45 protein-coding genes are annotated in these 57,671 nt (G+C 63.3%); 15 read left to right on the top strand and 30 right to left on the bottom strand.

What is annotated here, in order from left to right:
- Positions 1-480 precede the first annotated feature (480 nt).
- From nifJ to ldhH, 8 genes are all read left to right on the top strand, one after another.
- Positions 481-4,122, top strand: a complete 3,642-nt coding sequence (gene nifJ / locus NY78_RS17305; protein WP_043638709.1) for a pyruvate:ferredoxin (flavodoxin) oxidoreductase — start codon at positions 481-483, stop codon at positions 4,120-4,122.
- Between the two features lie 21 nt (positions 4,123-4,143).
- Positions 4,144-5,523 (top strand): FAD-binding oxidoreductase, encoded by a 1,380-nt coding sequence (locus tag NY78_RS17310; RefSeq protein ID WP_043638711.1) that lies wholly within the window; start codon positions 4,144-4,146, stop codon positions 5,521-5,523.
- Between the two features lies 1 nt (position 5,524).
- Positions 5,525-6,829: a (Fe-S)-binding protein gene (locus NY78_RS17315; RefSeq protein ID WP_043638715.1), complete on the top strand. Its 1,305-nt coding sequence runs from the start codon at positions 5,525-5,527 to the stop codon at positions 6,827-6,829.
- Positions 6,830-6,865: 36 nt separating this feature from the next.
- A complete protein-coding gene (locus NY78_RS17320) occupies positions 6,866-8,971 on the top strand; it encodes an acetate--CoA ligase family protein (RefSeq protein ID WP_043638718.1) in 2,106 nt (701 codons plus the stop codon).
- A 24-nt stretch (positions 8,972-8,995) separates the two neighbouring features.
- Positions 8,996-10,060, top strand: a complete 1,065-nt coding sequence (locus NY78_RS17325; protein WP_043638722.1) for a phosphotransacetylase family protein — start codon at positions 8,996-8,998, stop codon at positions 10,058-10,060.
- Between the two features lie 144 nt (positions 10,061-10,204).
- The gene (locus NY78_RS17330; RefSeq protein ID WP_043638725.1) at positions 10,205-11,839 is read left to right on the top strand and encodes an L-lactate permease; all 1,635 of its coding nucleotides are present in this window, start codon (positions 10,205-10,207) and stop codon (positions 11,837-11,839) included.
- 90 nt (positions 11,840-11,929) lie between these two features.
- Positions 11,930-12,553, top strand: a complete 624-nt coding sequence (locus NY78_RS17335) for a LutC/YkgG family protein (RefSeq protein ID WP_043638729.1) — start codon at positions 11,930-11,932, stop codon at positions 12,551-12,553.
- Positions 12,554-14,713: an L-lactate dehydrogenase (quinone) large subunit LdhH gene (gene ldhH, locus NY78_RS17340; protein WP_043638732.1), complete on the top strand. Its 2,160-nt coding sequence runs from the start codon at positions 12,554-12,556 to the stop codon at positions 14,711-14,713.
- 231 nt (positions 14,714-14,944) lie between these two features.
- Here the strand turns inward: ldhH and moaC are convergent, their stop codons facing one another.
- From moaC to NY78_RS17410, 14 genes are all read right to left on the bottom strand, one after another.
- Positions 14,945-15,457, bottom strand: a complete 513-nt coding sequence (gene moaC / locus NY78_RS17345) for a cyclic pyranopterin monophosphate synthase MoaC (protein WP_043638735.1) — start codon at positions 15,455-15,457, stop codon at positions 14,945-14,947.
- Positions 15,458-15,463: 6 nt separating this feature from the next.
- Entirely contained in the window at positions 15,464-15,877 is a 414-nt protein-coding gene (locus NY78_RS17350; protein WP_043638738.1) for a tetratricopeptide repeat protein, read from the bottom strand.
- 1 nt (position 15,878) lies between these two features.
- Complete coding sequence (dnaJ, locus tag NY78_RS17355; RefSeq protein WP_043638741.1) at positions 15,879-16,988, bottom strand: molecular chaperone DnaJ; 1,110 nt, start codon at positions 16,986-16,988, stop codon at positions 15,879-15,881.
- A gap of 8 nt (positions 16,989-16,996) precedes the next feature.
- On the bottom strand, positions 16,997-17,221 hold the full coding sequence (gene rpoZ, locus NY78_RS17360; RefSeq protein WP_043638743.1) for a DNA-directed RNA polymerase subunit omega: 225 nt from the start codon (positions 17,219-17,221) through the stop codon (positions 16,997-16,999).
- 203 nt (positions 17,222-17,424) lie between these two features.
- The gene (locus tag NY78_RS17365) at positions 17,425-19,383 is read right to left on the bottom strand and encodes a peptide transporter (RefSeq protein ID WP_043638745.1); all 1,959 of its coding nucleotides are present in this window, start codon (positions 19,381-19,383) and stop codon (positions 17,425-17,427) included.
- A gap of 9 nt (positions 19,384-19,392) precedes the next feature.
- Positions 19,393-21,372: a DUF6785 family protein gene (locus NY78_RS17370; protein WP_043638747.1), complete on the bottom strand. Its 1,980-nt coding sequence runs from the start codon at positions 21,370-21,372 to the stop codon at positions 19,393-19,395.
- Positions 21,369-26,309, bottom strand: a complete 4,941-nt coding sequence (locus NY78_RS17375; RefSeq protein WP_047960263.1) for an FtsX-like permease family protein — start codon at positions 26,307-26,309, stop codon at positions 21,369-21,371. Before NY78_RS17375 ends, NY78_RS17370 begins: the two co-directional genes overlap by 4 nt.
- Before the next feature lie 58 nt (positions 26,310-26,367).
- Positions 26,368-27,108 carry an ABC transporter ATP-binding protein gene (locus tag NY78_RS17380; RefSeq protein ID WP_043638751.1) on the bottom strand — a complete coding sequence of 247 codons (741 nt, stop codon included), beginning with the start codon at positions 27,106-27,108 and terminating at the stop codon, positions 26,368-26,370.
- Between the two features lie 34 nt (positions 27,109-27,142).
- The gene (locus NY78_RS17385; RefSeq protein WP_043638753.1) at positions 27,143-27,874 is read right to left on the bottom strand and encodes an ABC transporter permease; all 732 of its coding nucleotides are present in this window, start codon (positions 27,872-27,874) and stop codon (positions 27,143-27,145) included.
- A 260-nt stretch (positions 27,875-28,134) separates the two neighbouring features.
- The gene (locus NY78_RS17390; protein ID WP_043638754.1) at positions 28,135-29,499 is read right to left on the bottom strand and encodes a sigma-54-dependent transcriptional regulator; all 1,365 of its coding nucleotides are present in this window, start codon (positions 29,497-29,499) and stop codon (positions 28,135-28,137) included.
- A 36-nt stretch (positions 29,500-29,535) separates the two neighbouring features.
- Positions 29,536-30,150, bottom strand: coding sequence for a hypothetical protein (locus NY78_RS17395; protein WP_043638756.1), 615 nt, complete (start codon positions 30,148-30,150; stop codon positions 29,536-29,538).
- 1 nt (position 30,151) lies between these two features.
- On the bottom strand, positions 30,152-31,606 hold the full coding sequence (locus NY78_RS17400; protein WP_043638759.1) for a HAMP domain-containing sensor histidine kinase: 1,455 nt from the start codon (positions 31,604-31,606) through the stop codon (positions 30,152-30,154).
- Positions 31,607-31,674: 68 nt separating this feature from the next.
- Positions 31,675-32,178: a PH domain-containing protein gene (locus NY78_RS17405; protein WP_043638761.1), complete on the bottom strand. Its 504-nt coding sequence runs from the start codon at positions 32,176-32,178 to the stop codon at positions 31,675-31,677.
- A gap of 347 nt (positions 32,179-32,525) precedes the next feature.
- Complete coding sequence (locus tag NY78_RS17410; protein WP_043638764.1) at positions 32,526-33,512, bottom strand: rhomboid family intramembrane serine protease; 987 nt, start codon at positions 33,510-33,512, stop codon at positions 32,526-32,528.
- Between the two features lie 144 nt (positions 33,513-33,656).
- Here NY78_RS17410 and NY78_RS17415 point away from each other — a divergent pair, with 144 nt between their 5' ends.
- On the top strand, positions 33,657-34,781 hold the full coding sequence (locus tag NY78_RS17415; protein WP_047960264.1) for an AI-2E family transporter: 1,125 nt from the start codon (positions 33,657-33,659) through the stop codon (positions 34,779-34,781).
- A gap of 185 nt (positions 34,782-34,966) precedes the next feature.
- Here the strand turns inward: NY78_RS17415 and NY78_RS17420 are convergent, their stop codons facing one another.
- The 15 genes from NY78_RS17420 to NY78_RS17490 all read right to left on the bottom strand — a co-directional run bounded on the left by NY78_RS17420 (position 34,967) and on the right by NY78_RS17490 (position 49,234).
- On the bottom strand, positions 34,967-35,182 hold the full coding sequence (locus NY78_RS17420) for a rubredoxin (protein ID WP_043638767.1): 216 nt from the start codon (positions 35,180-35,182) through the stop codon (positions 34,967-34,969).
- 42 nt (positions 35,183-35,224) lie between these two features.
- The gene (locus tag NY78_RS17425; RefSeq protein WP_043638769.1) at positions 35,225-35,719 is read right to left on the bottom strand and encodes a rubrerythrin family protein; all 495 of its coding nucleotides are present in this window, start codon (positions 35,717-35,719) and stop codon (positions 35,225-35,227) included.
- A 21-nt stretch (positions 35,720-35,740) separates the two neighbouring features.
- Complete coding sequence (locus NY78_RS17430) at positions 35,741-36,175, bottom strand: Fur family transcriptional regulator (protein ID WP_043638772.1); 435 nt, start codon at positions 36,173-36,175, stop codon at positions 35,741-35,743.
- Positions 36,176-36,259: 84 nt separating this feature from the next.
- Positions 36,260-36,985: a 3'-5' exonuclease gene (locus NY78_RS17435; protein WP_043638775.1), complete on the bottom strand. Its 726-nt coding sequence runs from the start codon at positions 36,983-36,985 to the stop codon at positions 36,260-36,262.
- Complete coding sequence (locus NY78_RS17440) at positions 36,982-38,847, bottom strand: CBS domain-containing protein (protein WP_043638777.1); 1,866 nt, start codon at positions 38,845-38,847, stop codon at positions 36,982-36,984. The genes NY78_RS17435 and NY78_RS17440 overlap by 4 nt, the downstream gene beginning before the upstream one ends.
- A 10-nt stretch (positions 38,848-38,857) precedes the next feature.
- Positions 38,858-39,901, bottom strand: coding sequence for a DUF294 nucleotidyltransferase-like domain-containing protein (locus NY78_RS17445; RefSeq protein WP_043638780.1), 1,044 nt, complete (start codon positions 39,899-39,901; stop codon positions 38,858-38,860).
- A gap of 72 nt (positions 39,902-39,973) precedes the next feature.
- Complete coding sequence (locus NY78_RS17450; RefSeq protein ID WP_043638782.1) at positions 39,974-41,521, bottom strand: sodium:solute symporter family transporter; 1,548 nt, start codon at positions 41,519-41,521, stop codon at positions 39,974-39,976.
- Positions 41,518-41,841, bottom strand: a complete 324-nt coding sequence (locus tag NY78_RS17455; protein WP_043638785.1) for a DUF485 domain-containing protein — start codon at positions 41,839-41,841, stop codon at positions 41,518-41,520. Before NY78_RS17455 ends, NY78_RS17450 begins: the two co-directional genes overlap by 4 nt.
- 246 nt (positions 41,842-42,087) lie before the next feature.
- Positions 42,088-42,441, bottom strand: a complete 354-nt coding sequence (locus tag NY78_RS17460) for a hypothetical protein (protein WP_043638787.1) — start codon at positions 42,439-42,441, stop codon at positions 42,088-42,090.
- A 101-nt stretch (positions 42,442-42,542) separates the two neighbouring features.
- Positions 42,543-43,979 carry a HupE/UreJ family protein gene (locus tag NY78_RS17465; RefSeq protein WP_231584031.1) on the bottom strand — a complete coding sequence of 479 codons (1,437 nt, stop codon included), beginning with the start codon at positions 43,977-43,979 and terminating at the stop codon, positions 42,543-42,545.
- 2 nt (positions 43,980-43,981) lie between these two features.
- A complete protein-coding gene (locus tag NY78_RS17470; RefSeq protein ID WP_043638790.1) occupies positions 43,982-44,992 on the bottom strand; it encodes a HupE/UreJ family protein in 1,011 nt (336 codons plus the stop codon).
- Complete coding sequence (locus NY78_RS17475; protein ID WP_047960265.1) at positions 44,989-45,873, bottom strand: peptidyl-prolyl cis-trans isomerase; 885 nt, start codon at positions 45,871-45,873, stop codon at positions 44,989-44,991. The genes NY78_RS17470 and NY78_RS17475 overlap by 4 nt, the downstream gene beginning before the upstream one ends.
- Positions 45,874-45,945: 72 nt before the next feature.
- A complete protein-coding gene (locus tag NY78_RS17480) occupies positions 45,946-46,761 on the bottom strand; it encodes a potassium channel family protein (protein ID WP_043638793.1) in 816 nt (271 codons plus the stop codon).
- A gap of 234 nt (positions 46,762-46,995) precedes the next feature.
- A complete protein-coding gene (locus NY78_RS17485) occupies positions 46,996-48,648 on the bottom strand; it encodes an AMP-binding protein (protein ID WP_043638795.1) in 1,653 nt (550 codons plus the stop codon).
- A 25-nt stretch (positions 48,649-48,673) separates the two neighbouring features.
- The gene (locus NY78_RS17490; RefSeq protein WP_043638798.1) at positions 48,674-49,234 is read right to left on the bottom strand and encodes a helix-turn-helix domain-containing protein; all 561 of its coding nucleotides are present in this window, start codon (positions 49,232-49,234) and stop codon (positions 48,674-48,676) included.
- A 207-nt stretch (positions 49,235-49,441) separates the two neighbouring features.
- On the opposite strand from NY78_RS17490, the gene NY78_RS17495 reads away from it, so the two are divergent.
- The 4 genes from NY78_RS17495 (at position 49,442) to NY78_RS17510 (ending at position 54,062) form a co-directional block, all read left to right on the top strand.
- On the top strand, positions 49,442-50,020 hold the full coding sequence (locus NY78_RS17495; protein WP_043638802.1) for a helix-turn-helix domain-containing protein: 579 nt from the start codon (positions 49,442-49,444) through the stop codon (positions 50,018-50,020).
- Between the two features lie 14 nt (positions 50,021-50,034).
- Positions 50,035-51,690, top strand: a complete 1,656-nt coding sequence (locus tag NY78_RS17500; protein ID WP_043638806.1) for an AMP-binding protein — start codon at positions 50,035-50,037, stop codon at positions 51,688-51,690.
- 390 nt (positions 51,691-52,080) lie between these two features.
- The gene (locus tag NY78_RS17505) at positions 52,081-53,190 is read left to right on the top strand and encodes a DUF459 domain-containing protein (protein WP_043638809.1); all 1,110 of its coding nucleotides are present in this window, start codon (positions 52,081-52,083) and stop codon (positions 53,188-53,190) included.
- Positions 53,191-53,204: 14 nt separating this feature from the next.
- Positions 53,205-54,062 carry a Rossmann-like domain-containing protein gene (locus NY78_RS17510; RefSeq protein WP_082140082.1) on the top strand — a complete coding sequence of 286 codons (858 nt, stop codon included), beginning with the start codon at positions 53,205-53,207 and terminating at the stop codon, positions 54,060-54,062.
- Here the strand turns inward: NY78_RS17510 and nhaA are convergent.
- On the bottom strand, positions 54,040-55,389 hold the full coding sequence (gene nhaA, locus NY78_RS17515; RefSeq protein WP_043638812.1) for a Na+/H+ antiporter NhaA: 1,350 nt from the start codon (positions 55,387-55,389) through the stop codon (positions 54,040-54,042). The genes NY78_RS17510 and nhaA overlap by 23 nt on opposite strands.
- Positions 55,390-55,758: 369 nt before the next feature.
- Here nhaA and NY78_RS17520 point away from each other — a divergent pair, with 369 nt between their 5' ends.
- Both NY78_RS17520 and ispH read left to right on the top strand, forming a co-directional pair.
- On the top strand, positions 55,759-56,754 hold the full coding sequence (locus NY78_RS17520) for a tRNA dihydrouridine synthase (RefSeq protein ID WP_043638814.1): 996 nt from the start codon (positions 55,759-55,761) through the stop codon (positions 56,752-56,754).
- A complete protein-coding gene (ispH, locus tag NY78_RS17525; RefSeq protein WP_043638817.1) occupies positions 56,751-57,608 on the top strand; it encodes a 4-hydroxy-3-methylbut-2-enyl diphosphate reductase in 858 nt (285 codons plus the stop codon). The genes NY78_RS17520 and ispH overlap by 4 nt, the downstream gene beginning before the upstream one ends.
- Positions 57,609-57,671 lie beyond the last annotated feature (63 nt).

Consider the following 57,671-nt stretch of genomic DNA (forward strand, 5'->3'; position numbering starts at 1 on the left):
CAGTTTCGATTGCGCTCGTTGTGTACTGAGGGCGACGAGGAAACGACTATGCGGCAAAATTGCAACAAGGCAAACCGGCATTTGTGATTTTTTAAACAAAACCGGTTTCTCAGCATTTTCACGTGCCAAGCCTTGTCACTTGTGGCAATAAAAGTCAGGTAATCCCTGTTCGGTCCCGAATCCGGCAAGAGAGAAATCCCTGTCTGATATTTCGGACAACTCACCCTTGTCTGAAAATTCAGACCGCCCCGTCTTCCGGGAAGCGCTTTACGAAGCCATAGATTTCAGGCTATTAGCTGTGAAAGGGCATCCTAAAAACCGGATGCCCAATTCCTGCCTGAACCCGGAGCGGTTTCCTTGCCTCGCCAACTCAGCGGATTTATTCGTATTAACCTTTGCTGGCACAAGGCTTGCCAATGAGAGCGTGTCGACCCGGCCTTTCCCCTTCGGTCGAACGACAACTTTTAAGGAGATTGCAGCATGGCCAAGAAGATGAAAAGCATGGACGGCAACACCGCCACCACGCATATCGCCTACGCATTAAGCGATACGGCGGCCATTTATCCCATTACCCCCTCGTCCACCATGGGCGAAATCGCTGACGAGTGGGCAGCCAAGGGCCTTAAAAACATCTTCGGCCAGACTGTGACCATCCGTGAAATGCAGTCCGAGGCCGGAGCAGCCGGCGCGGTCCACGGCTCCCTGGCCGCCGGCGCGCTGACCACCACGTTCACCGCCTCCCAGGGCCTGTTGCTCATGATCCCCAACATGTTCAAGATCGCCGGCGAACTGCTGCCGGCCGTCTTTCATGTGACGGCCCGGGCCATTGCCACCCATGCCCTGTCGATCTTCGGCGACCATTCCGACGTCATGAGCGCCCGCTCCACCGGCTTTGCCTTCCTGGCTTCGGCCTCGGTGCAGGAGTGCATGGACCTGGCCCTGGTCACCCATCTGGCCGCCATCGAATCGAGTGTGCCGTTCCTGCATTTCTTCGACGGGTTCCGCACCTCGCACGAAATCCAGAAGATTGAAGTCATCGATTACGAAGACATCAAAGCCTTGGTCCCCCACGAGAAGATCGCCGCCTTCCGCGCCCGCTCCATGAACCCCGAGCACCCCGATCTGCGCGGCACCGCCCAGAACCCGGACATCTTCTTCCAGGGCCGCGAGCGCTCCAATCCCTACTATCAGGTCCTGCCCGGCATCGTGTCGGCCATGATGGACAAGGTGGCCGCCGTGACCGGCCGCCCCTACAAGCTTTTTGACTACGTGGGCGCGCCCGACGCCGAACGCGTCATCATCTCCATGGGCTCCTCGTGTGAAACCATCGAGGAAGTGGTCAACTACCTCGTCGCCAAGGGCGAGAAGGTCGGTCTGGTCAAGGTCCGCCTGTTTAGGCCCTTTGCCCCGGACTATCTCTTCAAGGTCCTGCCGGCCTCGGCCAAGGTGGTCACGGTCCTTGACCGCTGCAAGGAGCCGGGAAGCCTCGGCGATCCGCTCTACGAAGACATCTGCTCGGCCTACGTCGAACGCGGCGGCCCGATTCCCAAGCTCATGACCGGCCGGTACGGCCTGGGATCCAAGGAATTTCGCCCCGGCATGGTCCAGGCCATCTTCGACAACATGGCCGCTGCCGCGCCCAAGCGTCACTTCGTGGTCGGCATCCTCGACGACGTTTCCGGCCAGTCCCTGCCCTCGGCCGGCGTGCTGCCCACGGTTCCCGAAGGCACTGTGCAGTGCAAGTTCTGGGGCTTTGGCTCCGACGGAACCGTCGGCGCCAACAAGTCCGCCATCAAAATTATCGGCGACAACACCGATCTCTATGCCCAGGGCTACTTTGCCTACGACTCCAAAAAGTCCGGCGGCATCACCGTCTCCCACCTGCGTTTCGGCAAGAAGCCCATCCAGTCCACCTACCTGGTTGACGCGGCCGACTACATTGCCTGTCACAAGCCGAGCTATGTCAATACCTACGAGATCCTGGAAGGCATCAAGGACGGCGGCACCTTCGTCCTGAACTCCTCCTGGAACACGGCCGAAGAGCTGGAGAAAAACCTGCCCGGCCATATGCTGCGCACCATCGCCGACAAGAAGATCAAGGTCTACAACATTGATGCCGTGGCCATCGGGGCCAAGGTCGGCCTTGGCGCACGCATCAACATGATCATGCAGACGGCGTTTTTCAAGCTGGCCGGCGTGCTGCCCATCGAGGAAGCCATCAGCCTGCTGAAGGACTCCATCAAAAAGACCTACGGCAACAAGGGCGAGAAAATCGTCAAGATGAACATCGACGCCGTGGACATGGCCATGGAAGGCCTGGTTGAAATCACCGTGCCGGCTGCCTGGGCCAGCGCGGCCGATGCCCCGGCCGCGGCCGTCAACGAGCCGGAGTACTTCAACAAGGTCATCCGCCCCATCCTGGCCCAGAAGGGGGACGAGGTGCCGGTCTCGGCCTTTGCCGAAAACGGCTCCTTCCCGACGGCTACCGCCCAGTACGAGAAGCGCGGCGTGGCCATAAACATCCCCCACTGGCTCAAAGAGAACTGCATCCAGTGCAACCAGTGCTCGTTTGTGTGCCCCCACGCCACCATCCGCCCCTTCCTGGCCGACGAGGCCGAGATGGCCAAGGCTCCGGCCTCTTTTGACACCCTGCCGGCCACTGGCAAGGAACTCAAAGGCATGGCCTACCGGATGCAGGTCTTCCCCATGGACTGCATGGGCTGCGGCTCTTGCGCCGACGTCTGTCCGGCCAAGCAGAAGGCCCTGGTCATGAAGCCTCTAGAGACCGAGGCGGCCGATCAGATCGCCAACCACGCCTTTGCCATGACCGTGGCCAACAAAGGCAAGCTGGTCAAACGCGAAAACCTCAAGGGCAGCCAGTTCTACCAGCCGCTGCTTGAGTTCTCGGGCGCGTGCGCCGGTTGCGGCGAAACCCCCTACGTCAAGCTCATCACCCAGCTCTTTGGCGAACGCATGATGGTGGCCAACGCCACGGGTTGCTCCTCCATTTGGGGCGGCTCGGCTCCCACGGCCCCCTATGCCTTAAACGCCGACGGCCACGGCCCGGCCTGGAACAACTCCCTGTTCGAGGACGCCGCCGAGTTCGGCTTCGGCTACTCCATGGCGCTGACCCAGCGTCGGGCCAAGCTGGCCGACAAGGTGACCGCCGCCCTGGCCGGCGACGTTGCCGACGACGTGCGTGCCGCCCTGGCCGGTTGGTTGCAAAACAAGGACGATGCCGCTGGTTCGCGCCTCTACGGCGATCAGCTAAAGTCCCTGCTTGCCGCGTCCGATCCGGTTCAGGCCGGCATCCTGGCCGACGCCGATCTCTACACCAAGAAATCCGTCTGGGTCTTCGGCGGCGACGGCTGGGCTTATGACATCGGCTACGGCGGCCTCGACCACGTCATCGCCTCGGGCGAAGACATCAATATCCTGGTCATGGACACCGAGGTGTACTCCAACACCGGCGGTCAGGCCTCCAAGGCCACGCCGCTCGGGGCCATCGCCAAGTTTGCCTCGGCCGGCAAGGTCACGGGTAAAAAGGATCTGGCCCGCATGGCCATGACATACGGCTACGTCTACGTGGCCTCGGTGGCCATGGGCGCGGACAAGAACCAGACGCTCAAGGCCTTCCTGGAAGCCGAAGCCCACAAGGGACCCTCCATCGTCATCGCCTACGCCCCCTGCATCAACCAGGGCATCCGCAAAGGCATGGGCAAATCCATGGAAGAGGCCAAACTGGCGGTCGAGACCGGCTACTGGCCGCTGTTCCGCTTCAACCCCGATGCCAAGGCCGAAGGCAAGAACCCGTTGACCATCGACTCCAAGGCCCCGGCCGGCGACTTCCAGGCCTTCCTGTCCGGCGAGGTCCGCTACGCCGCTCTGGAAAAGCTTGCCCCCGAGCATTCCAAGAAATACCGCGCCACCATGGAAGAGGCCTACAAGGAACGCTACCAGCAGTTGCAGTACCTGGCCGCCATGCCGGTCTTTGGCGAAGCGGCCCCGGCCGCTGACGCCAAGGGCGAAGAAGATCCGGCCTTTTGCGCCGCACCGGCCACTGCCGAACACGCCCGTCCCGATAACGGCGACCCCTGTGACGAAGGCCGTTCGGGCAAATAACGCACCAAGCGAGAACAAACGATGAGTAACCACCTGTCCCAGAAGTTCGAGGAAATCGTCGGCAAAGGCAATGTCCTGGCCAGCGAGGTGGACCGCCACAGCTATTCGTACGATGCGGCGGTCCTTCCCCCCAAACTCCCGGCCCTGGCTGTGCGACCGGAGACGCCCGAGGCTCTGGGACGGGTGGTGAAAACCTGCAATGAGCTCGGGTTGCCGCTGACCGTGCGCGGCTCGGGCACGAATTTAAGCGGCGGCACCATCCCCTCCGTGGGAGGCGTGGTGGCCCTGACCGGCGCCCTCAACAAGATCATCGAGATCAACGAAGCCGACATGTACGCCGTGGTCCAGACCGGCGTGGTGACGGCCAAGTTCGCCACCGAGGTGGCCAAGCGGGGTCTGTTCTACCCGCCTGACCCCGGCAGCCAGGCCGTGTCCACCCTTGGCGGCAACGTGGCGGAAAACGCCGGCGGCCTTCGCGGCCTCAAATACGGCGTGACCAAAGACTATGTTATGGGCATGAGCTTTTATGACGTGGACGGCGAACTGGTCAAAACCGGTTCGCGCACCGTCAAATGCGTCACCGGCATGAACCTGCACGGCCTCATGGTCGGCTCCGAAGGCACCTTGGGCGTTTTTAACGAGATCATTTTGAAGCTCGTGCCGCCGCCCAAGGCCAGCAAGGCCATGATGGCCATCTTCGACGATCTGGGCAAAGCCTCCGAGACCGTCGCCGCCATCATCGCTGCCAAGATTGTGCCGGCTACGCTTGAATACATGGACGACTTCACCATCCGCACCGTCGAGGACTTCGCCCACGCCGGGCTCCCCACCGACGCCAAGGCGCTTTTGCTCATCGAAGTGGACGGCCACCCGGCCCAGGTCGAGGACGAGGCGGCCGAGGTCGAGGCCATCTGCAAACGCATCGGCGCGACCCGTATTCAAGTGGCCAAGGACGCGGCCGAGCGCAACAAGGTCTGGGAAGCCCGCCGGGCAGCCCTGTCGGCCCTGGCCCGGGTGCGCCCGACCACGGTGCTTGAAGACGCTACTGTGCCGCGCTCCAAGATCCCGGCCATGATCGGGGCCCTTGAAGCCATTGCGGCCAAGTACAAACTGACCATCGGCACCTTCGGCCATGCCGGCGACGGCAATCTGCACCCCACCATCCTCACCGACAAGCGCGACCATGTCGAATACGCCCGGGTGGAAGCGGCCATTGACGAAATCTTCGACGTGGCCCTGTCCCTTGGCGGCACGCTTTCCGGCGAGCACGGCATCGGCACGGCCAAGTCCAAGTACATGGTCAAGGAAGTGGGCCTGGGGTCCATCCAGTACGCCAAGCGCTTAAAGGCCGCCCTCGATCCCAAGGGTATCCTCAATCCCGGCAAGATCACGGGGGAATGACATGAGCGAGATGCGTCAGCTCGTCGGCCTCTTGAAGCAGATCGACGACCAGCTCGTGGCCTGCATGCGCTGCGGCATGTGCCAGGCCGTGTGTCCCATCTACACCGAGACCGGGCTTGAAGGGCATGTGGCCCGGGGCAAGATCGCCCTGCTCGAATGTCTGGCCGATGAAGTCATCAAAGACCCGGCCGGCGTCAAGGATCGCCTGGACGCCTGCCTCCTTTGCGGCTCATGCCAGGCCAACTGTCCCAGCGGCGTCAAGGCGCTGGACATTTTCCTCAAGGCCCGGGCTTTCCTCACCGGCTACTACGGCCTGCCGCCGGTCAAGCGGGCCATCTTCCGGGGGCTTCTTAAAAATCCCCGGTTCTTCGACTCGGTGCTCGGCATTGCCTCAAAGTTCCAGGGGCTTTTCACCAAGCCGGTCAACGACATGCTCGGCTCGTCCTGCGCCCGGGTCTTTTCCGACCTGATCGGCGGGCGGCATTTCGCTCCCCTGGCCGGCACGGCTTTGCACGAAGCAGCGGCCGAACGCGACGCCCCGCGCAGGTTTTCCGGCCTCAAGGCGGCGTTTTTCTACGGCTGCGTGGTAGACAAGATGTTCCCGCGCATCGGCGAGGCTGTCTTAAAAGTCTGCGACCACCACGGCGTGGGCGTCTTCATGCCTCATGCCCAGGCCTGCTGCGGCATTCCGGCCCTGTCTTCCGGCGACCGGGAGACCTTCGAGGCCCTAGTGGCCCACAATATGACGCTCTTTGGCGACGCCGACTTCGACGTGCTGGTGACGCCCTGCGCCACCTGCACCTCCACCATCAAGAAGCTTTGGCCGCTGATGGCCGAAGGCCTGCCCGAAACCACCAAGTTCAAGATTCGGGAAATGGCCGCCAAGGTCAAAGACATAAGCGCCTTCCTGATCCAGGATGTGGGCGTGGTTCCGGCTGACCTTCCGGTTGCCGGGGAGCCGGTCGCCGTCACCTACCATGACCCCTGCCACCTGAAAAAATCCCTGGGGATTTCCGCCGAACCCAGGGCGCTTATTGCCGCCAACCCGCGTTACAAACTGGTTGAAATGGATGGCGCGGATTCCTGCTGTGGCTCCGGCGGGAGCTTCACCCTGCAGCATTACGACCTGTCCAAGCGCATCGGCAAACATAAGCGGGACAACATCGTGGCCACCGGCGCAACAGTCGCAGCCACCAGTTGTCCGGCCTGCATGCTCCAGATAGGCGACATGCTGTCCCAGGCCGGCGATATGTTGGCGATCAAGCATCCAGTAGAGATTTACGCGGAGACCCTGGCCGGTCGCTGATCCGGCCCACAATCAACTGGCGAGCGAGGTAGCCGAATGAGTTTGAAAGACAACATTCACGCACTGTTTGCGCCTAAAACCGTAGCCGTTATCGGGGCTTCCGCAGCCCCGGGCAAAGTCGGCTATACGGTCGTGGCCAACATGCAGGAGGCCGGGTACCCGGGTACGCTCATTCCTGTAAACCCCAAGGCGGACGAGATCCTCGGCCTGCCGGTGACGAAGAACATCAAGGACCTGCCGGAAGGCCTTGACCTGGCCGTCATCGTCGTGCCCGTGGCCGCCGTGCTGCCGGCCATGGACGCCCTGATCGAACGCAAGGTCCGGGCCGTCATCATTATCACGGCGGGTTTCAAGGAAGTGGGCAAGGAAGGCTATGCCCTGGAGCAACGCTTGATCGAGCTTTGCACCGAGCATGAAATCGCCATGGTCGGTCCCAACTGTCTGGGGCTTATCAGCACCCAGGACCATAACAACGCCTCCTTTGCCGCCGGTTATCCGGCTGAAGGCTCCATCGCCTTTTTCTCCCAGTCCGGGGCGCTTTGCACGGCCATCCTCGACTGGGCCTTGGGCGAAAACATTGGTTTCTCCAAGTTCGTTTCGCTTGGCAACAAAGCTGTCATCAACGAAGCCAACATGCTTGAGTATCTGCGCACCGACCCCAATACGTCGGTTATCCTCGGCTACATTGAAAACGTCGAGCACGGCGCGGACTTCATCGAACAGGCCGCCAAGGTGACCCGGGAAAAGCCGGTCATCATGATCAAGTCCGGCACCACCACGGCCGGGGCCAAGGCCGCCTCCTCCCACACCGGGGCCATTGCCGGTTCGGATCAGGCCTACACCGCCGCCTTCCGCAAGACCGGCGTCATCCGGGCCAACGACATGGCCACCCTATTCGATCTGGCCCAGGCCTTTTCCACCCAGCCCCTGCCCGAAGGCCCGGGCCTGTGCATCGTGACCAACTCCGGCGGTCCCGGCATCCTGGCCGCCGACGCCACGGAAAAGTCCAGCCTCAACATGGCCCGGCTGTCCAACAGCACCATCGACCGCATGAAGGAATTCCTGCCGCCCTATGCGTCGCTGTATAACCCCGTCGATCTCATCGGCGACGCCCCGGCCGAACGCTATCGCAAAACCCTGGAAGTGGTGGTCGAGGACCCGCAGGTCCATTCCATTCTGGTGCTTTTGACCCCCACGGCCTCAGCCGAGATCATGGAAACGGCCCAGGCCATCATCGACGTGGCCAAGACCACCAAAAAGCCCATCTTCGTGAACTACATGGGCGGCATGCGCACCCGTCCCGGCCAGAAGCTGCTTACCGATTCCGGCATTCCCTGCTCCATCTACCCGGAGCCGCTCATTGCCAGCATCGAGACCATGTACAACTACTTCCTGTGGCGGCAGACCCCGGCCCAGGAATTCCCGACCATCAAACGCAACCGCCAAAAGGCCCGCCTCGTCATCAATGAGGCCCGGTCCAAAGGCGCTACCGAAGTGGTGGAATTCCAGGCCCAGGAAGTGCTCCGGGCCTACAACCTGCCCACACCCAATACCGCCCTGGCCCGGTCGTCCGACGAGGCCGTGGCCGCTGCCGAGAAGATTGGCTATCCTGTGGTCTTGAAGATCGCCTCGCCGCAAATCTCGCACAAATCCGATGTGGGCGGCGTCAAAGTGAACCTGGCCGATGCCGAAGCCGTCAAAAACGCCTTCTTCGACATCACGGCCCGGGCCCAGCGGATGCGCCCCGAGGCCTATATCGCCGGCTGTCTGGTCCAGGAGATGGCTCCCAAGGGCTGCAAGGAAATCATCATCGGCTTCAAGCGCGATGATCAGTTCGGGCCGCTTCTGATGTTCGGCCTGGGCGGCATCTACGTGGAAGTGCTCAAGGACATTGCCTTCCGGCTGGCTCCTCTTGGCCGCGACGACGCCAAGGGCATCATCCGCGAAATCAAGTCCTACATGTTGCTCAAGGGTGTGCGCGGCGAGCAGCCGGTCAACTTCCAGGCCATTGAGGACATCCTGCTCACCATGTCCGAACTGGCCTTGGATTTCCCGGAAATCCTCGAGGCCGAGTTCAACCCGGTGTTGGTCAATGCCGAGAAGGCCGTCGTGGCCGACGTGCGCATCACCCTTTCCGCCTAAAACGAACCCAGGAGGAACAATCCTATGATCGGTCTCTACATTGGGTCCACCCAGGGATATTCAGGAAAAAACCTCGTTACCCTGGCCCTGGGACAGCATTTCCAGCGCGAAGGGCAGCGTATCGGCTACATGAAGCCCATCGGCGCCGTGCCCCACAAGATCGGCAACCAGATTGGCGACGAGGACGCTTACTTCATGCAGCAGGCCCTGGGTCTGTCCGAAGACCCGTCCCTGGTGACGCCCGTGGTCATTACCCGCGATTTCCGGATGCGGGCCTTCCTTGAAGATTGCGCCAACCTGCTGCCGGGGATCGTCGACAGCTATAAAAAACTCTCGGCTGACAAGGATATGATGCTGGTCGGGGGCTCGGGCAGCTTCCTCTACTCCGGCAAATACTGCGGGGTGGACGGCGTGTCCGTGAGCCAGGCCATGGGCGCCAAGGTCGTCCTGGTCGACCGGTATCTCCAGGAATACAACTATGACTATCTGGCCGCCGCCAAGGAAGCCCTGGGCGACGATCTGGTCGGCGTCATCTTAAACGACGTGCCCGAGCACTTCCGCGAGGAAGCCGAAACGCTCATCACCCCGTTCCTCAAACGCCGGGGCGTGGATGTCCTTGGCATCGTCCCCCACGATCCCATCATGTTCGCCGTGCGCGCCTCTGATCTGGCTGCCGGCCTCGGCGGCCGCCTCGTGACCGGAGCCCCCAAAAACGACAAGCTGGTGGTCAATTTCCTGATTGGCACCATGCAGATCGAAAACTTCGTGACCTTCTTCAAGCGCCAGAAAGACGTGGCCATCCTGTGCGGCGGCGACCGGTCCGATCTGCAGCTCGTGGCCCTGGAAGGCAACTGCTCGGCCTTGATCCTGACCGGCAATCTCTATCCCAACGACATGATCCTGGCCAAAGCCGAAGACAAGGGCGTGCCCGTCATCGTGGTGCGCGACGACACCTTCTCCGTGGCCAAAAAAATGGAACTCATGCTGACCCGGGAGAAGTTGCGCGACCGCTCCCGCATCGAGCACGGCACCAAGATCGTGCAGCAGGCGGTCAACATGCCCCTGCTTAAAAAGAACCTCGGCCTGTAGCCGACACGGCCTTCCCGGAGCGCGCTCACGGTCCCGCTCCGGGAGGCCCTGTCCGATAAAGCGGTTTGGCTCGCACCTCGATCCCTCGCGGCGACGGGAACAGGAGCGGCTGGTCTAATTTCCAACCAAAAGGAGCGTGAGACAATGTCGTGGGTCCAACAGTACCAACCGCTGGGGAGCGTGGCCATGTCCGCCTTGGTCGCGGGCATCCCTCTGTACATCCTGTTCTTCATGCTGGCCGTCAAACGCATGGCCGGTCACAAAGCCGCCTTCGCGGCCACGGCCGTGGCTGTGCTGTTGTCGATCTTCGCCTGGGGCATGCCGGCCAACCTTGCCATCGGCGCTACCCTCTACGGCGCAGCCTTTGGCATCTTCCCCATTGTCTGGATCGTCATCACCGCCATCTGGGTCTACAACATGACGGTCGAGTCCGGCGAATTCAACATCATCAAAAACTCCCTGGCCCAGATCACCGACGACCGTCGGCTCCAGGCCATTTTCATCGCTTTCGCCTTCGGCTCCTTCATTGAAGGGACGGCCGGCTTCGGCACGCCCGTGGCCATCACCGCCGCCATGCTGGTGGGCCTTGGCTTCAACCCGCTCTACGCCGCCGGCATCTGCCTGATCGCCAACACCGCGCCGGTTGCCTTTGGCGCCATCGGCATCCCCATCGTGGTCGCGGCCAAGGTCACCGACCTCGACATGATGAAAATCAGCGCCATCTGCGGCCGTCAGCTGCCCTTTCTGTCCATCATCGTGCCCCTTTGGATCTCGGTCACCATGTGCGGTTTCAAGCGCACCATGGAAATCCTGCCGGCCGTCATCATCGCCGGCGTGTGCTTTGCCGGTTCCCAGTTCCTGGTTTCCAACTTCGTCGGCCCCTACCTGCCCGACATCATCTCGGCCATCGTCACCATCATCGGCCTTGGCCTGTTCCTCAAGGTCTGGAAGCCCAAGCAGACCTGGCACTTCCCGGATGAACCGCCGGCGGCCAGCCGCGTCGTGGCCTCGGAATTCTCCGGCGGCGAGATCTTCCGCGCTTGGCTTCCCTACATCATCCTGGCCGTCATGGTCTTTTTCTGGGGCATTGATTCCTTCAAGGCCATCCTGGACAAGATCTTCTTCATGAAGTTCGAGTGGCCGGGCCTGCATAATCTGGTCATGAAGGCCGCCCCCATCGTGGCCAAGGATACCCCGTATCCGGCCGTTTTCAATCTCAACCTGCTGTCCACCCCGGGTACGGCCATCCTGTTTGCCGGCTTGATCTCCATCCTCTTCATGCCTGGGTATGGCTTCGGCAAGGGCTTTGTCTGCCTGATTCGCACCATCAAGCAGCTGCGCTGGCCCATCGCCACCATCGCCATGATCCTGGGCCTGGCCTACATCATGAACTACTCGGGCATGAGCTCGTCCATGGGTCTGGCCTTTGCCGCCTCCGGCGCGCTGTTCCCGTTCTTCTCGCCGATCCTCGGCTGGCTGGGCGTGTTCCTGACCGGTTCCGACACCTCGTCCAACGCCCTGTTTGGTTCGCTGCAAAAGACCACCGCCCAGCAGATCGGCGTCGATCCGCACCTGACCGTGGCCGCCAACTCCTCGGGCGGCGTTACCGGCAAGATGATCTCGCCCCAGTCCATCTCCGTGGCCACTGCGGCCTCGAACATGGTCGGCAAGGAAGGCGATATCTTCCGCTTCACCCTGCCCCACTCCCTGGCCATGCTGGGCTTCGTCGCCGTGCTGACGCTGCTCCAGGCCTATGCCCTGAAGTGGATGCTGCCCTAACCAGTAACCGCGCATAGACCCGTACGGCCGGCTGCGCATCCTGCGTTGCCGGCCGTGCTTTTTACGCCATCCGACGAAAGAGAGGTTCCCATGACGACCCCCAATCTGGTCGAACTGCTGACGCAAAAGGCCTCCCTGGTCTCGGCCGTGGTGCGGCCCGTCGCGTCCATGGACGAAGCCATGGCCTATGTGACCGATGTGTGCGTGGGCAAGGAGGCCTGCCAGATCCTGGCTTCGGGCTGCGACGCCCCCCTGTCCGACACGGCCGAAGCTCTGTGCGAGACCAAACAGGAAAAGATCATTTGTGCACCGCAAATGCCGGCCGAGGCCATGGAGACGCTCAGCGGCCTGTGTGCCGAGAAGGGCATCCGCCTTATCACCTCGGGAATGCGCTCGCGCCTGGGCGGCATCGACATCGGCCTGACCATGGCCGTAGCCGGCATTGCCGACACCGGTACGGTCGTTGTGCGCTCGATGAGCGAGGAAGTGCGTCTGGCCAGCATGGTGGCTGAAATCCACATCGCCGTACTGCCGGCCTCGTCCATTGTGGCCGATTCCTACGCCCTGGAACCAACACTCGTCGAATGGATGGCCCAGCCCGATTACACGGCCTTTGTCACCGGCCCCAGCCGCACCGCCGACATCGAGCGGGTATTGGCCCTTGGCGTGCATGGCCCGCTGGAACTGCACATCCTCATCCTGGAGGACAAGTAGATGCAAGACGCCACCACCCTCAAAGAGTATCGTCGCCAACTGCGCGAAGCTCTGGACAATGATTTTCAGCGTCAGGCGCTCGACAAATTTGCCGTGGCCTACCGCACCTCCCGGGCCAACGCCTTTGCCGGCATCGACGCCCCGGAACTGATCGCCGAAATCGCCGCCGCCAAGGACGTGGCCATCGATCACCTGGAAGAGCTTTTCCAGGAGTTCAAACGCCACGCCGAAGCCGCCGGCACCACGGTCCATCTGGCCGCCACCGCCCATGAGGCCAATGAGATCATCGCCCGGATCGCCAAGGAAAATAACGTCAAGACCATCGTCAAGTCCAAGTCCATGACCGCCGAGGAGACGCACTTAAACGATCACCTCGAAGCCGAGGGCCTGGAAGTCACGGAAACCGACCTTGGCGAGTGGATCATTCAGCTGCGCCACGAAGGCCCGACCCACATGGTCATGCCGGCCATCCACCTGTCCCGCTATCAGGTGGCCGACCTCTTTACCGAGGTCACCAACAAAAAGCAGGACGTGGACATCCAAAAGCTGGTCAAGGTGGCAAGACGTGAATTGCGTCCCAAATTCTGCCAGGCCGACATGGGCATCTCCGGCGCCAACTTCGCCATCGCCGCCACCGGCACCATTGGGCTCATTACCAACGAAGGCAACGGCCGGCTGACCACCACCCTGCCCCGGGTCCATGTGGCCCTGGCCGGCATCGACAAGCTCATGCCTTCGCTCCACGACGCCCTGCGCATCATCCGCTGCCTGCCCAAAAACGCCACCGGCCAGGCCATCACCTCGTATGTCACCTGGATAACCGGAGCCGTGCCCTGCGAGGTCGGCCCGGAAGGCAAGAAGGTCAAGCATGTGGTCTTTTTGGACAACGGCCGCATGGCCATGGCCAAGGATCCGGAATTCAAGCAGGTGCTGCGCTGCATCCGCTGCGGAGCCTGCGCCAACGTCTGTCCCGTTTACCGGCTGGTCGGCGGGCACAAGTACGGCCACATCTACATCGGGGCCATCGGGCTGGTGGCCACCTACTTCTTCCACGGTCGGGAGGCGGCCAAGAATCTGGTGCAGAACTGCCTCAACTGCGGGGCCTGCAAGGCCGTGTGCGCTGCCGGCATCGATTTGCCGACGCTGATCAAGGAAGTCCATGCCCGCATCCAGGACGAGGAAGGCCATCCGCTCTATTCCTCGGTGGCCGGACAGGTGCTCAAGAACCGTTCGCTCTTCCACACCATGCTCAAATCCGCCCGCCTGCTGCAAAAGCCGGTGACCGGCGGCACCCCGTATCTCCGCCATCTGCCGATGTTCCTGTTTAAGGATCAGGATTTCCGGGCGCTCCCGGCCGTGGCCGACGAGGCTTTCCGGGACCGGTGGGAAAAGATCAAGCCGCATGTGACCAACGCCAAGCTCAAGGTGGCGCTTTTCTCCGGCTGCGTGCAGGACTTCGTCTATCCCGAGCAGATGGAGGCCGCGGTGGCGGTCATCGCCACCAAAGAGGGCGTGGCCATGGAGTATCCCATGGGCCAGTCCTGCTGCGGCCTGCCGCTTATGATGATGGGCGAGAAAAAGGCCGGTCGGGAACTGGCCGCCCACAACATGAACGCCATCGACGCCCAGGATTTCGACTACATCGTGACCCTGTGCGCCTCGTGCGCCTCCTACCTCAAACACGGCTACAAGCGGCTTTTTGCCGATGATCCGGCCATGGCCTACAAGGCCGCCCAGTTTGCCCACCGGGTCATCGACTTCAGTTCGTTTGTGCGCGACGTGCTTGGCATCACCGACGAGGCCTTTGCCGGTCCGGACAAGAAAGTCACCTACCATGCCCCCTGCCACCTGTGCCGGGGCCTGGGCGTGACCGAAGCCCCCAGGGCGCTTTTGGGTGTGGCCGGACTGGAATATGTGCCGGCCGAGGAAGAAGACGTGTGTTGCGGCTTTGGCGGCACCTTCTCGGTCAAGTTCCCGGAACTGTCCAAGGAGCTGCTCACCAAGAAGATCAACAACCTCAAGGCCACCGGCGCAACCGCCATGGCCACCGATTGCCCGGGCTGCATCATGCAGATCCGCGGCGGCTTCGAACGCGACAAGACCCCCTTTGAGGTGCGCCACGTGGCCGAGTATCTGGCCGAGCGGCTCAAGCGCAAATAGGCCCAGGCCTCCCCCCTGCATCGCCCAAGGCCGCGACCTGTGTCGCGGCCTTTTTTGTAGGGCGCATCCAAAACACTCGCACCGTCGCGCCCGGCGTGAGGGGGCAACATCCAAGGCTGATGTACCAGGAGCGTCTCCTGATTAATGCGCGTCTGACTAAAAGCGAGAACGTAAAACGCCCGGGGACATGCGTCTCCCGGGCGTTTCTGAGGTCGAAATAATAAGCCAGAATCAAGCGTCGGGAAAGGGACGGCCGGCCGGCCAGTGCGGCGACACAAACGTGCCGGACTTGCCGCCGGCCTTGTAGAGCAGCCGGATCTCGCTGATGACGATGTCTTTTTGCACGGCCTTGCACATGTCGTAGATGGTCAGCGCCGCAACCGACGCGGCCGCCAGGGCTTCCATCTCCACCCCCGTCTCGGCCGTGGTCGAGGCCTCGGCTTCCACCCGGACGATGGCCGAGGCCTGATCCACGTCGAACCGCACATCGGCAAAGGCCAGAGGCAGCGGATGGCACAACGGGATCAGATCGGAGGTACGCTTGGCCGCCATGATGCCGGCAATTTTGGCCGTGGCCAGGGCATCGCCCTTGGGCAGGGCGGCGGTGGCCAACAGCTTCATGGTTTGGGCGGAAAGACGCACCTCACACCCGGCAATGGCCAGGCGGCGCGTCTTGGACTTGCCGCCCACATCCACCATGCGGGTGCGGCCTTCGGCGTCAATGTGGGTAAACCCTTCGCTCATGACAGCCTACTTGAAATCCGGAACTTTGACCTTGCGGTCGATACGCCGGGCGGCAGTGGCGTCTTCCCGGGCCTTGGCCTCGTCGCCGAGCTTCATATACAGCATGGCCCGGTTGCCGAGAGCCTCGGCCAGCTTGGCGTCGGTCTCGATGGCCTTGGTATAGTCGGCCAGGGCAAGTTGCAGATCTTCTTTGGCCTCATGGCACATGCCGCGCAGGTTATAGGCGCTGGCCAGGTTCTTGGCATCCACGGCCGGGTTGGCAATGATGCGGCCGAAAGCCGCAATGGCCGTATTCATGTCGCCCTTGGAGGCGGCGGCCATGCCTTGCACATAGTCGTCGGTCGGATTGGCCTGGGCCATGGCCGGAAAAGCCAGAAGAAGGATCAGGAGCAGCAGCGTTGTACGGATGCGACCATCCATGTCAGTTCCCCATGGCCTCTTTGGCCTTGCGAAAGAAATTTTTCACTTTTTTCATGGGCTTTTGCGCATCAAGCGATTCGAACTCGCGCAAAAGTTCTTCCTGTTTCTTGGTCAGCCCGCGCGGGGTCGCCACCGTGACATGGATGAGCAGATCACCCCGACGGCTGGATCCCGGGATGGGCAACCCCAGGCCCCGCAGGGAGAAGACTTCCCCACTCTGGGTACCCTTGGGGATTTCCATGGACTCCTCGCCCTCCAGGGTCGGCACCTCGATTTTATGGCCAAGCGCGGCCTGCACAAAGGTGATGTCCTGACGGTAGATGAGGTCCTGGCCCTGACGTTCGAAAACCTTGTCTTCCTCCACATGGAGGATGACGTAGAGGTCGCCCGGAGGACCGCCGTGCAGTCCCGGGTCACCCTCGCCACGCAGGCGCAAACGGCTGCCGTCGTCCACGCCGGCCGGCACGCGGACCTTGAGTTCCCGGGTCTGGCGGGTGATGCCCCGACCGCGACACTCCTTGCAGGGCGAGGCTATTACGCGGCCTTCGCCACGGCACACCGGGCAGGTGACCGCGATGCGGAAAAAGCCCTGGCTCTGGATAACCTGGCCGGCCCCGCCGCACTGCTGGCAGGTCTCGGCCGAGGTGCCGGGCTCGGCTCCGGAACCGTTACAGACGTGGCACTGGACATTCTTGGGTATTTTTAGCGTGACCTCGGTGCCCTTGGCCGCATCGCGGAAGGGGGCGGTCAGATCGTAGCGCAGATCGTTTCCGGCCTGGGGGCGGGGGCCGCGCGAGGAGCGCCCGCTGAAGCCGAAAAACTCCCCGAAAATATCGGAGAAGGCACTGAAGACGTCGTCGGTGCTGCCAAAGCCGCCAAAACCATTGCCGCCCATGCCTTCATGGCCGAAACGGTCATAGCGGGCCCTGTTTTCAGGGTTGCGCAACACCTCGTAGGCCTCGGCCGCTTCCTTGAACTTGGACTCGGCCTCGGGATCGTCCTGGTTGCGGTCGGGGTGGAACTTGAAGGCCTGCTGGCGGTAGGCCTTCTTGATCGTTTCATCGTCGGCGTCGCGTTCAACGCCGAGAATTTCGTAATAATCCCGGGGCATTGTTTCTTCTAGTTGTTTTCAGGAAGCACGACGCCCGCTTCCACAATGGACTCGGCCGGCAACACTTCGCCGGCAGCAATCTCCCGCAGGGCGGTGACGACTTCCTTGTTTTTGCACTCAACCAAAGGCTCATAGCCTTCACGGTACTGGTGCACCCGCTTGATGGCCATCTGCACGATGAGGAAGCGGTTGTTGATTTTTTCCAGGCAATCTTCAACGGTGATACGCGCCATGCGATTCTCCTTGCACGTTGGATGCGGTAGGACGAGTTCCCGGTGCGCGTGTGCGCTACCCTGGTAAGACGTTATTTCGCCGCGTCAAGGGGCTTTCCCCTGATCGGCCGGATTGGCCCAGCTGGTCGGACGATTGAATTCCAACGCGAAACCGACGTCTCTATCCCGTTTGACGCGAATCGTCAAGAGACCAAACCGCTGTCCTAATAGGCCAGCTTGCCCAGGGACTTTAAAATGAGCGTGGCCCCCATGGCGAACATGCCCATGAGTCCCATGCCGCAGGAAAAACCGGCCAGGAGCACCGGCGCATATTGCCGCCAGCGCTTCCCGTAATGCTTGAGAAAATAATAGCGGCCCAAAAGCGCCCCGGCCACTTCGAGAATCAGCCCATGGGGCACGCTCTGGCCCAGGCCGCGCACGATGCCGTAGACCAGGAGCACCGGCAGACCGAAAAGCATGAGCAGCATATAAATGATCAGGCCAAGGCCCAGGCCGGCGGTGACGAACCAGCCGTTTAAGGCCTGAAAAAAGAGCGAATTGCCTTCCAGGGTGGAGGTCTGCATGAGCAGGGAATTGAGCGCCTGCAAATGCCACAATTCCTGGGCATACGGGTAGCTGGCCGAGGGGATGGGGGCAAGCTGCCAGATGAACTGGGAAAAAAGGAGGCTGGCCACCATGACCACCGGAAAAACCACGATCTCAGCCTTGATGATGCCGCGCAGGCTGGTGCCGGTCAGTTCGATTTCCCGAAAATCCACGGTCGCCTTGCCATAGTTGTGGATGGGAATGGGGGCGTACCAGATTTCGATGCCCTGGTAGCCGAAAAAGCGCGCCCCGGCGATGAAACTGGCCTCGCGCACCAGCGGCAAACTGACAAACTGGCCGGCGATGCCTTCCATCCGGGCAGTGATATAGGAAATCACCGGGGTGTAGATGAAGCCGTAGAGCACGAAAAAGAGCCAGGGAAACTGCGGCACCAGAAACAGGCACATGCCGATATAAGCCAGGGTGGAAAAGACGTAGATGGCGATGGATACCCAGAAATTGATGTCGCCCCGGGCCTTGTTGGTGTCAAAGAGCGCCTTGTAGGCGGCGCCGCCCACCCCGCCCTTTCGCAGCGACCGGGCCACCTGCCACACGCCAATAACGCCGATCGCCAGGCCAAGACCGATGCCAAAGGACATGTAGAAGTCGAAGTTGTTGGCAAAAACCGTATCCACCGTGCCCATGCCCTGCCGCCAGCGGTGCAGGATGCCATGGGAAAAAAGGATGGGGTTGGCCACAATGGTGATGACCAGCCCGACCAGCCCGCCGATGACGGCCCAAAACGGCAGCACCATGCCGGTAAAAACCAGCCCCAGGTCGAACTGGATGCCAGTGGCCACGGCCGGCAGCCAGGCCTCGGTATTGCGGGTGAAATCAGCCCAGGGAATGGGGATCAGACGCACGGGTTCGGTGAAAATGAGCCCGGACACCACCGGGAAAAGGACATAGATGGCTCCGAAGGCCAGCCCGATCATGCCGCCGATGGAAAAGACCCGCCATTTCCAGCCGGTTTTGCGATCCTCGGTGGATTCGGCCAGGGCCATGGTGCCAAGGGCCCCGACCGGGGCCATGGGGAACGGCAGTTTTTCCACATCGGAGGTGATGCGATAGAGGGCATAACCCAGGCCGAAATGGTCGATGCGCTGGATAATCTGGGAGCCGACCAGGAGCAGGATGGGGACCAGCCAGTCACGGTGGAGAAAGGTGCGAGCCAGAAGCGAATCGGATTCCGGCCCCGGGGCCACCCACAGCGGAATGAGGTCGGTCAGTCCCAGCATCTTGGCCGCATCGGACTGGACCAGATACTGGTTCCACAGGAGTCCATGAAACGGCGAAGCCATGGCCGCGCCGGCCATATAATAGAGCAGGAAGATCTCCTGCTGCTTGAGTTCCGTATAGGCCCGCTTGGCGATCTCGGCAAAGAGGATAATGGTCACCCAGCGCGCCGCCGGGCCGATGCCGGTGCCGATGACCAGCTGGAGATACATGCTGCCCGGCATCATGAGAAAGCCGATGAAGACCGCGCCAACAATGGTCTTCCAGTCGAAGCCCTCTTCGAAATGGGTCGGCGTGGGGAGCAGATCCCGGTATTCGGCTAACTCTTTGTCGTCGTACATCGGGTCATCCTAATTCGGCAGCACGAGATAGCTCTGCCCGGTCCACAGTCCGATCAGCGCAAACACGCCGCCCATGAGAAAATCCCCCAGGATAAGGCCGATAAACAAGAGCCGCACCCGTTTCATAAGCACAATGCCGCCATAACGCAGGGTCAGATGGTTGCACAGCCAGCCGATAAAGAAAGAAAACCACAAAATGCGCATGGAGGAGCTGTACATGGTGAGAAAGCCCAGGGGATGAATGGGCCACCAGTAGAACTGCTGGTAGGCGACAATCAGGGCGAACATCACCACCGCCCCGGCCACGGTGAAGCCGATGACCGCCGAGTTGGACCCGGCCGGGGCTTCAATCAGGCGCTGGACGTTTTCATAGACCGTGGTGACGGTCTGCGTCTCCCAGTCCACCTGCAAATCGCGCAGGCCGTATTTGTGGCAAACGGCCAACATGGCCAGAAAAGACACGGCCACCGCCGCGGCAATGGCCAACACAATGGCCGCCAGATAGAGTTTCTTGGGTCCTTTCTTCTCACCCACCTTGGCGGCGTGAAAAAGCGAAGGCAGAAGCGATTCGCGCAGATCGACAAAGAGCATTTTCTGCATGACGGCGGCCATAAGAAGGCCCAGGCGGCTGAAGATGCCGGTGCCGAAAAAGGCCAGCAAACCGTCGGTCGGCGCGGCGGTCAGGGTGAAATAGGCAATGCCGCCCTGGCAGATGATGCGGCTGGCCACCAGCATGACCATGAAAAACGCGCCCAAAAGCAGCACGGCCTGCCCAAGGGGCATGCCAAAGGACACGCTCCAGGCCACAAGCGCCCCGCCGCCCAGAACCAACCCCCACAGCGAGGCCGGCGCGCCGACCCACTCGGCCTCATCCGGGCGGTGAAACCGAAAGCGCAGGGCATCCCTGGCCGTGTCGTACAGATGCTGGCGGGCCAGCCACAGCAGAAACAGGAAAAAGACGCCATACGCCCCGATCATCTGGGTTTCCTCGGGAGAGGTCAGGGTCGGGCCGAAGGTGACGCCCAGGGCCGCAGCCGGGATGTGCTGGCCGATGAGGTCAAAGACGCCGTAGACAAAGCCGCCGAGAATGAAAAAGAACCAGAAGCTTAAGGAAATCTGGCGGGCCGTCAGATAGGCGAACCCGATAAAAGCCGGATAGAAATAGATTTTGAGCTTGGTAAAGCCCGAGAAAAGCCCTGTTTTGGGAAAATAGGGACCAGCCAGGATCAACGTCGGGATCTGGGGCACGGAGGGATCGTAAAAGGCGATACCGTTTATGGTGTGCAGAAGCACACTGAAAAAAAGGCCGCAAAGGAGAAAACGATCGGTAAAAAAGCTCGATAACCCGCCGTCATCCACAGCACCCGTCAACGTCTCCGGCAGGCGCAGCAGCGGAAAATTCATGCGCTCATTGGATATCCACTGCCGGGAAAAGAGATTGGTCAGGCACAGGAGCACGAAATAGCACAGGCCGATAAAGACGGCCCAGGTGCTCAGCGGCCCGATCCAGACACCCCAGGGGATCGTGGCCAGCACCTGCCCCCAGGGCATGGTGTAGCCGCCAGCCAGCCCGTTATAAAGCGTCTCCACAGCCTCGGGATCGACCGGATACCAGCCGGCCGGCAACAGCGGCCCAAACACCGCGTTCCACTGGTTGCCCTCGGTGGCAAAATGCAGCGGCGCGGTCAGGCTGATAAAAAACGTGCGGGCCAGGCCGGTGTGGGCCACGCCGGAAACCACGACCATGAGCATCCAGCACACGAGCAAATCCGTGCCGGTCAGCAGGCTGCGGCCGCGAAAGAGCCGGCCAAGCCCGGCAGCCAGCACGGTGAGCCAGGCCAGCAGAAAAAACGGGGCCAGGGGAAAATGGCCGCCGCCAAGGGGGGTTGCGCCCAGATAGAGGTTGTTGAGCGGGGTCACGGCGCACACGCCAAGCCCAAGGACCAACCCCAGGGCCACGGCCCGGAAACGAATGGTCCCGGACGTCATGCGTCCCCCTCCCCGGCCGGCTCATTGCTTCGAAGCCGGGCATTGTAGCTGCTGGTGATCTTGTCCTCATAGGAGGTCCGGGTGGATTCCTCCAGGGAACGCCACACGAGTAGCTGTTTGCGCAAATCGTTTAGAAAGCCCTTGTTGAGCCGCTTCCACATGCCGGCTTCGCCGGCCACGCGCGTCAGTTCCACATCAATTTCCATATAGCCCGGGGTGTCCTTGGCCGGCGTAAAGACAATGGACATGGACTGTTTGATGCCGAAATCGAAGGGGGCCAGCCAGACCGTGCCGGTTAAGCGCATACAGGCCCGCAAATCGCAGAACTCCGGATGGAGTTCTTTGGGATGCGGCGAGGAACCGGGCAGATCCCAAGGGCACTCAAAAACGTAGTCCACGTCGGCAGTGGCGAAAAGGCCATGGGACACATCCTGGTGGGACTGGTAATAGTCGAAGAGAAACCCGCCGGCGCACTCCTGCTCGCGTACCTTGACCAGAAACGGCAGCCGGGTGGCGATAACCCCGTCCACGGCATCGGGCAGCGTCCAGGAGCGGTTGACGTCGGGAATGGCGATCTGGCCGGCAACCCTGGAGGGATAGATGACCGAGAGCAGCACCACGGCAATGACCAGCAGCATGGCGGCCACGCCGGCCGTGGAGGAATAGTTGGCGGTCATGCCGGCCCAAAGCGACGAGCCGGACAAGAGCCCGGCGGCGGTCTGGGCCAGGAGATAGCCCAGGACCACGCTGATGACGGCAAAGGCCAGGGCTTCGGCGATAAACAGGAACGATACATGGGACGGGGCCAGTCCCACGGCCGTGTAAACGCCGATTTCCCGTTTTCGCTCATAGACCGCGCCGATCATGGTATTGAGCACAATCAGCACGGAAATCACCAAGGGGATGAGGATGTTGGGTACGCCGGCATAGCCCAGGGAGTCGCCGGCGTGGTACAAAAACACCCCGTCGGCCTGGCCGGAAAAAACCGCCAGACCAAAGCGATCGGCCAAACGGCCGGCCAGAACCGAATCATTGGTCGCTGCGGCGTTGCCGCTCTCCACACCGGCGGCCGGCGGGGCCACCGCCACGGACTTGAGCTGTCCGCCAAGGCCGATCAGCGTCTCATAGGGGACAATGACGACCAGATCATCGTCGATGTGCTGATAGCGGCTTTGCAGGCTCTTGACGTCCTCGCCCGACTCGGCCGCCTCCTTTTCGACTTCGCTGACCTCTTTGGAAACCTCGGACGGGAAAACCACCGGCATGAGCGGCTCGCCATCGAGATCCGGCCGCTCTTCCAGGGCATTTTTGCGGAAAAGGCCGCTGACCGTAAATGTCCGGCCAAAAAGCGTCACGCTGTCGCCCGGGGTAACGCCCAGACGCTCGGCCATGGGCACAGGCAGGATGACGGCGGCACCGTCGCCAGGGGCAAACCAGCGGCCGGCCGTCAGCACACCGGCCATGCGCCCCAGGCGGGCTTCATCGGCCGACAGGCCCATGATGCCCTGGACGGGTTCACTGTGCCGGCCGGCCCGGATGGCGGTGATGGGGGCCACGTTTTTTTCCGGCAACTCAAGCCAGGCCAACGGGGCCACCACGTCGGCCGTGCCATAGGCATCGGCCACGACCGCCAGGGATTCGGGCGGCAGGGAATGCCAGCCGATATTTTTAAGCAGCACCCCCTGGTACGGCGCGCTCTCCGCAATCAGGATCGCGCTTTCGTCCCGGGTGGATTTGATGCTCGTAAAACTCATGATGGTGAAGGTCAGGATGACAAGCGTCAGGCAGGTCAGGGCTGTTCGGACCTTGCGGCGGCGCAGGTTGCTCACGCCAATGACGAAGGCAGCGGCAAAAGCGCGCATCCCGCCGATTTCCGTGGATTTGACATGGGAGGCCCGACGTTGCAGCGCCGTCATCTCGCGCTCAAAGCGCATGAAGATAATGGCTGCCACCATGACCGACAGGCCCAGGATGAAAAAGGCGATGATGACCACCAGCGGCGAATAGGTGAGCTTAAAGGCCGGGTGGACGGCGTAGACCACGGCAATGACGGCGGCAAGCGTCCCCAGGAAGGCCGCGATGCGTTTGTGGATGTCGGCGTAGTTAAAGACCACCCGCTCCACGCAGTAGGCAAAGGGGATAAACAGGGCAATGTAAAAGAGCACGCCTAACAGCACATCGCGCTGGGTTTTTTCCACATCGTTGTAGACCCGAACAGCCAGAGCCCAGCTGGACCGGGCCGCCGTCACCATGGCTTCGTAGTGCCTGGCCTCGCCAGCGGCCCAGGCCTGGGCATAGAGCGAACGGCCCTGGTCGGTCAGGTCGCGGATGCGCTCGCTGACAATGCCGTGGGCTTCAAGATTGGCGATGCGCGGCCCGACCAGCGCCCACATGTCGCGGGCGGCGAGCAGTTCCGTGGTCGGCAGCACGGAATAGGCCTCCACGGGATAGCCGACGCCGGTCGGATGTGCCGCGTCGGCATTTAAAAGCAGGAGCTTTCGGGCCAGCACCGTGTCGGACAGGATGCACTTAAAGGGTGTTCCCGGTTCGAGAAAAATGGAGAGCAGGGTGGAATCGAGGGTGTCTAAACGACTGAACCAGGAGCGCATGGGCGCGGCCTCACGCCGGGCATCGAGCAGTTCGATGCGGGTGAAATAGCGAAACGAGCGCGGATCAAAGGCGGAAAAGAGCGTGGTCTGGTCGCAACCGAACATGATCAGGTCGGTTTCCATGCTGTTCCGGTTCATCTTGACCCGATACGCATCCTTGCCGGTCTGCTTCTTGTCGATGGCCCAAACGGCCGAACCGGTATCGGGATCAAACCGGAAGCCCTCGATGACGGCCTTGTCCAGCACGTACTTCTTGTTGGCCAGCCCACTCACCCGAAACTGGCCCCGGGCGTCGGTGATGGCGTAAAACCGGGTCTTGCCCTGGTAGACGCACACCACGGTGTCCGGGGCCGGACGGTCGGGAAAAAGCTCGCCCTGGCGGATGAAGTTGACGCGGCCGGTGAGGGTTGAAAAGACATTTCGCGGCCGTTTCTCGCCCACCTCGAAATCGGCTCGGCTCATGGCCACCAAGACCGCCGTCACAAACCGGCTCTGGCGGGCCAGGGAAACAAAATCCACCTGATCGGGCGTGTCGCCCGGCGTGCCCCAGGCCAGTCGGGCGTCGCCAGTCGTGGCCAGGGTGAAGCCAAGGACGCCGGCGATATTGCCAAATTCGCCGCCAAGAGCCGGACGGTCGGGCAAAAGGCCCTGCCAGGGGTGCTGGCGGTCGTCGCGCATGCCGTCGCAGTAGTAGCCGGCCGGCAGCCCTGCGTCCTTGGCGGCGGCTTCGGCGGCGGCGGCCAGGGAGCGATTGATGCGGCCGTAGGCCTGGCCGGGATTAACGTCGGGCTTGACCTCAAAGGCAAACCCTTTGCAAAAACTACCCACCCCGTCGCCGTGGCTGGACAGGCGGAGCGAGGCCTGAGCCGCCAGATCGCGGTCGCCCACGAGCTTTCGCAGCTCCCGGGCGCTTTCCACACAGTCGGCCTCAGCCTCGGCTCCGGCCCGGGCACGCAGCAGACGGGCCTTGGTCGCCGGGATGAGGTCGCGGAGCGCCCGGGCTTCGACCGGGGGGAGCGCACCAAAATCCTCGCGCCACATGAGCCGACGCAGTTCGGCGCGGCGGGCGGCCAGGGCGCTGATCGTGGGTTCGTCGCGGTGCGTCCCGGCCAGACGCAGGCGCATCAGATGGGTGGTGACGCTGTCCACCTCGTCTTTGAGGCTTTCCAGCAATGTCTCGCGCAGGGACACATCGCCAAGCGAGGCCCCGGCCCCCTCGCCGTCAGAGTTCAGGGCGTCCAGCGACGCCAGCACGGCGTCGGTCTGGCGCACGCTTTCCTTGAGCTCCCGGGACTGGCCGCGCAGATCCTTGCCCTTGCCGCGAAGGGCCGCGAAAAATTCCCGCAGCCCGGCCAGGGACTGGCCGCTCCCGGACGTGGCCACCAGCAGCGTCGGCCGGGCCGGGGGATGCGCGGCCAATTGCCGGGCCAGACGCACCAAGACGGCCACCGAGGCGGCCTCGTCTGCACCAGGAGCCTGCCCCGGGGCATAGGCAGCGGTATCGTAGGGGGCGTCCACCACCACCAGTTGGCCGGCCTGGGCCGGATCGGTCCCCGGAATGAGGAGATGGACGTTTTGCCCCACCACCGGCTCCCAGGCCGCCCTGGCGGTCAGGGCGGCGGTCTGGCCGTCCGTCTCACCGCGCAGGGTCCGATAGTCGCCAAATAGCTGGGCCGCTTCTCCGGCCGTGATCCGAAAGCGGGGAAACCGGATCGGGGTCAGCTCGAACTTGTCGCGGAAAACGCTGTTATCGGCCGGTTGCCCGGCCGGGCTGTCGTCCACATAGACCAGGGCCTTGGCCCCGAGCTGGGCTGCGCCCTGCCAGTTGCGTCCGCTTTTCAGGTCCATAAGGACGATGGCGTCCTTGACGGCGCTCCCATCGAAATCCCGGTAGTTCCCCGGACCGGCATAGACCACCGGGCCGGTCAGTCCGCCCGGGGGGACCGAGCCCGGCGTAAAGGCATTGAGCGCCAGGGGGGTCAGGGTCGCCGCTGCGCCGCCAGGTACGGACAGGGCGGCCCGGCCTTGGACCATGGCCGGGGCGCGGTAGGAGAGCCGCCCGACTTCACCCAGATTCAGGCTTCTGAAAAAGGCTTCCAGGGCATCGGCCACCGCCCGGCTGCCCGGAGTGCCCAGAGAACGGTCGCCCAGGCCGGCCAGGGCGTCGATGACAGCCTTGTCCAGGTCGGCGTCGGCCGCAGTCAGCCAGGTCTCGGCCAGGGCAGCGCCCTGGGAGGAGGCAGCCTCGGCTTTCCTGGCCCGCTTGGCCGCAGCCGGGCCAGCGGTCAGCAGTCCCAGCCACGCGACAACCAGGAGGACAAGGCACACAGCGGCCGGGCCAGGCTCGGCCCGGCAGGGAGGAGAGGGGCTGGCGCGGCATCCGAACTCAGTCCTCCCGGGTTCCGATGCCGCCGACGGTGATATTGAGCTGGTCGCGCTCTTCGATCTTGTCGATGCGACCGTCCCGAATCCAGACCACCCGATCGGAGACATTGAGCATTTTATAGTCGTGGGTGGCGGAGATGACGGTGACGCCGCGATCGGAACTCAGGCGTTTTAACAGCGTGATAATCTCTTCGCCGGTGGTCAGGTCCAGGTTGCCGGTGGGTTCGTCGGCCAGGATAATGGCCGGGGTATTGGCCAGGGACCGGGCTATGGCCACCCGCTGCTGCTGGCCGCCGGAGAGTTCCTGGGGACGGTGGGCGTGGCGCTCGCGCAGGCCGACCAGACCAAGGAGTTCCAGGCCCTTTTCCGTGGCCTCGTCCTGGGAGGCGCCGGCAAAGGTCATGGGCAACGTGACGTTCTCCAGGGCGGTCATCACCTGGATAAGGTTAAATGTCTGGAAAATATAGCCTATTTTTCGGTTTCGCAGCCAGGCCAGCTCGTAGGCGTCGAGCTGGGCAATATCCACTTCGTCAATAAAGACCTTGCCGGTGGACGGCTTGTCCAGGCCGCCGATCATGTTAAACAGCGTGGATTTGCCCGACCCCGACGGTCCCATGATGGAAAGATATTCCCCGGCCTTGATGGTCAGGTCCACGCCGCGAAGGGCCTGGACCACTTGCGTGCCCATGGTAAACGTCCTGGCCACGCCGGCCACCCGGACGATATTGTGCGCCTCGGCCATAGTCCCCCGCTTCTTCCTTAGCCCGCCCGGCGGGTCATTCCTGGGCCCGCATGGCTTCCACCGGCCGCATTCTGGCGGCGACCACCGCCGGATAGACCACGCCAAGGAGGCTCAAGCCGGCCCCGACCGCAATGGACAGAGCGAGCGTCGCGCCAAGATCGATCATGGAAAGATTGGTCGCGGCGGCAAAGCCGAACCGCAAAAGCCCGACGAGCACCCCGACGAGCACCCCCAACACTCCGCCAATAAAGGACCCGGCCAAGCCCTGCATGCCGGCTTCCAGCAAAAAAAGCCGCAGAATAAAACGATCAAGCGCCCCCAGGCATTTCATGGTGCCGATTTCACGAAAGCGCTCGGTAACGGCCATCAGCTGGGCATTGACGATGCCGACGGTGCATACGAGCAACGACAGGATGACGATCCAGCGCTCCTTGGGACTGGTTTGCAGGCGGGCGGCCTCAGCGGCAACGGAGACGGCGGCCGACGGCAAGGCCGGCAGATCGTAGCCGGCATCAACCAGGGCGGTGCGGAGTTGCGGGTTGCCGGAACGCAACAAACCCACGGCCACGTCCGAGCCGGTGAGGATGAAACTCAAAAAGGCCACGGCCAATACCAGACTGGCCACGGTGATCAGGGACCGAAAAAACCGGACCTGAATACTTTTAATACTGATTTCCAGGGACTTGCGAAAGGGCAGGACCACCTGCCTGGCTACTTTGGGCGACCGGCCCGCTTTCGGTGCAATCGCGCCGTCTGGCTGCGCCATGCGTCCACCCAATTCCGGCCGCTTCGGGCCGAAGTCTGCATTGTTGCCCGGCCAGGGCATCGCAACAACCGAACCACAGGGATGCTGCCGCCGGACGTCGCCCTGATCCCTCCCGCAACAGCCGCTCTCTCATCCGGGTGACACTTCACCTCTTGAACCGAGAGAGGAAGAGGGCCAGTCACCCGGGAGGGGTTCATCTGTTGTGACAGAAACCCCCCTCCTTGCCAAGGCAGGGGCGGGTCCGGACGGTGACGGTCTGCTTATTTTTTCGGGCGGCGTTTGGGGATTTCAATGCCGTATTTCTGAATCTTGTAATTCAGTGCCCGGCGGCTGACGCCCAGAAGCGGCGCGGCTTCCTTCTGCACCCAGCCCGACTGTTCCAGGGCGCGCACGATGGCGGCCTTTTCGCTCTGATCCAGGGACATGTTGTCGGCCGAGCGATCGGGTCCCTTGCCGGCCAGGGGGAGCTGCAGATCCTGGGGGGCCAGCACGCTGTCGGTACAAAGGACCACCCCGGCCTCCAGGGCGTTTCGCAGCTGGCGGACGTTGCCGGGCCAGGGATAGGCGGTCAGATAGGCCATGGTCTCGTCCGGCACGGTCACCGGCGGCATTCCCTGGGCGGCGCAGAACTGGCGGGTGAAATGCTCGGCCAAAATGGGAATGTCCTCACGGCGCTCACGCAGAGGCGGCACGTTGATCGTCACCACCTTGAGGCGATAGAGCAGGTCTTCCCGGAAAATGCCCGCAGCCACCTGCTCGAAGATGTCGGCGTTGGTGGCGGCAATGACCCGGCAGTCGACCTGGATTTCGCGTACGTCGCCAATACGCCGGATCTTGTGGTTTTCCAGGACGCGCAGGAGACGAATCTGCATCTCCGTTGAAATATTGCCGATCTCGTCAAGGAAAAGGGTACCCAGGTTGGCCTGTTCAATCAGGCCCTTTTTGTCTTTGACCGCATGGGTGAACGAGCCCTTGACGTGGCCAAAGAGCTCGGATTCGAGCAGGCCGGCCGGGGTCGAACCGCAGTCCACGGTGACCAACGGACCGTTCTTGCGGGCACTGCGGCGGTGGATCAGGTTGGCCACCAGCTCCTTGCCGGTGCCGGATTCGCCAAGGACCAGGACATTGACGTCGCGCGGGGCCACCCGCTCGATCATGGCGGCCAGATCGCGCATGGCCGGACTGGTGCCGACCAGACCGGTCTCGCCGAGTTGCTCGGCCCGGGCGGCGTCAAGACCGGCCGCCTTGGCAAAAACCTCGGTCACCCGGGTCAACAGCTCCTGCCCGTCAAAAGGCTTGGTCAGGTAATCCACGGCCCCGTGCTTGATGGCGAACACTGCCCCGGGGATGCTGCCATGGGCGGTTAAAAAGATGATGGGCAGCTTGATGTTGCGCTTTTCCATCTCTTCAAGCATCCGCATCCCGTCCATGCCGGGCATCCGAATGTCGGAAATGACCAGGCGCACGGCCTTGCGCGACAACACGTCCAGGGCCTCCAGGCCGTCGGTGGCCGTAATGACGTCATAGCCGGCCGAGACGAGGCGCACCTCCAGGACTTCCAGGATGTGCGGGTCGTCATCGACAACGAGGACGGTCTTGCGGGTCTGCTGCGCGCCTATGCTCATGGGTGCTTCTGGGCGGCCGGCCGTGGCCGGACCGGATCAGTAATTGCTGAGACCCTTTTTCTTTTCCTGGATCTGCTGGTGGATGGACTCCAGAGCCTTGACCTGCTGTTGCAGACTTTTTCGCACCTGCTCCTCGCGCTCGACGAGTTTCTTGCCGCACTCACGTTCCAGGGCCGCCTTTTGCTCCTTAAGGACAAAGGCCGGCTTGAACGATTTGACGACGCCAAGCAGGAACCGGGCATCCTCGCCGCTGCCGCCGGGCGGGGATTTCTTGGCCCAGGCGTCGAGCATGTCCAGGGCGGCGGAAACCTCGGCATCGCTGCCGGCCTGGGAGAGCTTGACGGCAGCCATGGCAAACAGGGCTCTTTGACGGACGTCCTGGGCGGTTTCAACCGCTGCGGCCTCGCGCCACAGCGTCATTGCCCGCTTGACCTCGCCGGATTCGTAGGCGCGAAGCCCCTGGTCGTAGGCCGTCTCCCGCTCGATTTTGCAAATGATCACTTCCTTGGACGGCGCGGGCGGCGGCGCGGGCGCAACCACCGGCGCCGGGACCGGTTCGTGCCGGGCGCAACCAAGCGCCAAAACCAAGGACAGCCCGCAGCATATGCGGGCAGCGGTCGTGCCTATACGGTGCAAAACACATCGGGCCATACTACGCTCTTGCCCCATCCACTGGAATTGTAAAGTAGAAAGTACAGCCCTTGCCGGGCAGACTGGACAGCCAGATATTGCCGCCGTGGGCCTCGACGATGGTCTTGGCGATATTGAGGCCAAGGCCGATGCCGTCCGTCGTGCGCTTGGTGCGCACCCCACGGTAATACTTATTGAACACGTGGGATTGTTCCTCTTCGGGAATCCCCGGTCCCTCATCGGAAATGCTGACCAGCAGCTTTTCGCCGCCGTCGGCCATCTCCACCCCTACCCGCACCGTACGTTCAGGCGGGGAAAACTTCACGGCGTTGCCGACCAGATTGTACAGGGCCTGCCCAAGCAGTTCGCGGTCGCCCACCACCGAGACAATGTCCGGAGCCACCCGGGGCGACAGGCTAATGCCCTTGGCTTCAGCGGACGGCCCGGCTTTTTCCAGGGTTTCCCGCAGCAGCTCTTCGGGGTTAAACGTCACCGGAGCCAGATCCACAATCTGGGAGGCCATGCTCGAGACCTTGAGCAGGCTGGTCAACATGGCCGATATCCGCTGCAGTTCGTCGCTGGCAATGTCGAGAAAGCGCTTTTGCCGTTCGTTGACGTCGCCAAGCACCCGTTCGCGCATCAGGTTGACGGATTCGCGGATGGAGGTCAGCGGCGTCCGGATCTCGTGGCTGACCATGTCGATGAAATCTGCCCGCATCCGCTCTTCTTCCTTAAGGCGCACGGTCATGTCGTTAAAGGCCGCGCCGAGTTCCCCAAGTTCGTCCTTGGAGAGCACCCGGATTGGTTCCAGCCGGCCGTCGCGGGTGTAGGCCCGGATGCCTCGGCGCAGTTCCCGCAACGGACGGCTTAAGGAATAGGTGAGAAAAAGCACGCCCAGAAGGCCGACGCCAATGGAGATGGTCAGTCCCGAGACGCCCCGGTTGACGGCCACTTCGCTTATGCGGAACAGTTCGCGCATCCCGGATTCCAGGACCCGTTCGTTGTCCTGGCGGGCACTGACCACAATGCGCATCCATTGGTTGAGCCTGTCCTGGTCGATCCACGGTTCTTTGGACAGATCCCTCCCTTGGGCCAGATCGGGAAATGTCTCTCGAAACTCGGCATGGAGTTCTTCCCAGGCTGAAAATCCTTCATAACGGAACCACAAGATGCTCCAGATGGCGTTTTTATATTCGGACAACGCCGCCATGAAGTTCTTTTTGTATTCGTCAGAATGGAGGATCTCGTACTTCTTCTGATTTTCCTCCATGACAAGGAGGCTGTCCACCAGACGCTGGGAAATGGTGAGCACCTCGAAACGAACCTTGACGATGTCGCGGGAGATATTGACCGAGTCTTTTATGTAGATAAGCAGCGTGGATATGGTAAAATAGGCAAAAATCATGATGCCAATAAAGACCACCAGCAGCTTAAACAGGATGCCGTAATACTTGATGGGCTTTCGGGACAAATACATGGTCGCGTATCCACGACGCGGGGAGGTTGGCAACAGGGCTTGCGGCCCGCAGCCGCCTGCCCCGGACGCTATTTGGCAGCGAAGATTTCCTGTTCGAGCACGTGGGGACGCGATAGATTGGTGACGACCAGACGTTGACTACTTGAGGCCGTGAGAATCACCTTGCCGTAGCCTAAAAGGCCGCCGAACAGCCCTGGCTCGCACTTGACCGATTCGATCTTGCCAAGGTCCAGGGAAAAACTACCCAACAAGGCATCATCGCACAGCAAGCGCTTGTCGGTGAGCCCCACCCGCAGCGTAAAAAAAGAAAAGAGCCGCACCAGGGCCAACAGCGTCAGCAAAATGAAAAAGACATAGCGAAAAAGCCGTACGCCGACAGACAGAATCGTCGGCACAAACCGCTCCAGTTCTTCCGGGACCTTAAACTGCACGAGTTTAAGGAGCGTCGGCTCACTTGACCACACGACCAAGGCCAGGACGAAAAGGATCACTGCCTTGGCCAGCACGACCCAATGCTTGCCCGTCCGGTATCGGATGGTCTCACCTTCAAAAACAAGGCCCTTCAGGCTCATGGCATCCCACTCCCAGCAGTTGCTTCGATCCAGCCCGCATCCACGTACGCCCCCGCGTCGACCGGCGACAATTGACGATCATATCCGAAAAGAGCGGCCAAAGCAAAGCCTTCCTGCCCCCCACGTCGGCCGGTCAAAGCAACGGTGGTTCTCGTCAAGGACAAACGCCGCATGGTACGGCCCCGCCTCTTCTCCCCTCTTCTCTTGCCGAACTTCCGCCTGCCGATTTGGCAGCATACTCGGTCAAAAAAGCTCCACCCAGGAGGGGATTCCAAAGGGACTGGGTCCCTTTGGCCGCCGGAGGCTCTCATCTCTTTTCTCACACGACCCGGCCACCGGCGGCAGGCTCAGACCGCCGCCGCCCAGGCCGCAACCGCCAGGCCAAGGGCCAGCGCGCCCCAGAGCAGTTGCACCGCAGCCCCCGGACGGCGCCGGCCGGCCAGCCAGAAACCGACGCCAAGGCCAAGGACGGTTCCGGTCAAAAACCCAAACAGATGGCCGGCCAGATCCACCGGCCCGCCCTCCTCGCTCCCGGCCCCGAGCATGGCCAGCAGCATGAGGGCTGCTGCGGCCGGAGCCGAGCGGCGAAAGGTCAGCGGCGGCCAGCGGCTGGCCAGTCGCACCCCGCCCAAAGCGCCCAGCGCCCCGAAAACGGCAGTGGACGCCCCGAGAAAATGCAATCCTGGTCCCTGGATAAGGACTTTGAGTACATTGCCCCCGGCCCCGGCGGCCAGCGTCAGGGCAAACCCCAGGCCCACCCCGGTTTCGCGGCACAAGAGCGACAGAAAAAGCGCCCCGCTGACGGCATTGCCGAGCAGATGGGCCGGATCGGCGTGCAGATTGAGGGCTGTCACCGCCCGGTACCATTGCCCGGCCAGCATGGCGGTCGAATCCCCGGCCCCAAGGGCTTTCCAGGCCACGCGACGACCGAAAAACAGCCGCTCACCCAGCAAAAACCCCCAGGCCCCGGTAATAAGACCCATGACGGCCAGCACAGCGGGCCAAACCTGGGGACGCACCGATGCGGCCTCGGGATCAGGCAGTACAATGGTCTGGCGTTCGGCAGCATAGCCGGCCAGTTCCTTGAGTGCCTCCTCGGCCCGGCGGCGCGGCACAAACAGCCGATAGCCGCCGCCCTGGCGACGGATGGCGTGGGGGATGCCCCGGGAGGACAAAATAAGGTCCCATTCCCGGGCGCGAATGGCCGTGGCCGGGCCGGGGTGGCCGCTAACGGCCTGGGTCAGATCCCGCTGGCCGGGCCGGGGCCACAGGGAAGGCCGGGAAGTGGGTAAAAGCGGCCGTCTCGGAAGGCCAGGGCGCGGCGAATCGGTCACGCCAAGCACTCCAAGCCAATGGAGAAAGAAAACAAACGACTTTTTTGCAACATACGGACAGCATTCTATGACGGATGTCCGACACTTCGCAATCCCTGGGAAAGGGCCTTGCCGCCGCCTCGGCGCTTCTGGTAAGGGCCACGCATGAACCAAGCTCGAAAACCCATTTATTCCGTCTTCCTCCTGCTGATCCTGGGCGCGGCCCTGATCCTGGCCTGTATCGTCCTGCGCCCCTTCGTCAATATCCTTATCATCGGCGTGGTCCTGGCCGCGCTCTTCCGCCCGATCCATCGCCGCGTTGCCGGACTGTGCGGTCCCCGCAAAAACACCTTGGCCGCCCTTTTGACCACCGGCCTCATCTTCACCTGCATCATCATCCCGATCTTTTTCTTCCTCGGCTCCCTGTTGGCCCAGGGTGTGCAATCGGTCAACGCTTTGCAAGCCCATCTGGCCTCCACGGATTTCAACAAACTGTTCAGCCATGACTCCATTGCGCCCTATGTCAACTGGGTCCAGGAGCACCTGCCCTTCCTGGACCTCAAAAAACTGGCCCTGCAAGCCGATCTCATCGACCTTTCCAAAAATGCCGGCCAGATGCTCCTCGACAGCGGCACCCGGGTCATCGGCAACTTCTTCGTGCTGACCATGAATTTCCTGATCCTCATGTTCGTGCTCTTTTTCCTGATCCGCGACGGCCACGCCATGCTGGCCCAGGTGCGCTATCTGCTGCCCCTGACCAATGACCAGGAAAACCGGATCATCCGCCAGCTCGACGATGTCTCCAAGTCCGTCATCCTCGGGGCGTTCGTCATCGCCCTGGCCCAGGGGCTGGCCGGCGGCATCGGACTTTTTATCGTCGGCATTCAGCCTTTTTTCTGGGGCTGCATGATGGGTTTTGCCTCGCTTATCCCCGTGGTTGGCACGGCCATTATCTGGCTGCCCGTCTCGGTCTATCTCATGCTGACCGGCCAGTGGCAGTGGGGCGTGTTCATGATGGCCTGGGGAGCGGTGGTGATCTCCAGCATCGACTCCTTTATCCGGCCGCTGCTCATGCAAAACCGGTCCAACATGTCCACGTTCTGGGTGTTTCTCTCCATCATCGGCGGCATCAAGTTCTTCGGGGCCTTGGGCATCCTCTACGGCCCCCTCATCCTGGGATTCGCCATGGTCATGCTCACGTTGTACGCCGAGGATTACCGGCACGTGCTGGAGGAACGAAACCTGATCGCAACTCCCGCCCAGACCCCGGAAACACTGCCGGGAAAATAGGTTCCTCCCAAGGCCCCCGCCGGCCGGGCGCGTGGACGGACACGGTGCGATCAGCCCGACGTTGCCGCGTTCCCCGAAAACCTCCAGACGGTCCGACGCCTGGCCCTGAACGCCGGACATGAAAAAGGCCCCGCATGGGGGCCTTGCCAAACGAAACCGGGCGACCCTTGCGGGCCGCCCGGTCGTCAGACTGGACATTTCACTTCTTTGGTCGATCCGGGGCCGGCCAGGGGGCGGAAGCACTTCTTCCCGCCGCCGCAGATCGGGCATTTCCAGCCCTCAGGCAGATCCTCGAAGGACGTTCCGGCCGGGACCTTGCCCTTGCGGTCGCCACGATCTGGATCGTAGATATACCCGCAATTGGTGGTCTGACACTGCCACATGTTCTCAGGCGCGGACATGTTCGCTCCTTGGCTGCGTGACGTGATGCGACCGAAATCCGGTTAGTCGACCTTGAAAAACGCCTTGGCCAGAGCCTGGCACACCGGGCATTTGTCGGGAGCGGCGCCGGCGATGGTGTAGCCGCACACGGAACAGACGTACCAGTCCTCGGCCGGATAGCCGGCCGGATCATTGGCGGCCTTGGCATACAGGTTGGCGTGGAGCTCCTCGACGGCGTTGGCAAAGGTGAAGCCGCGCTCGGCCGCCTTGTCGCCTTCCGTCTTGGCCTCTTCAATCATGGCCGGGTACATGCTCTTGAATTCGTGGGTTTCGCCGGCGATGGCGGCCTTGAGATTCTCGGCCGTGGTGCCAATGCCCTTCATGTTGCGCAGATGGGTGTGGGCATGCACGGTTTCAGCAGCAGCAGCGGCCTTGAACAGCTTGGCCACGCCGATGAGTCCTTCTTTTTCGGCCTGGGCGGCAAAGGCCAGATACTTCCGGTTGGCCTGGGACTCGCCGGCAAACGCTTCCTGCAGATTTTCCATAGTCTTGGTCATTTCAAACTCCTTGGCTGTGTCTTACTGGTTTTCGGTGTTGCGTCCGAGACAGGCCCGGCAGATGCCGCGCACCAGGACCTGGGCGTCGCGGATGCGCCCCCAGGCCGCGACCTGTGGCGGCAAATCCTCAAGCCCGGCCCCGGGCATGGTAAAATCCTCGATGCGACCGCAGCTCAGGCACACCAGATGGTGGTGCGGCGCGGCATCGCCGTCAAACCGCCCTTCCTCGCCGCCCGACGGCACCCGCGTCACCAGTCCCCGCGTTTCCAGGGCGGCCAGGGTCCGGTAGACCGTGTCCAGGGAAATGGCCGGAGCCTCCCCCCGAACCCGTCGCCAGACCATCTCGGCCGAGGGATGATCTCTGGCTTCGACCATGGCCTTGTACACCAGATAGCGCTGGTTGGTAAACTTAAGGCCGCTTTGGGTGAAAAGTTCTTTCAGGGCTGCAATCATCATAGGTCTTATTCCTATTTGCTATTGATTCCTATTTAGAACCCAGGCCTTGCCCCGTCAACACTTTTTTGCGGCCCCCTCGAAATTTTACATCCACCACAGCCGCCCGGCCCGCCACAGGCCAGCCAGCGGCAGCGGTCTGCCCCGACTGAGCTTTTTGGCCAGATAGAGAAAGAGATAGGCCGCAGCCAGGGCATCGTGCCGGGCGTCGTGGGCGGCAAAGGACGGCAGATGATAGCGCCGACACAGGGCCGGCAACGTATATCCGGCCTGTTCGATATCCCCGCCCCCTTCGAGCGTCAGTCGCTTTTCTTCGTAGGCCATGGCCAGACGCAGGGTATCAATGCAGGGGGAGGCCAATTCGCCGCCAAAATAGCGGCAACTAGCAGCATTGAAAAAAGCCATGTCCAGGTCTACATGGTGGCCGACAATGACGGCCGGCCCAATGAAATCGAGCAGTCCGGCCAGGACCTCGGCCATGGGCGGGGCCGACTCCAGGGCGGCGGCGGTCAGGCGGTGAATGAGCGAAGCATTATGCGGCACGTCCCGGTCCGGTCGCACCAGGGTGGCGTAGGTCTCGCCGGCCACGATGGAGAGCCCGCGCAAGCGCACCGCCGCCACCGACACCACGGCGTCGCGGCGGGGATCAAGCCCGGTCAGTTCCGTATCCACAGCCACAAACTGCAGATCATCCAACAGGGCTTGGGGATCGCGTCCGGCCTGGGCCGCCCGGTGGGCGGCCAGGAGCGCATGGGGCTGGGCTGGCGACAGACGCCTGGAGAATCGCCCGAGTAAACCAGACAAAACGGTCATGACCGGCCCTCCCCCGCTCCGAGCGCGTCGAGCAAAGCCAGGCGCAAGGCCTCTACCGCCCCAAAGGCGATCCGATATTCCTGGCGACGCCGAGCGGAGAGCGCCCCGGGCCGGACCACCACGTCAGGATCGCCGGACTGGCCTGACAGGCGGGCCAACAGTCGCTCACCCTCGAAAAAGGCAAAGGCCTCCAGGACGCTTTGCACCACCGGCCCGGCCAGACGCCCGGCAGCAGCCAGGGATTGCAGCCGGGCAGACGTCCCCGGCCCGGGCGCGCCCCAGAGCAGTCCGGCCAGCCGGGCCATGACCACGACCGGCCGGGTCCCCCGCTCGGCCACGTCGAAAACAGGGGCAAAGCCGCCGTGGCGTTCGGCCAAACGCCCCTGGTGGACGCCCAAGGGAACCGGACAGGCCAGATGGCGGCGAAGCCCTGCCGCCAGAGACCGGGCCTCGGGGCGGCAGCCGATCAACACAGCCCGCACAGCCTCGGCAAGCCCGCTGTCTCCGGCTGCAATCCGGACATCGAGGCGCTTGAAATCCGGGCCGTCGTGCAGGAACGCTCGCAGACCGGCCAGATCAATAGGTCCGGCCAATCGCGTCCCGCCCAGCCCGCAGGCCTCAAGCCAACCAGCCAGGATCGGCAGTACGGCGCGGCAGTAGGTGTCCATGGCCCGGGCCACAATATCGTCGCCGCCGCAATCCGCCGCCACGGCCAGGGACAGTCCCATACCCGGCAGCATTTCCCGCCTTCCGGCTGCGCCCAGGGCCAACCAACACCACCGCCCCGGCGGCAGGCCACACTCCCGCACCAGCAGATCGAGTAGCCGGCCAAGCACTCCCTGGGCCGTCATGGCGAGCAGGCCTCCGACGGTTGCGGCGGTTGCCCCGCGCGCGGCCAAAGCGGCGGCCAGGGGAAATGAACGCCGGGCCAAGGCAGCCAGATCGTCCAGGCTTGCGGCCCGGCGGATGGAGCGCAGCAGGGCCATGGGCGAACGGCCGTGGGCCAGGAGCAGATCATTGGCCGTGACCAGGCCGGCGGGCTCCCCGTTGGTCGTGACCAGCAGATGACGAAAACCGGATTCGGTCATGTGGCTTAAGGCCTCGAAGCACGGCGTGGCCGCATCAATGGCGGCAACCGGCGCGGACATGAGCGTTTCGACCGCAGCGTCAAGCCCAAGCCCCCGGGCCACGGCCCGGCGCAAATCGCGATCGGTGACAATGCCGATGACCGTTCCCGAGACCTCGCGCACCACTACCGACCCCACAGAGGCTTCTTCCATGGTCCTGGCTGTTTGGCGCAAATTTGTGCCGCGCACCACGCCGACCACCCCCCGGGAGGCCACTTCCCCGGCCTGGCGGGTAAAGAGATAATCTCCATCAGCCCCACCGGTCACATCGGTCGCTGCGGCGATGTCGCCGGCCACGGGACAGACACGGCTGGCCAGACAGTTGTCGAAATAGGCGGCCACCTGGGGATTCCGTGCGGCCACGGCCGCAAACACACTCCCCGGCAAGCGCACCAGAAAGGTGTCGGCCGCAGCCGCCACCTGGCAACCGTCCGGACAGCCGGGCAAGGCTCCGGCCAGCCCGAAGCATTCGCCTTCGCCGCGTACGTCCGTAAGCCTGCCCCCTTGCCGGTCCTGGCCAGGAGGCACAAAAACCACCCCGCCCCGCTGGACGCAGCAGACCACCGGCTCGGCCGCATCGGGTTCGGCAATGGTCTCGCCTTCCAGATACAGGGCCACCCGACCGGCTGCGGCCAGTTGGGCCAGATCGACCGGGGACAGCCGGTCAAAAGGCGGAGTTGTGGCCAGAAAGGCGGTCACGGCATCTGGTTGCAGGGACGGATCTGGCATGGTCATAGGCACTCCGTCAGGTCAGACAGCGCAGGCTGAAATGGTGTTCGAGGATGTCACGCAAGCGGCCGGCCGCCTTAAGCGCCGTTTCCAGGTCGGCCAGAGCAACAACGGACAGCTGCGACACAACAATGCGATTTTCCATGGCCTGCCCGCTCCGCCAGGCCTCGGCCTGGGCGGCAAGACGCAGGGCCTGGACCCGGGCCAGGGCGCTGCGCAGGGCCTCGGCCAGCTCCTCCCCGATCAATCCGGCTGCGACCAATCCGTCCAGACGTCCCCGGGTGTCCGGAGCCATGATGCCGGCATCCAAAGCCAAGGCTTTTATGCCCAGGATCAGGGGATAAACAGCCGCGGCTTTGAGATCGACCACACCGTGCCCCAGGCCGAACAGGCCGCTGGCCAGATGTCCGAAGAAGAGGGTCGGCGGGCCAAAGTGCAGGGCTTCCCGGGCCAGCCCCCGGGTCAATAGGGGTGTCTCAGCCGCCCGCTGGCGCAAATGCCCAATGACGGCCGCAACCAGGGAACCATCGCCGACCACTGGACGCAGATCGGCCAGCAGGGAGACGGTCAGGACCGCCTCTGCATCGGGCCGGGCGGCGGCGGCATCGATGGCGCTGCACCATTGGGCAAGGCTTTTTCGCCACTGCGCGTTGGCGGCCATGATCCCCTTGGGACACGGCGGCATCCCGGCCCCGGCCAGCACCGCAGCCAGCCTTACGGCATAGGCGGCAAAAGCCTGATCCTCGCCGCTCACATCCGCGAGGATCAGGGCATTGTCCTGGTCCGTGGCCAGAAACTGCTCCCGCCGCCCCTGGCTGCCAAGCACGGCCAGGGCGAAGCGGCCGGGCGGATCACCCGGGCCGTCCCGGGCCAGCTCCGAGGCCCGAACGAGAAAGGCGTCGTAGAGCCGGCTGGCGGCACGCCCGACAGCCAGGGCGTCGCTGTCCGATCCGGCCTTTGCAACAATGGCCGACCGAATCCGCACGAGCATCCGGCCAAGCGCGGCCACGCTGCCAGCCTGGCCGGTTTCTGTTTCAAGTTCCCTGACAGCAGCTTCCATGGGCACTCCCTGGTCCTTGGAACGTAAACGGCAAAACGGGCCGGGGACGATCTCCCCGGCCCGGCGGGCAGGCTATTCCGCGCCCACACCCAGGTAGTTGCGGATCTGCTGGGCAGCGTAGAGAGATTGTGCCTTGGCGTCGGGGACCAGCACCGAGCCGAGCCAGCCGACCAGGAAGGCCAGGGGCATGGACACGAGCGCCGGATTTTTCCAGGGGAAGATCGGCGCGGCATTGCCCAGGATATCCACCCAGACAGTGGGCGACAGGAGAATGAGGCCCACGGCGGCCACGGTGCCGGCAATGATGCTGGCGGCCGCGCCGAAGGTGCTTGTACCCTTCCAGAGGATGGAGAGGAGAAGCGCCGGGAAATTGGCGCTGGCGGCGATGGCAAAGGCCAGACCGACCATGAAGGCCACGTTTTGGCCCTTAAAGGCCAGGCCGAGCAGGATGGCGATGACGCCAAGGCCGATGGTCGCCCGCTTGGCCACTTTCATTTCGTTTTCTTCGGTTGAGCGCCCGGCCCGGAACACGTTGGCATAGAGGTCGTGGGACAGGGTCGTGGCCCCGGCCAGGGTCAAGCCGGCCACCACGGCCAGGATGGTGGCGAAGGCCACGGCCGCGATGAAGCCAAGAAACACCGTGCCGCCGGTCACTTCGGCCAGGAGCAAGGCCGCCATGTTGCCGCCGGCATCCACCTTGGCCACCACGTCGCGCCCGACCAGCACCATGGCGGCAAAGCCGATGATGAAGGTGAGGATGTAGAAGTAGCCGATCAGTCCCGTGGCGTAGAACACGGATTTGCGGGCGGCCTTGGCGTCGGGCACGGTGTAAAAGCGCATGAGGATATGGGGCAGGCCGGCCGTGCCGAACATGAGCGCGATGCCCAGGGACACGGCGTCAAAGGGATTAGCCACCAGTCCGCCGGGATTGAGCACCTTCTCGCCGTAGGTGGCGGCAGCGGTGCTGAAAAGCTCGGTCACGTCAAAGTGAAAGTGGGAAAGAGCCATAATCACCATCACGGTGGCTCCGGCCAGCAGCAGCACGGCCTTGGTGATTTGCACCCAGGTGGTGGCCAGCATGCCGCCAAAGAGCACGTAGGCGATCATGACCGCGCCCACGATGATGATGGCCGTTTCATAGGGCAGGCCGAACATCATCTTGATAAGCGCCCCGGAGCCCACCATCTGGGCGATGAGATAAAAACACACCGTCAACAGCGACCCGATGGAAGCGGCCACCCGGATGGGTTTCTGGGACAGGCGGTAAGCCACCACGTCGGCAAAGGTGTATTTGCCGAGGTTTCGCAGCGGTTCGGCAATGAGAAACATGATGATGGGCCAGCCGACGAGAAAGCCGATGGAATAGATGAGGCCGTCATAGCCCTTAAGCGACACCAGCCCGGCGATGCCCAGAAAGGAGGCGGCGGACATGTAGTCGCCGGCCAGGGCCAGGCCGTTTTGCCAGCCGGTGACCGACCGGCCGGCGGCGTAGAACTGCGAGGCCGATCGGCTTTTGCGGGCGGCGTAATAGGTGATGGCAAGGGTGCCGACGATAAAGACAAAGAAAAAGATGATGGAGGTGGCGTTTGGCTGGCCGATGGTGGTGGTGAAGGTGTTCATCCCTGCTGCTCCCGCATGGCGTGTTTGATGGTGTGCACGGCGCTGTCGTAATCGTCGTTGGCCCAGCGGACGTAGAGGCCGGTGAGCGCCCAGGAGGCGATGATGACGCCAAGGCCGACCGGAATGCCAAGAGTCAGGCGGTCGGTTATGTGGGCGGCAAAAATGTCGGGCCGAAAAGCCAGGATGACGATGAATCCGTAGTAGATGGCGAGCATGACTGCAGTCAGAGTCAGGGAGACGGTCCAGCGTTTGCGCACGAGGGCGGTAAAGAGAACGGCGTCTGGGGCGGGACCGGAGGTCGGGGCCTGGTCGGGTTGCATGGTGTGCTCCTTGGTCGCCGGCGCGCGGGCCGGGCCGGGGTTGGTCCGGGGAGGGCGCGGGGTGCGCCGTCCGCCCCGTCCGATGGGGCCATCGGTGCGGGATAGGGCAGCAATAAGCGGCCCGCGCCGGATTGCCCCGCGAATTTCGGCGGACGGCGGCAATGGCCCCATGAAGGGCGAAAGGAGCGGAGGCGGAGGGAGGTTGCCGTTTACCGGCTGGACGAAACCGTTTGCCGGGGCAGACGGCTAGAGCGGCAGTTCAAGCTGCTTGGGCCGGCGTTTCTCGGCAATAAGGCGCTTGAGTTTCTTGGGGGACACGCCCACCCGGTAGGGCCAGATGGGGCAGGCGTTTTTTTCGGTGCAACGGCGGATGCCCTCGCGGTCGCCCACGGTGCAGCGCAGACAAAACCGCCGGATGACCCGCACCACGCGCACGCCGAAGCCTTCCGGAATTTCTTTCAGGCGCAAGGGGTGAAACGGGCAGTCCCGGTCGACGCAGGCGGTCACGAGACTGCGCTGCCCGCCCATGCAGGCACTGAGGCAATAGCGGCGCACGGCCTCGATGGCGGAAGGAATTTTGGCGGCGTCGCCCTGGCGCATAGAGCCTCGTGGTGCGGCGGCCAACGTCTGCCGCCGCGTGGATTTCGCCCTTCCATAGTCCGGCCGGGCCAGGCTGGCAACCGCCCGGCCAGCCGTTTTTCCTAAAAGATGGCCTTCCACAGGCCAAGATCGGCCAGGGCATAGGTCGTGGCCACAGCGCCGATGCCGGCAATGAGGACCGCCCCGACCAGCGGCAGCCACCCTGCCGCCCGGCCAAGCACGCCTGCGCCGGCAATTCCCTTGACCCCGTGCAGGCACAGCAACCCGACAAGCGTCAGCACCCCGGCCAGTCCCAGGCCAAAGGCCGCCGTCAAAGCCAACCCGAGAGCAACTCGCCCCAACGCAATGGCCCCGAGCATGAGCGCCAGGGCTGCGGGGCACGGGGCGATGCCGCCCGAGACGCCCAGGGCCAGGAGTGATCGCCAGCCGAAATCGCCCTGCCCGGCCATTTCGAGCCCGCCGTGCGTATGTCCTGGTCCGCCATGCCTGTGGAACGCTCCCCCATGGCTGTGCCCAGGATCGCCTGTGCCGTGAGCATGTCCGTGGTCGCCACAGCGCAGGCCGCGCAGGGCCAGTGCGCCGCCAACGCCAAGCATCCCCAGCCCAGAAGCCAGGGACAGCCAGGGGAAAAGCCGCTCCTGCGTGACCCGCCCGGCGGCCAGAAGCGCCGCCGCGCCGAGTAGAAACACGCCGAGGGTATGCGTGACAGCCACGGTCAGTCCCAGCCAGACGGCATGTCGCCACGTCCCCCGGGAGCCGGCCAGATAGGCTCCGACCAGGGCCTTGCCATGGCCGGGAGTGAGCGCATGGGCCGCGCCCCAGGCCATGGCCGAGACCAAGGCCCCGGCCAGGGCCAGCGGGTTGGCCGTGGGATCCCGCAAAAACGCCTGCAACGCCTGGCCGTCGGGCAGGGCCGGCAGCCGCGCCGAACCGGACCCGTCGCCCCACAGGCCTTGCCCAAGGAGCAGGCAGCCAAAGGCGGCAAAACAAACACCGATAAAACCGCGCACCAGTCCCCGACGCCCGCCGGCCAGCCGGGGGACCCAGGCCGCCAGCACGGCCATAAGAACAAAGCCGGCTGCGGCAACGCCCGGCACAAACTGCCAGCCGGCCCGGGATATGGCCCAATCCGCCCCGCTGCGCCAGCCAAGGCCCAGACCGACGACCAGCAGGCAACTCGCCGCCCAGCCAAGAGCCGCACCCGGCCAAAGAGCCGCCAGCGTTCCGGCGGCAACAAAGCCAAGCGCCGCCGCCACGCCCGCTGCGCCAAACGCCGGCCAACGCACCCCCAAAAGAATGCCGGCGACCAGGGCCAACGGCACAAGGCAGGCGGCCAGACGTCCGGTTCGGGGACCGGCCTGGGCCGCCAGAAAGCCCACTCCCAGCAACGGAATGAGATGGTCCGCCGAGGTCAAGGGGTGAAACAGGCCGGCATAAAAATCCCCGACATCGGCGCTGACCATATGCGCCCAGGCCGGCCTGACCCAGACAGCCGTCAGGATTATGGCGCTCATCGCCGAAAAAAAGTGTTTGCCCACAGCTAGCTCCCCAGCATGACGGCGGTTCGGGCGATGGTCAGCCAAGCCCCGGCCGACCCGACCAGATAGGCCGGGCCATAGTCCAGCCAGCGCGGCCAGGAGACGCCCAGCCGGCGGATGGAAGCGGTCACAGCCAGCAAGGTCAGGACAAAGGCGAGCTGCCCGATCTCGACGCCCACGTTAAAACCGACCAGGGTCGTGGCCAGAGCCTCCCGGGACAGACCCAGGCCGGCCAACCCGCCGGCAAAGCCCAGGCCGTGAAGCAGTCCGAAGGCAAAGGCGGCCAGATAGGGCCGGCGCACGGTCAGGCTGGTCTGGCCGCGCAGGGCGCGCACAATCTCCGGACCAAGAAACAAAATGCTCAGGCCCACCGCAGCGTTGACCGGTTCGGCCGGTACAGTAACGAGCCCGAAGGCGGCCGCGCCAAGGGTCAGACTGTGGGCCAGGGTAAAGGCGGTGACGGTCTTTATAAGCATGAGCCGGGTCGGGGTCAGGCACAACAGCCCCAGGATAAAGAGCAGATGGTCGATGCCGTAGGCGATATGGCGCACGCCGAGGACCACGGCGTCGGCAAAGGCAGCCCCGGCGGCACCTTTGCCGGCCAGGGTCAGGCTGTCGTGGTTGGGGGTGACCACCGCACTTGAGGTGGCGCCATCCAGGCTGACAAGGCGCACCACCACCCCGGCCGTGGAGGCATCGTGGCCGGAAAAGGTCAGGCGCTGGCCGACCAGCCCTTCAGGGGCGGCAATCCGCCAGGATTCCAGATGCCAGTCCGGCCAGGCGACCAGGAGCGGCGATGTCAGCTGGCGCACGCCGTCTGGAAAATGGACGGCAAAGGGCAGGCGTTGGCCTTCATACAGCGGCGTGCGCCACAGCACGTCATAGCAGCCGGGAGATGTTTCGCGCAGCTCCAGCACGGCCGGCCGGGTCTCATGGGCCAGCGACCGGGCCGGCAGGACCAGACACAGCGCCAGGGCCAGCATGAGGGGACAAAGCCGGATACGCTGCGTCATGGGGCAACTCCACCCGCAAGCGACGGCGGCAATGCGACGCTATAGCGCGCCCGCATGGCGGCATAGGCCTGCCGTTGCCGTTCATCGCGCCACTGCTGTTGCCAGGACTGGAGCACAGCCTCCCGGACCGTCTCAAAGGCCGGGGGCGGACCAGGTGTTGCAGCCTCGATGAAAACCAGATGCCAGCCGCCCAGGGAAGGAACCGGCCCCTGCCAGGAGCCGACCGGCAGACGGGATGCGACAGCGGCAAAGGGCTGGCCGAACAGGGCGGCCAGCTCCTCCGGGGTCTGGGCTTCCAGGCGCACGGGAAACTCGGACGGATCGCCCAGGCTGGCGGCGGCGGGATCGGACACGCCCCGGCCGGACAAGGCGTCGCGGGCCTGGATGGCCTCTTCCTTGGACCGGCCGTTTCTGGTGCGGTCGGAAAAATACAGCTGGGTGAGCGTCAGGTCGGCCGGTACGCTAAAGCTCTCCCGGGAGGCTTCGTAAAAGGCCCGCAAGACTGCATCGGAAGGCTGCGGCGGCGGCCCGGCATCGGCCTCGGAGCCGGCCAGAGCGGCCAGACGGCGGCGCACCAAAATATCCTGGCGTTCCAGCCCGGCGGCCAGGGCCTCGCGGATGAGCACTTCCTCGCGCACCTGCTCCTCCACCAGCCGACGCAGTTCATCCGACGTTGGAGCCCGGCCCCACTGGACCTGCCACAAGCCGGCCAGCTGGCGCAGGTCGTCCTCGGTGACAACGATGCGGGCAGCGCTCGGCGGCACGGCAATCGGACGCATGAAGGCGTTCAGGCCAAACAACAGCGCCCCGATACACACGAAATGCACCAGCGGCTCACGCGCCGCTCTGGCGCAAAAGGAGAAAAAAACCTGTCGATCCATGCCGGCAGATGGCCCGGTCCAGGGTGTTTTGGCAAGCCCGACGGCAGCCGGGGCAGTCGGCCATGGTCACAATCAGGTGCAGACCGCGGCGTCCTCGGTGGCCAGGAAAGGTGTTACCCGGCACTGAAACGAGAAGAAATAGGGGTAGTTGTCTTTGATATGGTCCAGGTAATGGAGCCATTGGACGAGAATCTGGGAGTAGATGCGTTTGACGTCCAGGCGCAGGTGTTCGATGTCGCAGGCCGGGGCCGTGGCCAGATTGGGCCGGTGGGCCAGTTCTTCCTTCAGGTGGAAGACCGCCTGCAACAGCGAGGTGAAACTCTCGTGCTCGACAATGTTTGGATTCTCCAACAGACGCACCAGAAATTCCGAATTGGCCGCCAGCAGGCTGTTGAGGGCCGGCAAGTCGATGGCGGCCATATCCACGTCATAATGGTAATTTTTAAGGAGTACCTCGGCTTTCTTGAAATTCTCTTTGGTCCAGCGCAGGGACACGTCGAGATTTTCCCGCAGCACGCCGATGCCGCTGTCGGCCCGGATCAGCCGACGCACCAGGGTGGAGCCGATCTGGCTGAAAAACAGCCCGATGATCATGTCGATCTTCTCGGCCCGCACCTGCCGTTCCCGCCGGCCCAGAAACATTTCCACGGCAGCTGCCAAAATGCCGAAGAAGGTGCCGCCGCCGGACAGGATCAGGCCCATGGCCAGGAGCTTGCCCAGGGGGGTGACCGGGTGAATGTCGCCGTAGCCGACGGTGGTGACCGTGACCACGCTGAAATAGAGGGCGTCCAGGGCGGTCAGGCTCTCCACGCGCATAAAGGTCAAGGTGCCGGCCAGCACCACGCCGAAAAAGATGGCTGCAAAAACGTAGAGGCGGGTGCGTTCCATGAGGCGTTGTCTCCGGGGGACATCATAAAGCGGGAGGAGTCGCCCCCTCCCGCTGTGTCGTTAAGGTCGGTTTGTGCTTCGGCTGTCCCGGTCCACAGCCGACCGTGTTGTCAGCCCGCGCCAAGAACCCCTTACAAAACTTCTCCAATTGCAGGGGTCCGGGGGGATCATCCCCCTGGCCGCCGGAGGCATCCGCTGCCTTCTCTTCGCATCTCTTCCCTTCTCACGCTTCCCCTAGATTTCCCGGCTGGCGTCCTTGGCCCGGATCTCGGCCCGCTTGATCTTGCCGCTGATGGTCTTGGGCAGCTCCGACACGAAGTCGATGATGCGCGGGTACTTGTACGGCGCGGTTTCCTTTTTCACGTGGTCCTGCAGTTCCTTGGCCAGTTCCGGCGAGCCTTCGTAGCCCGGGGCCAGGACCACGGTCGCCTTGACCGCCTGACCGCGCACCGCGTCGGGCACGCCGGTCACCGCGGCCTCGACCACGGCCTTGTGGGTGATGAGCGCGCTTTCCACCTCAAAGGGTCCGATGCGGTAGCCGCTGGATTTGATGAGATCATCGGTGCGCCCGAGGAACCAGTAATAGCCGTCCTCGTCCATCCAGGCCTTGTCGCCGGTGTGGTAGTAGCCGTTGACCATGGCGTTGGCGGTCTTTTCCGGCTCCAGCAGGTAGCCGACAAACAGGCCGAGGTTTTTGCCCTCTTCCAGACGCAGGCAGATTTCGCCTTCAACGCCCGGCGGACAGATCTTGCCCTCTTCGTCGAGGATGTCGACGTTCCAACCCGGGGTCGGCCGACCGATGGAGCCGGGTTTGGGCTTCATGCAGGGGAAGGTGGCGATCTGCAGGCAGGTCTCGGTCTGCCCATAGCCTTCGTAGATGGAAAGGCCGGTGATTTCCAGCCAGGAACGATAGACGCTGTCGTTTAACAGTTCGCCGGCCGTGGTGCAGTAGCGCAGGGCCGAAAGGTCGTACTTTTTGAGGTCCTCGCGGATGAGGAAGCGGTAGACCGTGGGCGGGGCGCAAAAGGTCGTGACCTTGTGGGCGCTGATGATTTCAAGCAGCTCCGACGGCACGAACTTGCCCCGGAAATCCCAGGTAAAGACCGTGGCCCCGGCCATCCACTGGCCGTAGAACTTGCCCCACACCGCCTTGCCCCAGCCGGTGTCGGCCAGGGTCAGATGGATGTCGCCCGGCTCCAGGTTGTGCCAGTAGACGCCGGTGGTGAGGTGGCCCAGCGGATAGCCGTGGCTGTGCTCCACCATCTTGGGCATGCCGGTGGTTCCCGAGGAAAAGAAGATGAGCAGCGGATCATCCCCGCCCGGGGCGTCGCAGGTGCGGGGGTAATCTTCGGCCGCCGCAGCCCGGATGGCCTCGTAATCGAGCCAGCCGGCCGGCAGTGGGGACGTGCCGACCTGGATGCACACCGTCAGGGTCGGACAGGTCGCCCGGGCCGCTTCCACACGGTCCACCACGGAATCCTCGGCCACCAGCCCCTTGATGCCGGCGTAGTTGACCCGGAAATCAATATCGTGGGGGGTGAGCAGATTGGGCGAGGGCACGGGGATGGCCCCGAGCTTGTGCAGGGCCAGCATGGTCACCCACCACTCCACCCGACGGTAGAGAATGACCATGACCTTGTCGCCTTTGGCCAGCCCGGCGGCCTTGAAGGCATTGGCCATGCGGGCGGATTCCTGGCTGAAATAGGCCAGATCGAAATCGCGGCGGGTTCCGTCCGGACCGATATGGATCATGGCCGGCCGGGTGGGCTCGGCCGCAGCTTCGGCGTCGAGGAAATCGAAGGCAAAATTATAGTTCTCAGGCACGGAGACGGAAAACGTCTCCACCAGTTCACGGTAGGTCTTGGGTCGCAGTTTGGCGACGGGCATCGCGGTCTCCAGGGATGGCAAGGGGTTAGATGATAACGTCCAGAAACTCGGCCGGCTCGTTGTCAAGCCCGCGCATGGCGTGGGGGGTGCGCGAGGAAATATACAGGCTGTCGTGGGGCGAAAGCGTCACAACGTCATCGCCCAGGCGCACTTCCAGCCGGCCGCGCAGCATGTAGATGAATTCCTCGCCCAGGTGCCGGTTAAATTCCAGTTCCGACTCCTGCTTGGGCGGCACCGTGACCAGAAACGGCTCCATATGGGGCTTATGGAACCGGTAGGCCAGGGCCTGATACTTGTAAGCCTTGCGCCGGTCCACATTAAGACCCTGGCCGTCGCGCACCAGCGAATAGGCCTGCAGATGGGCGTCGTCGCCGGTTAAAAGCGCCGTCAGGTCGGCCCCGCAGACCTTGGCGACCTCATAGAGGTAGCTGACGGGTATTTCCTTGCTGCCGGTTTCATAGTCCACGACATCCTGGGGCGATACGCCGGTGGCCTGAGCCACGGCCTCGGCAGTCAGTCCCGTGGCCTCGCGCAGACCGCGAAGGCGCATGGCGATCTCCTTTACCGGCCCAATCTCCTTGCTCATGGGGTTCCCCTTGCCTCTTGCGTTTAAGTTGCGAAATTGTTTCACCCGTTTTTTCGTATGGAAGGCTGCCTTGTCAATTTCTTCTTTCCGACCCGGGACGTCGGGAAAAACGGCTGGAATTTCGACCCGTCATATGCTACGCAGGCGCATTCATCGGGGCATGCTTTTTCTCGCCCCGCCCCACCATATTTTTTCAACGAGGTAGCCATGAGCGTCAAAAAGCTTGGGGATCGCATCCGCACCTATCGGGAACGCCAGGAACTCTCCCGGGAGGAACTGTCAACTCGCACAGGGCTTACTGTCGAGTTTCTCACCGCCCTCGAAGAAGAGGACGTCACCCCGTCGCTTGGCCCCCTCCTCAAGATCGCCCTGGCCCTGGGCCAGCGTCTGGGCACTTTCATGGACGATGCCGTGGACAGCGACATCTGCCTGACCTGCCGGGTCGAGCGCGGCGAAGACGATGCCGTGCTGCGCAAAGCCCGGGGCAAACGGGCCGCGTTTCGCTACCACTCCCTGGGCGCGGCCAAGACCGACCGCCATATGGAGCCGTTTTTCATCGAAATCTACCCCGATGACGAGCCCAGTGCGGAAAAACCGCTGTCCTCCCACGAGGGCGAAGAGTTCATCGTGGTCGTCTCCGGCGAACTGGAAGTCATTGTCGGGCCGGACCACCATGTCCTGGCGGCCGGCGATTCCGTGTATTTCAATTCGGTAGTGCCCCATTACGTGGGCTGCGGCAACGCGCCCAAGACCGACATCTACGCGGTCCTCTACATCCCGCAATAAACAAGGAGCCGCCCATGACCTTCGTGCCTCCCTTGCGCGACCTCACCCTGGGGCAGCTTTTAAACGAGACGGCTTCCAAATACCCGGACCAGGACGCCGTGGTCTACGTGGACCGAGACTACCGGCTCACCTGGCAGCAGTTCGACGAACTGACCGACGAACTGGCCAAGGGGCTCATGGCCCTTGGCATCCAGAAAGGCGAAAAAGTCGGGGTCTGGGCCACCAATGTGCCCTTCTGGGTGGCGCTCATGTTCGCCACGGCCAAGATGGGAGCCATCCTCTTGACCGTCAACACGGCCTACAAGCGCAACGAACTCAAATATCTGCTCACCAACTCCGAAGCCGACAACCTGTTTATCATCAACGGCTTTCGTGATTCGGACTATATCGAGATCCTCTACGATCTGGCTCCGGAGCTGCGCACCATGCAGCGCGGGGCGATTCGAAGCGAGACCTTCCCGCACTTAAAGCGCGTCTGCTTCCTGGGTGTGGAAAAGCATCGCGGCATGTACTCCATTCCGGAGATCATCGGTCTGGCCCGCACCGTCTCGGATGAGCAGTTCAAGGCCCGTCAGGCCACGCTTTCCTGCCACGACGTGGTCAACATGCAGTACACCTCGGGAACCACCGGGTTTCCCAAGGGCGTTATGCTGAGTCACCACAACATTTTAAACAACGGCTACTCCATCGGCCAGCGCCAGCGCTTCACCAGCAAGGACAAACTCCTTATCCACGTGCCGCTGTTTCACTGTTTCGGCTGCGTCCTCGGGGTCATGGCCTGCCTCAACCATGGCACCACCATGGTCTTTACCGAGGTCTTCGACCCGGTCAAATCCATGATGTCCATTGAGCAGGAGAAATGCACGGCCTGCTACGGCGTGCCCACCATGTTCATTGCCATGCTGGAGCATCCGCTGTTCCCGAAGTTCGACTTCTCCTCGCTTCGCACCGGCATCATGGCCGGCTCGGTCTGCCCGGTGCAGACCATGCGGGCCGTGACCGAGAAGATGTACATGAAGCAGATCACCAGCGTGTACGGCCTGACCGAGAGCTCGCCCGGCATGACCCAGTCCGACGTGGACGACCCCTACCACTACCGGGTCGAGAGCGTGGGCAAGGCCTTTCCCCATGTCGAGGTCAAGGTGCTTGACCCTGAAACCAACCAGGAAGTGGCCCGCGGCAAGCAGGGCGAAGTGTGTTGTCGCGGCTACAATGCCATGAAGGGTTATTACAACAACCCCGAAGCCACGGCCAAATGCATCGACGAAAACGGCTGGCTGCATTCCGGTGATCTGGGCGTCATGGACGAGAACGGTTTCGTGGTCATCACCGGCCGAATCAAGGACATGATCATCCGGGGCGGCGAGAATATCTATCCGCGCGAGATCGAGGAATTCCTCTACACCATGCCGGGCATTGCCGACGTGCAGGTGGCGGGTGTGGCCAGCCGCAAGTACGGCGAGGAAGTCGGTGCGTTTATCATCCTGCGCAAGGATGTGACCATGGCCCCCGAAGATGTGCGCGACTTCTGCCGAGGCCAGATCGCCTGGCACAAGATCCCCAAGTATATTGCCTTTGTCGATGAATTCCCGCTGACCACCAGCGGCAAGGTGCAAAAGTACAAGTTGCGGGAGCTGGCCGCCAAGCTCTTCCCCGAAGCCATGCGCTAGGCCGACACCGACGGGCACGTGCGTTTTATGCGGCGCAGCCCTCCGTTTGAGCACCCTGAAACTCCGCCCGGGAATGCGACGACGCTCGCACTCCCGGGCGGTTGCCATTTGCCCACAACGACTTTCGCCCGGGACAGCCGCCCCAGCAGCCACCGGCCCTGGCCGCAACGTCTACAGCAGGGACCGTTGCCGCCCAGGGCAGGAGGCCGGGGGTGATCCCCCCAGACAAGGCCCGGGACCGCACCCCGGTTGTCTTCTCCCCCCTCCCTGTCGCCAGGCCGCACCCGTCCGACGTTGACCACCGCGCCGGCCATGGGTCATAAGCCTCGCATGAGTATCGCCAATTGCACCGGGACAGAACCACGGCCTCCCTACAGCCGGAGACAGTCCATGCACCCATATGCACGCATAGCCTCGGTTCTGGTCCTGCTCCTCCTGACCCTGCCGGGCTGCGCCAAACAGACGGCCACGGCCCCGGGCGGGACCGCCGCCAGTCCGGACGCGGCTGCGGCTGTGCCCCCCGAGGCCGAAGTCAAGCCAGCCCCTATAAACGGCCTGCCGGCTGCGGTCCCGCCCGTGGTGGCTACCACCCCCGAACCGGCCGCCTCGCCGATCGTCCCGGTCGTGCCCGAGCAGGCCACCAAGCAGGCGCTTGACCCCAAACTGGCCCGTACCGCCGCCATGACCCCGCCACGCTCCGAACCGGTTGCTCCGTCGCTGGAAACGCCGAGACCCGAGCCAACGCCGACCAAGTCCCGGCCGAAAACGGCCGTGCCATCCCCAGAAACGCACGAAGCCCCAGCAGCTGCGGGCAAGAACGCATCGGAATCCGCCCCGTTCTCAAAGGACCAGACAGGCAAAGGGAAAGCCAAAATCGAGGGACCGGCCGTGGCTGTGGTCGGTGACTCCCTGGCCGTTGGCGTGGGGATGACCATGGAAGCGCGGTTGAAAAAGGCCGGAAGCGCCGGCTGCCGCCCCATGGGCAAGGTTTCCACCGGACTTATTTCCAAAAAAAAATACGACTGGGACAAGGAACTGGCCGAGCTGCTGGCCAGGGAACCCATCAGCGCCGTGGTGGTGGTCCTTGGCGGCAACGACGCCAACAACGCCATTGCCGGCAAGGCCGCCGGCACGCCGGAGTGGAACGCAGGCTACGCCGAGAAGGCTGAACGCTTTGTGCGCATCGCTGCCAATGCCCAGGCAAAGGTCCTGTGGGTGGGCCTGCCGGCCATGAAAGAGGCGGCCTATTCCAAGCGGGTCGAGGCGGTCAACGCAGCGGCCAAAACGGCCTGCTTCAAGGTGGCCGGCTGCACTTACATGGAAGCCTCGGACATTTTCACCGACGAGGCCGGCCATTATGTTCAGGCCAAGGCCGTCGACGGCAAGACCGTTTCGCTTCGGGCTGGCGACGGGGTGCACATGACCATGACCGGCTACGATCTGCTGTGCCGCCGGGTGCTCGACAAACTCGACCTGACCGGAGGCCGCCCCCGGCAGTAACGGAGCCACTGACCATGCGACGACAGATGCCCCAATCCGAGATTTTGCGCGCTTTGGTGGAGGAAACCCGCAGCCATCCGGATGCTCCCCTTCAAGCCGTGACCACGGGCACCTGCCTTGTGGCCGCAGCCTCAAGGCAGCTTGGCTTGGCCTCTCTGGCTTCCCATATCCAACCCGGCCTGACGCCGCCGCCAGCATCCTGCCCGGACACGGTCCACACCACTGCCTCGCTGCTGCTTGACCCGGCAACGACCAATACCGACGCCGCCTCCCTGGCCATGGCCGCCATCAACTCGCTGCTGCCCGTGCCGGCTGCGGCCATGACGGGAGCAGGCCAGGATGTGTTGTTGACCTATGGACGAGGCAGGCGTGTGGTCCTGGTGGGCCACTTCCCATTCGTGGAAAAGATGCGGGAGGCGTTTGACGATTTCCAGGTGTTGGAAAAGCGGCCCCGGCCCGGCGACACGCCGGCGGAAAAAGCCGGCGAGATCCTGCCCCTGGCCGAGGTCGTGGCCATCACCGGCACGACGCTTCTAAACGGCTCCCTGGCCGGCCTGCTGGCGGCCTGCCGCCCCGACGCCGTGGTCATCATGCTCGGCCCGACCACACCCTTTGCCGCAAGCCTTTTTGCCTGCGGCGTCGACGTCCTGGCCGGCTGCGGCGTGCCCGATCCGGACGCCGCCCTGGCCGGCATCCGGGCCGGCCATTGTTTCAAAGGCCTTCAGGGCGTGCGGCAATTAACCTGGGTGCGGCCGGGCCTTGGCGACAGTGCGGCAACGCCGCCCCCGGGATTGCTCCCGAGCTTTCCTGACAGGGGCGACGCCCCTCCTGGTCCGCAGTGTCCAGCCTCTACTGCTCTGCCCCGGGCTTGACCCGGCGCAGGACCAGATAGCCAAGCACACCGGCCAGGGTCGAGGTGGCCAAAATCGCCACCTTGGCCTTGGCCGCCACCGCATCCGCCTCACCAAAGGCCAGTCCGGCGATGAAGATGGACATGGTAAAGCCAATACCGGCCAGGATCGATGCGCCGTAGTAATGCACAAGCCGCATTCCCTGCGGCAAGGCGGCCAGCCCCAGCCGGAACATGGCCAAGCAGGCCAGAAAGACGCCGACCTGTTTGCCCACGAACAGCCCCAGAAAAATCCCCAGCGACACCGGCTCGACCAGCCCCGCCCCGGCCTGCCCGGTCAGCGGGACGCCGGCATTGGCCAGGGCGAAAAGCGGCATGATGCCGTAGGAAACCCATGGATGCAGGGCCTGCTCGATGCGCGGCAGGGGGGCGCTGGCCCGGCGGCAGGCCTCCTCCAGACTGTCCAGGGTGCCCTGCATGGTCTTGTTGGCCAAAAGAACCTGCCCCGGTTCCATGGACGCGGCAAAACCGTCCAGCAGGCGTCTGGCCTTGTGCAAAAAGGCCTCGGCCGGAATGCGGGTACGGGCCGGGATGGCCATGGCCGCCAGGACGCCGGCCACAGTGGCGTGGACGCCGGATTTGAGAAAGGCCAGCCACAGGATGCAGCCAAGGATGGTGTAGACTGCGGGATGGCGCGCGCCAGCGGCGTTAAAGGCCAGCATGGCCACGAACATGGCTCCGCCGACGACCAGGGAGACCAATGAGATGTCGCCGGAATAAAAAAGGGCGATGACCAGCACCGCGCCAATGTCGTCCACAATGGCCACCGCCGCCAGAAAGACCTTGAGGCCAACCGGGACCCGGTTGCCCAGCAGCGAAAGAATCCCCAGGGCAAAGGCGATGTCCGTGGCCATGGGCACGCCCCAGCCGGCCATGGTCGGCTGCCCCCGGTTGAGGCCGGCGTAGAGCAGCGCCGGCACGACCATGCCGCCCACCGCCGCCGCTACAGGCAAAACGGCCTGCCCCAGGGAATTGAGCTCCCCGACCAGGACCTCCCGCTTGATTTCCAGCCCCACCATGAAGAAAAACACGGCCATCAGGCCGTCGTTGATCCAATGGAGCAGGGTCTTGGACAGGACCATGTCGCCAAAGCCCAGGCTGACCGGCGTCTCCCACAAAGCGAAATAGGACGAGGCCAGGGGCGAGTTGGCCCAGATGAGCGCAATGACCGTGCAGGCGATGAGCATGAGTCCGCCCGAAGCCTGGATGTGACTGAAACGCCGAAACGGGGCCAGGGCCTGCTCCAGCAACGGAAGAGCCTGTGTTGCGTTGTGCGTCTGATTGTTCATGGAACTCCAAGAGACGTCCCCGCCGCAGACAGCCCGGGAACATCCTTTTTCTGGCCGCATCGAAACATCTCCGACAGGCGGCATTGGCCCGATGCTATCCGAAAGGGGCTGGCCGGGGCAAGACAATGCGGCTCTGAACCATCTCCGGGACTTTCTTCTCCGCGCCTTCTCCCATGTCCCGGCGCGGCATTGGCCCGGCCTCGAGGAACAGCCCGACAACATCCGGCCCAAAGCCATCACAGTGGTCCCAGGCCCGGATGGACCGTGGTGCAGTGCCGAGCCTGGGCCGAGTCGGATGCAGCCGCGCCAGCCGGCCATTGCTCCCGGCCCGGCCTTAGGCTATGAGACCGCGTGGAACATATTTGCCCCATGCCGCACCCTCTTATCGCTCCCCACGCCCCCTGGCTGGCCCCCCTGGCCGGATTTTCCGATTTGCCGTTTCGCCTGCTGTGCCGCGAACTCGGGGCCGCCGTTGCCGTCACGGAAATGGTCAGCGCCAAGGGCCTGCTCTATGATTCGCGAAACACCCGCCGGCTGCTGGACACTTGCCCGGCCGACAGCCCGCTGGTGGTCCAGCTCTTCAGTTCGGAGCCAGACTGTCTGCACCGGGCCGCCGTTGCCCTGGCCGAGGACGGTTTCACTGCGTTCGATCTCAACTGCGGCTGCTCGGTGCGAAAGGTGATAAAAACCGGCGCCGGCGCGGCCCTGCTAGACGATCCCGACTGGCTGGTTGGCTGCGCCGCGGCCATGGTCCGAGCTGTCGGTCCGGGCCGGGTCGGCGTGAAGCTGCGCCTGGGTCCCAGGCCGCCGGCCCGGGTGGACCTGGATCTGGCCCCCAGGCTGGCCGATGCCGGGGTTTCCTGGCTGACGCTCCATCCCCGCCACGCCAGCCAGGGCTTTGCCGGCACGGCCAACCACGACGCCCTGGCCGCCTTTGTGGCGGCCTCGCCGTTGCCGGTCCTGGCCAGCGGCGACCTCATGGCTGCCGAGGATGGCCGGCGGGTCCTGGCCCACACCGGTGCGGCCGGCGTCATGTATGCCCGGGGAGCCTTGGCCGATCCGCGCATCTTCGCCCGCCACGCCGCTCTGCTGCCCGAGACTCCCGGGTCGTCGCCACCGGCCCTGCCGCCGGTGTGCGACGTCATCCGACGCCACGCCGCCTTGTGCCGGGAGTATGCCGATGACCGGCAGGCGCTGTTGCGGATGCGAACAGCCGTGCCGCGCTACCTGCGCGACCTGCCGGGATGCCGAGCCCTTCGCGACCGGCTGTGCCGGGTGGAGTCCTGGGACGAGCTGGCCCACATCATCGACGAGGCCGAGGCGCTTGGCGCGACCCTGGCCAAAGCTCCCGGAGAAACCCTATGAAACTCCTTCGCGCCGAAACCGCCGGATTCTGCATGGGCGTGGACCTGGCTCTTAAAAAGCTCACCTCGCTCATTGAGGCGCCGGCCGGGGAAGTCGCCAAAACCATTGTCACCTTCGGTCCCATCATCCATAACCCCCAGGTGCTGGAGGAATTCGCGGCCAAGGGTGTCGGCGTGGTCAACGACCCGGCCGACATCCCCGGGCATGCCACGGTGGTCATCCGCGCCCACGGCATCCCCGAACCCGTGCGTCAGGCCATCAAGGCCCGGGGAGCGCATCTGGTCGACGCCACCTGCCCCAAGGTCAAAAAGGCCCAGACCCTTATTTTCGCCCAGGCCCGCCATGGCAAGGTGCTGCTGCTGTTTGGCGAAGAGGACCATCCCGAGGTCAAGGGCCTTTTGAGCTATGCCACAGCCGGAGCCTACGTCTTTGACTCCATGGGCGAACTGGAAGCGTTGCACCTGCCCCAGGATCAGACCTATTTCCTGGCCGCCCAGACCACCCAGGACGAGCAGGAATTTCTGCGCATCCGCGATTATCTGAAGGACCGTTTCGGGGCCGAACTGACCGTGCTCTCCACCATCTGCAACGCCACCATGAACCGGCAGCAGGAAGCCATGGATCTGGCTGCGGCTGTCGATTTTCTGGTTGTGGTCGGTGGGCGCGACTCCGGCAACACCAGACGTCTGGCCCAGGTGGCCCGGTCCGCCGGCACGCCGAGTATTCATGTGGAAACTGCCGCCGAACTCTCCCCCGGGATGTTTGCCGGGTACCACACAATCGGCTTGACAGCCGGCGCTTCAACACCGAAGAAAATAATTGACCGCATCCAGCAAGTGCTGGAATCATACTAGAGAAGCTGCCACAACAATCCGGACATTCCCGGACCGCACCGTTCTGATGATACTGCGGATTTA

The organism is Desulfovibrio sp. TomC, assembly GCF_000801335.2.
Lineage (GTDB): Bacteria > Desulfobacterota > Desulfovibrionia > Desulfovibrionales > Desulfovibrionaceae > Solidesulfovibrio.

What these genes read in the sequence shown, in the direction of transcription:
- nifJ (WP_043638709.1), top strand. Translation starts at nt 481, where the DNA reads ATGGCCAAGAAGATGAAAAGCATGGACGGCAACACCGCCACCACGCAT.
- NY78_RS17310 (WP_043638711.1), top strand. Translation starts at nt 4,144, where the DNA reads ATGAGTAACCACCTGTCCCAGAAGTTCGAGGAAATCGTCGGCAAAGGC.
- NY78_RS17315 (WP_043638715.1), top strand. Translation starts at nt 5,525, where the DNA reads ATGAGCGAGATGCGTCAGCTCGTCGGCCTCTTGAAGCAGATCGACGAC.
- NY78_RS17320 (WP_043638718.1), top strand. Translation starts at nt 6,866, where the DNA reads ATGAGTTTGAAAGACAACATTCACGCACTGTTTGCGCCTAAAACCGTA.
- NY78_RS17325 (WP_043638722.1), top strand. Translation starts at nt 8,996, where the DNA reads ATGATCGGTCTCTACATTGGGTCCACCCAGGGATATTCAGGAAAAAAC.
- NY78_RS17330 (WP_043638725.1), top strand. Translation starts at nt 10,205, where the DNA reads ATGTCGTGGGTCCAACAGTACCAACCGCTGGGGAGCGTGGCCATGTCC.
- NY78_RS17335 (WP_043638729.1), top strand. Translation starts at nt 11,930, where the DNA reads ATGACGACCCCCAATCTGGTCGAACTGCTGACGCAAAAGGCCTCCCTG.
- ldhH (WP_043638732.1), top strand. Translation starts at nt 12,554, where the DNA reads ATGCAAGACGCCACCACCCTCAAAGAGTATCGTCGCCAACTGCGCGAA.
- moaC (WP_043638735.1), bottom strand. Translation starts at nt 15,457, where the DNA reads ATGAGCGAAGGGTTTACCCACATTGACGCCGAAGGCCGCACCCGCATG.
- NY78_RS17350 (WP_043638738.1), bottom strand. Translation starts at nt 15,877, where the DNA reads ATGGATGGTCGCATCCGTACAACGCTGCTGCTCCTGATCCTTCTTCTG.
- dnaJ (WP_043638741.1), bottom strand. Translation starts at nt 16,988, where the DNA reads ATGCCCCGGGATTATTACGAAATTCTCGGCGTTGAACGCGACGCCGAC.
- rpoZ (WP_043638743.1), bottom strand. Translation starts at nt 17,221, where the DNA reads ATGGCGCGTATCACCGTTGAAGATTGCCTGGAAAAAATCAACAACCGC.
- NY78_RS17365 (WP_043638745.1), bottom strand. Translation starts at nt 19,383, where the DNA reads ATGTACGACGACAAAGAGTTAGCCGAATACCGGGATCTGCTCCCCACG.
- NY78_RS17370 (WP_043638747.1), bottom strand. Translation starts at nt 21,372, where the DNA reads ATGACGTCCGGGACCATTCGTTTCCGGGCCGTGGCCCTGGGGTTGGTC.
- NY78_RS17380 (WP_043638751.1), bottom strand. Translation starts at nt 27,108, where the DNA reads ATGGCCGAGGCGCACAATATCGTCCGGGTGGCCGGCGTGGCCAGGACG.
- NY78_RS17385 (WP_043638753.1), bottom strand. Translation starts at nt 27,874, where the DNA reads ATGGCGCAGCCAGACGGCGCGATTGCACCGAAAGCGGGCCGGTCGCCC.
- NY78_RS17390 (WP_043638754.1), bottom strand. Translation starts at nt 29,499, where the DNA reads ATGAGCATAGGCGCGCAGCAGACCCGCAAGACCGTCCTCGTTGTCGAT.
- NY78_RS17395 (WP_043638756.1), bottom strand. Translation starts at nt 30,150, where the DNA reads ATGGCCCGATGTGTTTTGCACCGTATAGGCACGACCGCTGCCCGCATA.
- NY78_RS17400 (WP_043638759.1), bottom strand. Translation starts at nt 31,606, where the DNA reads ATGTATTTGTCCCGAAAGCCCATCAAGTATTACGGCATCCTGTTTAAG.
- NY78_RS17405 (WP_043638761.1), bottom strand. Translation starts at nt 32,178, where the DNA reads ATGAGCCTGAAGGGCCTTGTTTTTGAAGGTGAGACCATCCGATACCGG.
- NY78_RS17415 (WP_047960264.1), top strand. Translation starts at nt 33,657, where the DNA reads ATGAACCAAGCTCGAAAACCCATTTATTCCGTCTTCCTCCTGCTGATC.
- NY78_RS17420 (WP_043638767.1), bottom strand. Translation starts at nt 35,182, where the DNA reads ATGTCCGCGCCTGAGAACATGTGGCAGTGTCAGACCACCAATTGCGGG.
- NY78_RS17425 (WP_043638769.1), bottom strand. Translation starts at nt 35,719, where the DNA reads ATGACCAAGACTATGGAAAATCTGCAGGAAGCGTTTGCCGGCGAGTCC.
- NY78_RS17430 (WP_043638772.1), bottom strand. Translation starts at nt 36,175, where the DNA reads ATGATGATTGCAGCCCTGAAAGAACTTTTCACCCAAAGCGGCCTTAAG.
- NY78_RS17435 (WP_043638775.1), bottom strand. Translation starts at nt 36,985, where the DNA reads ATGACCGTTTTGTCTGGTTTACTCGGGCGATTCTCCAGGCGTCTGTCG.
- NY78_RS17440 (WP_043638777.1), bottom strand. Translation starts at nt 38,847, where the DNA reads ATGACCATGCCAGATCCGTCCCTGCAACCAGATGCCGTGACCGCCTTT.
- NY78_RS17445 (WP_043638780.1), bottom strand. Translation starts at nt 39,901, where the DNA reads ATGGAAGCTGCTGTCAGGGAACTTGAAACAGAAACCGGCCAGGCTGGC.
- NY78_RS17450 (WP_043638782.1), bottom strand. Translation starts at nt 41,521, where the DNA reads ATGAACACCTTCACCACCACCATCGGCCAGCCAAACGCCACCTCCATC.
- NY78_RS17455 (WP_043638785.1), bottom strand. Translation starts at nt 41,841, where the DNA reads ATGCAACCCGACCAGGCCCCGACCTCCGGTCCCGCCCCAGACGCCGTT.
- NY78_RS17460 (WP_043638787.1), bottom strand. Translation starts at nt 42,441, where the DNA reads ATGCGCCAGGGCGACGCCGCCAAAATTCCTTCCGCCATCGAGGCCGTG.
- NY78_RS17470 (WP_043638790.1), bottom strand. Translation starts at nt 44,992, where the DNA reads ATGACGCAGCGTATCCGGCTTTGTCCCCTCATGCTGGCCCTGGCGCTG.
- NY78_RS17475 (WP_047960265.1), bottom strand. Translation starts at nt 45,873, where the DNA reads ATGGATCGACAGGTTTTTTTCTCCTTTTGCGCCAGAGCGGCGCGTGAG.
- NY78_RS17480 (WP_043638793.1), bottom strand. Translation starts at nt 46,761, where the DNA reads ATGGAACGCACCCGCCTCTACGTTTTTGCAGCCATCTTTTTCGGCGTG.
- NY78_RS17485 (WP_043638795.1), bottom strand. Translation starts at nt 48,648, where the DNA reads ATGCCCGTCGCCAAACTGCGACCCAAGACCTACCGTGAACTGGTGGAG.
- NY78_RS17490 (WP_043638798.1), bottom strand. Translation starts at nt 49,234, where the DNA reads ATGAGCAAGGAGATTGGGCCGGTAAAGGAGATCGCCATGCGCCTTCGC.
- NY78_RS17495 (WP_043638802.1), top strand. Translation starts at nt 49,442, where the DNA reads ATGAGCGTCAAAAAGCTTGGGGATCGCATCCGCACCTATCGGGAACGC.
- NY78_RS17500 (WP_043638806.1), top strand. Translation starts at nt 50,035, where the DNA reads ATGACCTTCGTGCCTCCCTTGCGCGACCTCACCCTGGGGCAGCTTTTA.
- NY78_RS17505 (WP_043638809.1), top strand. Translation starts at nt 52,081, where the DNA reads ATGCACCCATATGCACGCATAGCCTCGGTTCTGGTCCTGCTCCTCCTG.
- NY78_RS17510 (WP_082140082.1), top strand. Translation starts at nt 53,205, where the DNA reads ATGCGACGACAGATGCCCCAATCCGAGATTTTGCGCGCTTTGGTGGAG.
- nhaA (WP_043638812.1), bottom strand. Translation starts at nt 55,389, where the DNA reads ATGAACAATCAGACGCACAACGCAACACAGGCTCTTCCGTTGCTGGAG.
- NY78_RS17520 (WP_043638814.1), top strand. Translation starts at nt 55,759, where the DNA reads ATGCCGCACCCTCTTATCGCTCCCCACGCCCCCTGGCTGGCCCCCCTG.
- ispH (WP_043638817.1), top strand. Translation starts at nt 56,751, where the DNA reads ATGAAACTCCTTCGCGCCGAAACCGCCGGATTCTGCATGGGCGTGGAC.